At 49.4% G+C, this 57,671-nt stretch carries 47 protein-coding genes, 3 pseudogenes and 1 CRISPR repeat array (2 of these 51 running past the window's edge); of the genes and pseudogenes, 23 read left to right on the top strand and 27 right to left on the bottom strand.

Annotation, left to right across the window (positions count from 1 at the left end; all coding sequences use genetic code 11):
* Positions 1–414, top strand: the 3' portion of a protein-coding gene (gene cyoC / locus EP25_RS0115050; protein ID WP_036300674.1) for a cytochrome o ubiquinol oxidase subunit III. 198 nt of this gene lie to the left of the window's left edge; the window shows 414 of its 612 coding nt (coding positions 199–612); the start codon falls outside the window, past its left edge; its stop codon occupies positions 412–414.
* On the top strand, positions 415–735 hold the full coding sequence (gene cyoD, locus EP25_RS0115045; RefSeq protein WP_031434655.1) for a cytochrome o ubiquinol oxidase subunit IV: 321 nt from the start codon (positions 415–417) through the stop codon (positions 733–735). It abuts the gene before it with no gap.
* A 31-nt stretch (positions 736–766) separates the two neighbouring features.
* Here the strand turns inward: cyoD and EP25_RS0115040 are convergent, their stop codons facing one another.
* The 4 genes from EP25_RS0115040 to EP25_RS0115025 form a co-directional block, all read right to left on the bottom strand.
* Positions 767–1,117 carry a hypothetical protein gene (locus EP25_RS0115040; RefSeq protein ID WP_031434654.1) on the bottom strand — a complete coding sequence of 117 codons (351 nt, stop codon included), beginning with the start codon at positions 1,115–1,117 and terminating at the stop codon, positions 767–769.
* Positions 1,118–1,144: 27 nt separating this feature from the next.
* Positions 1,145–2,407, bottom strand: a complete 1,263-nt coding sequence (locus EP25_RS0115035; RefSeq protein ID WP_031434653.1) for an MgtC/SapB family protein — start codon at positions 2,405–2,407, stop codon at positions 1,145–1,147.
* A gap of 256 nt (positions 2,408–2,663) precedes the next feature.
* Positions 2,664–4,292: an ArnT family glycosyltransferase gene (locus EP25_RS22060; RefSeq protein WP_235185913.1), complete on the bottom strand. Its 1,629-nt coding sequence runs from the start codon at positions 4,290–4,292 to the stop codon at positions 2,664–2,666.
* 521 nt (positions 4,293–4,813) lie between these two features.
* Positions 4,814–5,263: a hypothetical protein gene (locus tag EP25_RS0115025; protein ID WP_031434651.1), complete on the bottom strand. Its 450-nt coding sequence runs from the start codon at positions 5,261–5,263 to the stop codon at positions 4,814–4,816.
* A 301-nt stretch (positions 5,264–5,564) separates the two neighbouring features.
* Between EP25_RS0115025 and EP25_RS0115020 the strand changes: the two genes are divergently transcribed.
* Both EP25_RS0115020 and EP25_RS0115015 read left to right on the top strand, forming a co-directional pair.
* Positions 5,565–6,335 carry a methyltransferase domain-containing protein gene (locus tag EP25_RS0115020; RefSeq protein WP_031434650.1) on the top strand — a complete coding sequence of 257 codons (771 nt, stop codon included), beginning with the start codon at positions 5,565–5,567 and terminating at the stop codon, positions 6,333–6,335.
* 56 nt (positions 6,336–6,391) lie between these two features.
* Positions 6,392–7,756, top strand: a complete 1,365-nt coding sequence (locus EP25_RS0115015; protein WP_051906747.1) for a PhoPQ-activated pathogenicity-related family protein — start codon at positions 6,392–6,394, stop codon at positions 7,754–7,756.
* Between the two features lie 29 nt (positions 7,757–7,785).
* Here the strand turns inward: EP25_RS0115015 and EP25_RS22055 are convergent, their stop codons facing one another.
* On the bottom strand, positions 7,786–8,070 hold the full coding sequence (locus EP25_RS22055; RefSeq protein WP_036300668.1) for a hypothetical protein: 285 nt from the start codon (positions 8,068–8,070) through the stop codon (positions 7,786–7,788).
* Between the two features lie 249 nt (positions 8,071–8,319).
* Here EP25_RS22055 and EP25_RS0115005 point away from each other — a divergent pair, with 249 nt between their 5' ends.
* From EP25_RS0115005 to EP25_RS0114990, 4 genes are read left to right on the top strand one after another with little or no spacing between them, the layout of a single operon-like run.
* The gene (locus tag EP25_RS0115005) at positions 8,320–8,622 is read left to right on the top strand and encodes a DUF6763 family protein (RefSeq protein ID WP_031434647.1); all 303 of its coding nucleotides are present in this window, start codon (positions 8,320–8,322) and stop codon (positions 8,620–8,622) included.
* A gap of 15 nt (positions 8,623–8,637) precedes the next feature.
* A complete protein-coding gene (locus tag EP25_RS0115000) occupies positions 8,638–9,483 on the top strand; it encodes an ATPase (RefSeq protein ID WP_031434646.1) in 846 nt (281 codons plus the stop codon).
* An 11-nt stretch (positions 9,484–9,494) separates the two neighbouring features.
* A complete protein-coding gene (metA, locus tag EP25_RS0114995; protein ID WP_031434645.1) occupies positions 9,495–10,559 on the top strand; it encodes a homoserine O-succinyltransferase MetA in 1,065 nt (354 codons plus the stop codon).
* Positions 10,560–11,027: a nucleoside deaminase gene (locus tag EP25_RS0114990; RefSeq protein ID WP_031434644.1), complete on the top strand. Its 468-nt coding sequence runs from the start codon at positions 10,560–10,562 to the stop codon at positions 11,025–11,027.
* 107 nt (positions 11,028–11,134) lie between these two features.
* On the opposite strand, the pseudogene tnpA (EP25_RS0114980) reads toward EP25_RS0114990, so the two are convergent.
* Positions 11,135–11,566: pseudogene (tnpA, locus tag EP25_RS0114980) on the bottom strand (IS200/IS605 family transposase).
* A 76-nt stretch (positions 11,567–11,642) separates the two neighbouring features.
* Complete coding sequence (locus tag EP25_RS0114975; RefSeq protein WP_051906745.1) at positions 11,643–12,098, bottom strand: hypothetical protein; 456 nt, start codon at positions 12,096–12,098, stop codon at positions 11,643–11,645.
* Positions 12,099–12,322: 224 nt separating this feature from the next.
* On the opposite strand from EP25_RS0114975, the gene msrP reads away from it, so the two are divergent.
* The 4 genes from msrP (at position 12,323) to EP25_RS0114955 (ending at position 15,988) form a co-directional block, all read left to right on the top strand.
* Positions 12,323–13,267, top strand: coding sequence for a protein-methionine-sulfoxide reductase catalytic subunit MsrP (gene msrP / locus EP25_RS0114970; protein WP_200875094.1), 945 nt, complete (start codon positions 12,323–12,325; stop codon positions 13,265–13,267).
* Entirely contained in the window at positions 13,267–13,881 is a 615-nt protein-coding gene (locus EP25_RS0114965) for a protein-methionine-sulfoxide reductase heme-binding subunit MsrQ (protein WP_031434641.1), read from the top strand. The genes msrP and EP25_RS0114965 overlap by 1 nt, the downstream gene beginning before the upstream one ends.
* 213 nt (positions 13,882–14,094) lie before the next feature.
* Positions 14,095–15,462 carry an ATP-binding protein gene (locus EP25_RS0114960; RefSeq protein ID WP_031434640.1) on the top strand — a complete coding sequence of 456 codons (1,368 nt, stop codon included), beginning with the start codon at positions 14,095–14,097 and terminating at the stop codon, positions 15,460–15,462.
* The gene (locus EP25_RS0114955) at positions 15,440–15,988 is read left to right on the top strand and encodes a response regulator transcription factor (protein ID WP_031434639.1); all 549 of its coding nucleotides are present in this window, start codon (positions 15,440–15,442) and stop codon (positions 15,986–15,988) included. The genes EP25_RS0114960 and EP25_RS0114955 overlap by 23 nt, the downstream gene beginning before the upstream one ends.
* A 117-nt stretch (positions 15,989–16,105) precedes the next feature.
* On the opposite strand, the gene EP25_RS0114950 is transcribed toward EP25_RS0114955, so the two are convergent.
* The 5 genes from EP25_RS0114950 to gcvH all read right to left on the bottom strand — a co-directional run bounded on the left by EP25_RS0114950 (position 16,106) and on the right by gcvH (position 19,103).
* A complete protein-coding gene (locus EP25_RS0114950) occupies positions 16,106–16,444 on the bottom strand; it encodes a hypothetical protein (RefSeq protein WP_152555658.1) in 339 nt (112 codons plus the stop codon).
* 106 nt (positions 16,445–16,550) lie between these two features.
* Positions 16,551–17,357, bottom strand: coding sequence for a nucleoside triphosphate pyrophosphohydrolase (gene mazG / locus EP25_RS0114945; protein ID WP_031434637.1), 807 nt, complete (start codon positions 17,355–17,357; stop codon positions 16,551–16,553).
* A complete protein-coding gene (locus tag EP25_RS0114940; RefSeq protein ID WP_031434636.1) occupies positions 17,354–18,286 on the bottom strand; it encodes a carbohydrate kinase family protein in 933 nt (310 codons plus the stop codon). The genes mazG and EP25_RS0114940 overlap by 4 nt, the downstream gene beginning before the upstream one ends.
* Before the next feature lie 11 nt (positions 18,287–18,297).
* Positions 18,298–18,657, bottom strand: coding sequence for a diacylglycerol kinase (locus EP25_RS0114935; RefSeq protein WP_031434635.1), 360 nt, complete (start codon positions 18,655–18,657; stop codon positions 18,298–18,300).
* Between the two features lie 62 nt (positions 18,658–18,719).
* Complete coding sequence (gcvH, locus tag EP25_RS0114930; RefSeq protein WP_031434634.1) at positions 18,720–19,103, bottom strand: glycine cleavage system protein GcvH; 384 nt, start codon at positions 19,101–19,103, stop codon at positions 18,720–18,722.
* Positions 19,104–19,238: 135 nt separating this feature from the next.
* Between gcvH and EP25_RS0114925 the strand changes: the two genes are divergently transcribed.
* Both EP25_RS0114925 and EP25_RS0114920 read left to right on the top strand, forming a co-directional pair.
* A complete protein-coding gene (locus tag EP25_RS0114925) occupies positions 19,239–20,258 on the top strand; it encodes an efflux RND transporter periplasmic adaptor subunit (RefSeq protein WP_051906741.1) in 1,020 nt (339 codons plus the stop codon).
* Positions 20,259–20,719: 461 nt separating this feature from the next.
* Positions 20,720–23,083 (top strand): putative bifunctional diguanylate cyclase/phosphodiesterase, encoded by a 2,364-nt coding sequence (locus EP25_RS0114920; RefSeq protein ID WP_084191053.1) that lies wholly within the window; start codon positions 20,720–20,722, stop codon positions 23,081–23,083.
* Between the two features lie 83 nt (positions 23,084–23,166).
* Here EP25_RS0114920 and tnpA (EP25_RS0114910) read toward each other — a convergent pair.
* A pseudogene (gene tnpA / locus EP25_RS0114910) lies at positions 23,167–23,598 on the bottom strand (IS200/IS605 family transposase).
* Between the two features lie 176 nt (positions 23,599–23,774).
* Here tnpA (EP25_RS0114910) and EP25_RS0114905 point away from each other — a divergent pair.
* Entirely contained in the window at positions 23,775–25,097 is a 1,323-nt protein-coding gene (locus tag EP25_RS0114905) for an OmpP1/FadL family transporter (protein WP_235185912.1), read from the top strand.
* 334 nt (positions 25,098–25,431) lie between these two features.
* Here the strand turns inward: EP25_RS0114905 and EP25_RS22050 are convergent, their stop codons facing one another.
* From EP25_RS22050 to EP25_RS0114880, 4 genes and pseudogenes are all read right to left on the bottom strand, one after another.
* Entirely contained in the window at positions 25,432–27,540 is a 2,109-nt protein-coding gene (locus EP25_RS22050) for an ATP-binding protein (RefSeq protein WP_152555657.1), read from the bottom strand.
* Positions 27,541–27,599: 59 nt separating this feature from the next.
* Positions 27,600–28,031: pseudogene (tnpA, locus tag EP25_RS0114890) on the bottom strand (IS200/IS605 family transposase).
* Positions 28,032–28,087: 56 nt separating this feature from the next.
* A complete protein-coding gene (locus EP25_RS0114885) occupies positions 28,088–31,237 on the bottom strand; it encodes a transporter substrate-binding domain-containing protein (RefSeq protein ID WP_051906732.1) in 3,150 nt (1,049 codons plus the stop codon).
* A 25-nt stretch (positions 31,238–31,262) separates the two neighbouring features.
* Positions 31,263–32,318 carry an HD domain-containing phosphohydrolase gene (locus tag EP25_RS0114880; RefSeq protein WP_031434628.1) on the bottom strand — a complete coding sequence of 352 codons (1,056 nt, stop codon included), beginning with the start codon at positions 32,316–32,318 and terminating at the stop codon, positions 31,263–31,265.
* 229 nt (positions 32,319–32,547) lie between these two features.
* Here EP25_RS0114880 and EP25_RS0114875 point away from each other — a divergent pair, with 229 nt between their 5' ends.
* The 5 genes from EP25_RS0114875 to EP25_RS0114855 all read left to right on the top strand — a co-directional run bounded on the left by EP25_RS0114875 (position 32,548) and on the right by EP25_RS0114855 (position 40,556).
* Positions 32,548–35,631: an efflux RND transporter permease subunit gene (locus tag EP25_RS0114875; RefSeq protein ID WP_031434627.1), complete on the top strand. Its 3,084-nt coding sequence runs from the start codon at positions 32,548–32,550 to the stop codon at positions 35,629–35,631.
* Positions 35,632–35,691: 60 nt separating this feature from the next.
* Entirely contained in the window at positions 35,692–36,147 is a 456-nt protein-coding gene (locus EP25_RS0114870; protein ID WP_031434626.1) for a phosphate-starvation-inducible protein PsiE, read from the top strand.
* A 377-nt stretch (positions 36,148–36,524) separates the two neighbouring features.
* A complete protein-coding gene (locus EP25_RS0114865; protein WP_036300660.1) occupies positions 36,525–37,583 on the top strand; it encodes a GlxA family transcriptional regulator in 1,059 nt (352 codons plus the stop codon).
* Between the two features lie 32 nt (positions 37,584–37,615).
* Entirely contained in the window at positions 37,616–39,793 is a 2,178-nt protein-coding gene (locus EP25_RS0114860) for a hemerythrin domain-containing protein (protein ID WP_051906730.1), read from the top strand.
* 55 nt (positions 39,794–39,848) lie between these two features.
* The gene (locus EP25_RS0114855) at positions 39,849–40,556 is read left to right on the top strand and encodes an NlpC/P60 family protein (RefSeq protein WP_031434623.1); all 708 of its coding nucleotides are present in this window, start codon (positions 39,849–39,851) and stop codon (positions 40,554–40,556) included.
* Positions 40,557–41,009: 453 nt separating this feature from the next.
* Here the strand turns inward: EP25_RS0114855 and EP25_RS0114850 are convergent, their stop codons facing one another.
* From EP25_RS0114850 to cas5fv, 6 genes are all read right to left on the bottom strand, one after another.
* A complete protein-coding gene (locus EP25_RS0114850) occupies positions 41,010–41,621 on the bottom strand; it encodes a flavodoxin family protein (RefSeq protein ID WP_031434622.1) in 612 nt (203 codons plus the stop codon).
* Positions 41,622–41,835: 214 nt separating this feature from the next.
* Complete coding sequence (locus tag EP25_RS0114845) at positions 41,836–42,636, bottom strand: ParB/RepB/Spo0J family partition protein (RefSeq protein ID WP_031434621.1); 801 nt, start codon at positions 42,634–42,636, stop codon at positions 41,836–41,838.
* Positions 42,637–42,824: 188 nt separating this feature from the next.
* On the bottom strand, positions 42,825–43,874 hold the full coding sequence (locus EP25_RS0114840; RefSeq protein ID WP_031434620.1) for an alpha/beta fold hydrolase: 1,050 nt from the start codon (positions 43,872–43,874) through the stop codon (positions 42,825–42,827).
* Between the two features lie 344 nt (positions 43,875–44,218).
* Positions 44,219–48,271: direct repeats of the CRISPR family, unit length 28 nt; unit sequence TTTCTAAGCTGCCTGTGCGGCAGTGAAC.
* Positions 48,272–48,536: 265 nt separating this feature from the next.
* Complete coding sequence (locus tag EP25_RS0114835) at positions 48,537–49,067, bottom strand: REP-associated tyrosine transposase (RefSeq protein WP_031434619.1); 531 nt, start codon at positions 49,065–49,067, stop codon at positions 48,537–48,539.
* A 57-nt stretch (positions 49,068–49,124) separates the two neighbouring features.
* Entirely contained in the window at positions 49,125–49,679 is a 555-nt protein-coding gene (gene cas6f / locus EP25_RS0114830) for a type I-F CRISPR-associated endoribonuclease Cas6/Csy4 (protein WP_031434618.1), read from the bottom strand.
* 12 nt (positions 49,680–49,691) lie between these two features.
* Positions 49,692–50,381, bottom strand: coding sequence for a type I-Fv CRISPR-associated protein Cas5fv (gene cas5fv, locus EP25_RS0114825; protein ID WP_051906728.1), 690 nt, complete (start codon positions 50,379–50,381; stop codon positions 49,692–49,694).
* A gap of 195 nt (positions 50,382–50,576) precedes the next feature.
* Between cas5fv and EP25_RS0114820 the strand changes: the two genes are divergently transcribed.
* Positions 50,577–51,911 (top strand): IS1380 family transposase, encoded by a 1,335-nt coding sequence (locus EP25_RS0114820; protein WP_031432119.1) that lies wholly within the window; start codon positions 50,577–50,579, stop codon positions 51,909–51,911.
* Between the two features lie 210 nt (positions 51,912–52,121).
* Here EP25_RS0114820 and EP25_RS0114815 read toward each other — a convergent pair whose 3' ends face one another.
* From EP25_RS0114815 to EP25_RS0114805, 3 genes are read right to left on the bottom strand one after another with little or no spacing between them, the layout of a single operon-like run.
* Positions 52,122–52,367 carry a hypothetical protein gene (locus EP25_RS0114815; RefSeq protein ID WP_031434616.1) on the bottom strand — a complete coding sequence of 82 codons (246 nt, stop codon included), beginning with the start codon at positions 52,365–52,367 and terminating at the stop codon, positions 52,122–52,124.
* Positions 52,368–52,380: 13 nt separating this feature from the next.
* A complete protein-coding gene (gene cas7fv / locus EP25_RS0114810) occupies positions 52,381–53,325 on the bottom strand; it encodes a type I-Fv CRISPR-associated protein Cas7fv (RefSeq protein ID WP_031434615.1) in 945 nt (314 codons plus the stop codon).
* A gap of 1 nt (position 53,326) precedes the next feature.
* Entirely contained in the window at positions 53,327–56,269 is a 2,943-nt protein-coding gene (locus tag EP25_RS0114805) for a CRISPR-associated endonuclease Cas3'' (protein ID WP_031434614.1), read from the bottom strand.
* A gap of 80 nt (positions 56,270–56,349) precedes the next feature.
* Between EP25_RS0114805 and EP25_RS0114800 the strand changes: the two genes are divergently transcribed.
* Both EP25_RS0114800 and EP25_RS0114795 read left to right on the top strand, forming a co-directional pair.
* Complete coding sequence (locus EP25_RS0114800; RefSeq protein ID WP_031434613.1) at positions 56,350–56,550, top strand: type II toxin-antitoxin system VapB family antitoxin; 201 nt, start codon at positions 56,350–56,352, stop codon at positions 56,548–56,550.
* A complete protein-coding gene (locus EP25_RS0114795; protein WP_200875042.1) occupies positions 56,547–56,915 on the top strand; it encodes a type II toxin-antitoxin system VapC family toxin in 369 nt (122 codons plus the stop codon). The genes EP25_RS0114800 and EP25_RS0114795 overlap by 4 nt, the downstream gene beginning before the upstream one ends.
* Here EP25_RS0114795 and cas1f read toward each other — a convergent pair.
* Positions 56,904–57,671, bottom strand: the 3' portion of a protein-coding gene (gene cas1f, locus EP25_RS0114790) for a type I-F CRISPR-associated endonuclease Cas1f (RefSeq protein ID WP_031434611.1). It continues 186 nt past the right edge of the window; 768 of the gene's 954 nt are visible here — the last part of the coding sequence; the start codon falls outside the window, past its right edge; it ends in the stop codon at positions 56,904–56,906. The two genes, EP25_RS0114795 and cas1f, sit on opposite strands and share 12 nt — an antisense overlap.

The following is a 57,671-nucleotide window of genomic DNA, read 5'->3' as shown; positions in this document are numbered from 1 at the left end:
AATGCCTTCGTCGAAACGCTACTGTTATTATTCAGCACGCTGACTTGCGGTTTGACCATGCTGGCGATGGTCAAGGACAATGAAAAATGGGTGTTGCTGTGGTTGCTGCTGACATTGCTACTGGGCGGAGCGTTCGTGTTAATGGAGGTCAACGAATTCGGCAAGCTGATCGCCCAAGGTGCCGGGCCGACGCGAAGCGGCTTTTTGTCCGCCTTTTTTACCCTGGTCGGCACTCATGGCTTGCATGTCGGCATCGGCTTGATCTGGTTATTGGCGATGATACCGCAGATCGAACTTTACGGTTTATCGGCGCAGGTCCGTTCCCGGCTGTTTCGTTTCAGCCTGTTCTGGCATTTTCTGGATCTGGTCTGGGTCGTGATTTTTTCCGTGGTCTACTTGATGGGAGTCGTGTGAATGAACGCTAACCCGGCCCAACCGTCGCCTAAACTTACCGGCTATCTGACCGGTTTCGCGCTGGCCTTGCTACTGACCATCCTAGCCTTCGGCCTGATCGAATTCGCCCCCCTTCCCCGCGATGCGATCATCACGGCAATCGCCATGCTGGCGGTATGTCAGATCATGGTTCATTTACATTTTTTCCTACACCTGGATTCCAAGCCGCGATTGAGGCTAATAGCCGTGTTATTCACACTACTCGTCATCTTCATCATGGTGGGAGGAACCCTATGGATTATGCACGACCTGGCTGTGCAAATGCGGCTGCCGCCGCATTAATACGTTCCGCGTTGCGCGACCGGATTTAACGCTAGTCGCCGTTGCCGACCGACATCAGCGCAACCACCAGAAAAATAATGAGCAGTACCGGCCAGAAATAAGGCGCCACCAACATCACGCCGAGAACAGCGAACAGCAAGGCGGTAACGAAGAAAAACAAGCCGACGCCGACAAACAATAGGAACACAAGCATGACGCTGAACGCCAATACCAGCAGCATGGTCGGAATCGCTGCCAACCCTACCCAGGGCTCCGCAACCGGTTCGCCATTGATGATCATACTGAATTGCCCTACACCGGGATGAAATAAATAAACCAGTACCGCGGTTAATATACCGAGCGCTAAAATCTTGGCGATTAAATGTCTATTGGTGGGTTTCATGTGCCTTGCTCCTGTCGATCTTTGCCGTTACGTAAGCCAATGTAACGCATAAATGATGGAAGCAACAAACAGGAATAACAACCAAGCGGTGCCGGGTAGAACCGAACGATTTCTGGCCAGCCCTATCGCATACGCTGCCTTCAGCAAATTATTGCTACCGCTGGCAAGAATCACCGCCGCCACTAGCGCTGGCTCGGCAACGCTAAATTTGCCGCTGAGCAAGGATAGGATGAACGGGTCAATATCGGTAAAGCCAACCACCACGGCCAAGAAGTTCAAACCGTGACTGCCGAAACGGCTGGTTACCGTATGCGTAAGCCAGGTGAACAGCACGAACAATAAGGCAAATAACAGCGCTGTCGTTAGTTCGAGAGGATGTTCGATGATGTCGGTATTGTGAATCGAGGATTTCCGATGACTGGTCTTCAACAGAACTAATACCGCGATTAACGAAACACCCATCACCGTTAAAAACGGCAACAACAACTGAAACCCGGCGGCCCGGTCGAACAGAAAAATAATGACCAGCAATCGGGCGTACATCATGATCGTCGCCAATATGATTGCCGACGAGACAATTGAGCCGGCATTCGCCGTTCCTCGAGAACGCCGTGCGATAACAACCGTTGCGGCCGTGCTGGAGTAAAGGCCGGCCAGTATACCGGTAATCAACAAACTTCGACTCCGGTAAAAATAGGCATTGATCAGGTAACTCAAATAAGAAAATCCGGAAACGATGATTACCGCCAACCAAATCTTGTAATAGCTGACCGGCAACATCGGAGCGATGACCCGGTCCGGCAGCAGCGGCAGTATCACGCCGGAAAGAATCAGAAACTTGGCTAAGGTTAATATTTCCTCGTTATCCAGACGATCCGATATCTTATGAATCAGCGGTTTCTCGCCAAGAATCAAAACTAGGAGGACAACAAACAGCACCAGAAACCAGCTCGGCATCGACAAACTGATCGGGCCGAGCAAATAAACCAGCAATGCCATTAAAACACTGAACAGCGAAAACATGCCTTCCGCTGAAAGGCGCCAGTAATACATTGCCAGCAACCCTGTCAACGAGACGAACCCGCCGAGATACAGCAATCGGCTGTTGTCGAGTTCAAACAGCAAAAATCCCATTATGCCGATCAGTACGAAGGTCCGGGCGCTGCCGAAATGGTGAATATAATTGTTGATTTGTTTATAACGGCGGAACTCGAGTCCGACGACAAACGCAAACGCCGCTGTCACCAGAAACTGCGTCAACAGAGGAGGAATTAGATGGTAAAATTGCATCTCCCCCTACGCCTCCTCATCGTTTCGAACATTCGTACTATTGAGCGACTTTGCGCGAACGGGAGATAACATTGTCATTTTTGATTGCGTCACCTGCGGCCGAATAATCGTTGCGTTTACTTCGTCCATACGATAGCGCAAAACCTATAATAAGCGGAAGCTTCGTTCGGCTAGATTGACGTAACGGCCGGTTTCTCAGGTTCTCTCGTACAATTCAAGGCAACAAGATTGCCGGAATCAGTTGCTCGACGATTCTTCAAATTTGTGAGCGTATGCACAACTTATCTTCCCGATAATATTGCCAGTAATCGTTGCAATGAGCGTTTTTATCCTGCCGTTCAACCGAAACGACATGCCCGTTGCTGTGAGAAGCAAGCCAATCGTCGACGGCCGACTTGTCGATTACCGCCATCGGCTGGGTCATACGCAACAAAAATTGCAACTGGCCGTCGTATTTCCCCGCCCAAGCTAGGGAATCACCCGCTTCTCGATACTTTTCCAATAACTGCGTCGCTTGCCTTAGATGAAAGGCATTGCCGGTGGAACTGAAAAAGCCCATCAAGCTGCTGATCAACGCCAGAATCATGGTCACCGGCAGCAAATAAGGAGAGATGGACCGCGTATATGCCATCGTCATCATAGGACAGAAGGCGACCAGCAACAGCGTAACTGCCCACCATAGATCCCGCTGCCGCAGCCAATGATACAATTTCAATTCCTGTAACTGAGGCAAAATCAACAGCAACAAGGCGAAAACGCCGATCACCAAAAAGGGTAAATAGTCTCCCGGCTTTACCGCCGTCGCTTCCTTGGGGAGAACGCGAGTTAACAATAAAGCCATGGCCGGCATCAGCGGTATCAGATAATGAGCCTGTTTGCCGCTAATCAAGGAAAATGCGATAAAGCCGGAGCCGAACCACAGCAAACAAAAACGAAAGCTAGCCTCTTGCAGCAGCTCATGGCGACCTAGGCTGCGCCAGACCCTAGGCCAAAAAAACCACGGAAACAGCAGGACCGGCGATAACGCCAAATACCACCATATCGGCCTTTTATGGGCAAAACTGTTGCTAATCCGGTCGACCGTTTGATGCCATAACAGCGTGGCGCCATAATCGTTGCCGGCCGAGAGGATCGCCGGAACTGCCCACAACAACGCCAGTCCGATAGCGCCGGCCAAGGCGGCAAGACCATAAAGGTACCAGCGGGTCGGGCGGCTTTTGGCGGCATCGCTCCAGACCGCGCCCATTAAAAACGGCGGCAGCGTCGACACGAACACCACCGGCCCCTTGGCCAATAGACCCAAACCGCAGCCCAATGCGAACAAAATCCAGGATTGCCCGTGCAAATCACGCCCGGCCTTAACCAAACCCGACAGCGCCAACAACACACAGGCGGTAAGCAAGGTATCGAACATTGCACTATTGAGGAAGGCTCCCCATAGCAAACTGCCGAACAATAGCCATGGCGCCAACCGCATGGCTCTCCTATCGCCGGGCCACAATAACGCCGCCATATATCTGGTAAGATACAAGCTAACCAACCCGCACAACGGTGCAACCAGCAACAACCACAGCTCACTTACGCCGAACAGGGACCAGCCGACGTCATACAACCAAAACAATAACGGTGGCTTGTGATGGTATGGCGCCCCATTAAGATGAGGAACCAAAAAATCATGGCCATACCACATTTCCCATGCCACGGCGGCGTAGCGCGTTTCATCCAACGGAATCAAATGATGGAAGGCAATATTGACCGTAGTCATCATCAGCCAAGGAATAAAAATATCAAAGCCGTCGACGACCACGAGTTTAAGCAACTTTCTTGCCGCTGCGCCAATCGCATCACTGAAATTGGAAGCAGGAGTATTTATCCTCTTACGCATTATGACATGGTCGCTCATTTTCAATCGTACATTTACGTTTAAAACAAAGACGCAGGCACAACCCGTACCAATAACATGAAACAAAACTCGACTAACCTGGCTGTCTAAAGCCAGACGCAGATATTCAAGGTATTGCGAGCGATCACGGAAATCGAAACGTAAAATTTCCTAGCTCTCTAAGGATAGAAACTATAGGGCGAGGAAATAAAATTGGTTCAAATCCACCCTTCCAATTGGTTGATTTAAACCGCCTGTAACTGGCTTTTTAGACAACCAAGAAACACCGTTTTATCCTGCTCTCATCGAATTTGAGCATTTATCCAAGACGGCAGAAGGAGGTTAGCAGAGGATTCGACAGCAGAACGGATTTTGCTCTGACCGTCAAGGAAGGCGCGAAGGCAGAAAATGCGGGAGCAATTTTCTGCCTTGCAAAATCCGCATTTCCACCGTCCATGGCGGAAGGGGAATACGAACATAGTGTGTTGGCGGCAAAATGCCTTGTTGCGATAGTCCCGACTATTTTACTCCCCGAATGGCCACCACCAGCGTTTTTGCGCGCCAGGAACATCTTCCCTGGCTTTTCCTTCGGTGCGTTCGCGGATATTTTCCATTTGCTGTTGTCTTTGCTCCATTCCTGGCGCGTCAACGCCTTGCCTGATTTGCTGCTCCTTTTGTTCTCGCATTTGCCGCATCTCGCCTTGACCTTGCTCCATCCTTTCCCTGATTTGCCGCTCTTGTTGTTGCCGCATTTGCTGGCCGCTACCCTGCTCTTGATGAATTCTTTCGCGAATTTGTTTTTCCTGACGTTGTCGCATCTGATCGGCCCCTTGCTGTTGCTGGGAAAAACCGCCCCCCATCCGTGAACCACCCCCGCCACCGCCGCCACGTGCACCGCCAGGGCCGCCGGCATGGCTGGATGATGAAAGCGCTAAAGTAGCCGCGATTAGCAATGCACTTTGAATGATTCTCATAACCTTCACCTCGCGAAATAACAATTAATGGCGAAAAATTCCGCCCGAATCTGAAAAGTAATGTCTTCTCAGAAATCCCGCCTGTAAGCTTATCACTATAAGAACAGCGCCTACAAAAACTCGTCCGCTAGAGCGACAACGAAATAACATTCGTTTCTGTTCTCTATCCTTGCGTTGAGGCCACTGTGTATCTAAACGACTGAAGTAGACTCAAAACATGGTTCACCTCAGATATGCTATAAATGCATATCGTTTTTCACTTTTATAAACCCTTGCACGACCATTTAATAAGCGCAGGCTCATGTCCCTGAAAAAAGACCGTAATTTCGATAGTTTGATCGACAAATTCGAACGAAGAATCTATGCCACGGCCAAGGGCGACTGGCGATTAAAGTTGGTCAAGGAAGACCTGGAGTTCTTGCGGCAAAAAAACCGGCTGAATATTTGGGATGCCGGCTGCGGCTTCGCCCAGATCGGCCTATGGTTCGCCGAGCGAGGCCATCAACTGACGCTATGCGATGTCTCGAAAAAGATGTTGTGGCGCGCCAAGGAAAATTTCGCCAGAGCGGGCTTGCAGGCCGAGTTCCATCACCGCTCGGCTCAGTTGCTGGCGGCGGAATTGCTCGACTTCGACCTGGTAATGCTACATGCGGTCCTGGAATGGCTGGCCGACCCACTGACTAGTTTGCGGACGATCATGCAACGGGTAAAAGTCGGCGGCTATTTGTCGTTGCTGTTTTATAACCGCAACGCGATGGTCTACAGCAACACCTTAAAAGGCGGCTGGCGGCTGAAAAACCTTTTGAACGACAGCTACATGGGACAAGGCAATAAACTGACACCGCCCAACCCGCAATATCCCCATGAAGTCATCGCGTTATTGGAACAAGCCGGCTTCGAGATACAACGGCATACCGGCATCCGCGTATTTCACGATTATTTAACTCCAGAGGCTCTGGACCATAGCGACCGAAACGAACTGTTCGATCTGGAATACCGCTATTGCCGCCTGCCGACCTATCGCGACATGGGCCGCTACGTTCACCTTGTCTGCCGTCGCCTCAAGGCATAAAATCTCCCGGAAGCAGGTCCTTGCGCTCCCTCGGATATTTAACCACCGGTGCCATCATGAAACGCCATGTTCTCTTTCACCACATGCTTGCCAAACTAAGCCTTTACGGCCTATTTGCCTCGACCGCCTCCCTGGCCAATCCCTTGGCGGATTATGTGCATGCCACCAACCGCCACATAGCCTGGACCGTCATCTCGCAACGGCAACAAAGCTGGGGGACGCTGACACGCTTGTCGATCACGACCCAACGCTGGCGCGGACACGACTGGAAACACCAACTCGTCATCGTCAGACCTACTGTCCTTTCCCATCCGGAAACGGCATTCCTGCTGGTCGCCGGCGATGGCGACGGCGGCAATCACATCGAACAGCTAAGGACATTGGCCGAGCGCGGAGGCACCCTGGCCGCCGTGTTGACGAATGTGCCCAACCAACCGCTCTACGACGGCCGCAAGGAAGATGCGCTAATCGCCTTCAGCTTTAATCAATACTTACAGACGGGTGACGAAAGTTGGCCGCTGCTGTTTCCGATGGTCGAGAGCGTCAGCAGCGCGATGGATATACTGCAATTATTCACCTATCGCCCCGGCGAACCAATGCTGGAAAACTTCGTCGTCGGCGGCGCTTCCAAGCGCGGCTGGGCGACTTGGCTGACGGCCGCGGTCGATGACCGGGTGAAAGCCATCGCGCCGATGGTCATCGACGTATTGAATATGAAACCGCAACTGCAATGGTCGGAACAGATATATGGCCACCAAAGCGTCAAGATTCGCGACTACACCGAACTGAACCTGCATCGCAGGCACGACAGTCCGGCCATGCAAAAGCTGCGCAGTTGGGTCGACCCTTATGAGTACCGCCATTTATTGACCATGCCCAAATTATTGCTGCTGGGCACCAACGACCCCTACTGGACGGTCGATTCACTGCGTCACTATTGGCATCAATTACCAGGGCCCAAGTTGCTTTATCAAACGCCGAATGCCGGCCATAATCTCAACGGCGGCGACCAGGCCCTGCAAACGCTGGCGGCATTTTATGAAATGGTCGTCCACGATGAACCGCTGCCAAAACTAAGCTGGCGATTCGATTACAATGGGGAACGACAAGTAAAATTGCAATTGGCCAGTTCGCATAAAACCACGGCCGCGCAGCTATGGATTTCGCACTCCGACAGCCGGGATTTCCGGCCTGCCAGTTGGCACAGCGAGACGGTTTCGTTAACGGCTAGCGCCGACCGCGTCGCCACCGAATTGGCCGCCCCGGCCAACGGCTATAAAGCCTTTCTATTGGAAGTCGAGTTGCAAACCCGGCAAGGCAACCTCTATAAATTGTCGACCGAAGCCCGCGTCGCACCGGACACCGAACCATGCTATTGCTGGCGCGGCGATGATGTGCAGGCATCCAAGCCCAACCCTTGATAATCCGGCGTTTTTACATTTTGGGCCGGTCAGGAAGCGCCATCGTTATTCGCATCATTACCGCGTAAATGTTTTGCCAACATCGGACATTGGCGCCGTTGATTGCCCCAAGGGTCCCTAGAGCAATCCTCTTTCCGATATTGATAGCATATGACACATCGATTCAGCCGACGCTGATAGCGGCAATACGCCCATAGCACCAAACGGTCCAAACGATTAAACCTTGGTTTATTTTCCAAGGAGCGGACATATTGTTCGACCGACAAGGCCGCATAAAGACGCCGCGCCTGATTGATAAGCGTATCGTTATCCATCCGTAACTCTCTCGTCTAAGTAAGAAAGCGATCCCGGCCATTATAGTCCCTTGCCAATCATTTACCCTATATATTGCTCATTTTTCTGACCGACCCGGCCGACCTTGTCATGCTCGAGCATAAATGCCGAGCAAATCCATTGTTTGATCGCCCTTCCATCACAGATTTTTTTAACCTGGGTCGGCACACATTCCTATTTTTTTGGATATGATTAGAGCTGTTGGTTAACTGAATTTTTGGAGGATGACGATGACTACAATCGCAGACCCAGTCATTGGCCGCTGGTACAAAGACATAGAAAACGACCTGACCTTCACCGTGGTGGCCATCGAGGAAGACAACGACTTCATCGAAGTGCAATACCTTAATGGCGACATCGGCGAATACGACAATGAGTCATGGTACAATTCCACCATCGATTATATCGAGGCACCGGAGGACTGGAGCGCCCCCTATGACGATCTGGAACCCGACGATCTAGGCTATACCGACCCGGATATACATGACAATCCGGACCGTGACGACCTCGACTTTTCCGACTATTACGATTAGCACACCGAGCATTTTATGAAGATGAGCCCCCGGCAATTCCTTGACTGGGAATCCAAAAGTATCACCCTGCTGGCCATGTCCGGCGCCGGCAAAACGACTCTGGCCAACAAACTGCCCAAGGACAAATGGTTTCATTATTCCGGCGATTACCGCATCGGCACCAAATATTTGTCCGAACAGATTCTGGACAACATCAAGCGTCAAGCCATGGAGGTTCCGTTTTTAAGAAACCTCTTGCTCACCGATTCAATCTACATCTGCAACAACATCACCGTCGACAACTTGTCGCCGGTCTCCAGCTTTCTCGGTAAGCTGGGCGACCCAAAACAAGGCGGCTTGCCGTTGGATGAATTTAAACGCCGCCAGGCTTTGCACCGTCAGGCGGAAATCGCGGCGATGAACGATGTCCCCGACTTTATTCATAAAGCCGAGGATATTTACGGTTACAAGCATTTTCTCAACGATGCCGGCGGCAGCGTTTGCGAATTGGATTGCCCGGAAGTGATCGAACGTCTGGCCGAACACACCTTGCTCCTCTACATCAAGATCCCTCCGGAAATGGAACAAACCATCATCGAGCGCGCCAAGAGCGACCCCAAACCGCTCTATTACCGCGAGGCCTTCCTCGATGAAAAGTTGGCCGAATACATGGCGCAATTCCACCATAGCAACCCCGAAAGCATTTCTCCCGATCATTTCGCTTCATGGGTTTTTCCTGAATTATTCAAATCCAGGGTTCCCCGTTACCAGGCTATCGCCGACCAATACGGTTATACGGTGTCCGCCGACGATATCGCTCATGTCAAAGGCGAACAGGATTTTCTGCAAATCATCGCCGATGCGATCGCTCAACAATCATAGCAGGTCTTGACATGCCCCTGGTTGCCCATACCTCACTGCCCACTTTTCGCCGCCTGCACGAGGAAGGCGAAGACATTCTTTCTCCCGATCGCGCCCTTCATCAACATATCCGCGAACTGCATATCGGCTTGCTCAACATCATGCCCGATGCCGCGCTGGAGGCCACCGAACGGCAATTCTTCCGTTTGGTGGGCGCCTGTAATCAGATTGCCCAATTCCATGTCCATCCTTTCACCATCCGCGGACTGGAAAGAAGCCCGCAAGCCCAGGCCCATATCGACCACTATTACGAATCGTTCGAGCAAATCAAGCAGGACGGCCTGGATGCATTGATCATCAGCGGCGCCAACGTCACCCATGATCATTTGCAGGAAGAGGATTTCTGGCAACCCCTAACGGAGGTATTCGCCTGGGCCAAGGAAAACGTCACCTCGATTTTGTGTTCCTGTTTGGCCACGCATGCCTTGATCCAATATTGTTACGGCATCGAACGCACCCGTCTGCCCAGCAAGCGCTGGGGGGTTTTCTCGCACAAGGTATTGGACCGCAAGCACCCGTTGGTGGCCGAGATCAATACCCGCTTCGACGTGCCCCATTCCCGTTATAACGAAATCTTTCAAAACGACATGGAAGAGAAGGGCCTGAAGGTCTTGGTCGCCAGTCAGGAAGCAGGCGTGCATCTTGCCGTCAGTCCTGACGGATTTCGCATCGTCTTCTTCCAGGGGCATCCGGAATACGACGACATCAGCCTATTGAAGGAATACAAACGCGAAGTGATTCGCTATTATCATGACGAACGTCATGACTACCCGCCTTATCCGGAGCACTATTTTAACGAAACGGTGCGTCATGTTTTCGCCGACTATGAAATGCATGTCAAAACGGCTAAAAAATTCCATCAAGAGCTGCCGCCGTTTCCCGAAGACGAGATATTGGAATATCTCGACAACACCTGGCGCGATTCGGCTAAGGCGGTATTCAACAACTGGCTGGGCAAAGTTTACCAAATCACCAATCTTGACAGGCGATTACCGTTCATGGACGGCATAGACCCCAACAATCCGCTGAATCTTTAAATGCACGAACAGTTTCTGCGACAAGCTATCGAGTTGGCCTGCCATAACGTCACTGAACTGAACGGCGGCCCCTATGGCGCCATTATCGTCAAAAACGGCCGAGTCATCGCCGGCAGCGGCAACCGGGTCACGCAAAACCTCGACCCGACGGCGCATGCCGAGATCATGGCGATCAGAGAAGCCTGCCGTATTGTTAACGATTTTCAGCTGAGCGATTGCATTTTATACACCAGCTGCGAGCCTTGTCCAATGTGTCTCGGCGCCATCTACTGGGCGAGATTGGCGGAAGTCTACTATGCCAGCAACCGTTTCGATGCGGCGAGGGCCGGTTTCGACGACAACTTCATTTATGCCGAACTGGAAAAACAGCCGCAACAGCGAAAAATACTGATGCGGCAGCTATCGCTGCATGATGCACAACAGCCCTTTGAACTGTGGCATAGCCAACAGAATAAAGTACCGTATTGACCGGCACGACTCCTTGTGCCGGAAAAAACTAAACAACCACCCGCTCAAGCGGGTGGGTTCCAATAACGGACTGAAAGTCCGGATACGCGTCGACTAAACGACGCGTCTTAGTCGGGCTCCATCTTGAAATTATCGTTTGGATTAGGTTCAAAGTGATGCTCCAAATATTGCTTTATCATCTCATCAGTCATTTGCCCCACTGTGGCGCAAAAATAACCGCGGGCTCAAAAATGTCGACCCCAATATCGCTTTTTCAAGTGCGGGAACTCTTCGAACAGATAGCTCGAAGTTCGTCCCTTGATTCGCCTCATGATTTCGCTTGGGGCCATAGTCGGCGGCGCACTCACCAAAATGTGCACATGATCTTTGCTCACGACACCTTTGATAATCCGTATCTCAAAGGCTTCGCATGTCTGCCGCACCAAGTCTCTCACTCGTTCGGCTATTTCATCCTTCAGCACTTTATAACGATACTTCGTAACCCAAACAAAATGATACTCAATTTGGTAAACCGTATGGCTGCCGTATCTATAGTCCATCGCCACCTCCTTGGGCAAATTATCGCAGCTAAAGCTGACCGGCTAAAGCCGGTGGTTTAAACCTTATGATGGATAATTAAGGGGCTTCCGTCTCGGAGCTTGCCGGCTCACCTTCACTAGCCGCAGGCGTTGCCGGTTCGGTTTTTGCCTTTTTCACCTTCAACAACCAACCATCCTGGCCGAAACAACGGCCATCCATAGCGAGCGCAGTCACATGAATTCGAGCGTATTTGCCATTGATTTCGGGAGGCAGTTTAGCGGTTACGACAAAAAAATTCATTTTATCGACCACTTCGACTTTCATCGGTACTTTTCTGGCTTCGGCCGTTATCGTGGTCGGGTCGGCCCAATTGGAAACGTGAAAGGAAATTTCCGTTTCGGGGTCGACTTCGGACAAATGCACCGGTTCAAATTCCCTGAATCTCGGTTTTTTACATTTTTCGCCCTCGTCATCACCATAAGCCAGAACATTCCCAGCAAACAGCACGGCACCTGAAAATAGCGTCATTCGTAAGCATTTTTTAATTTTCATAATCAGCCTCGTTATAGTTTAATACACTCCTCGAGCTGAACTTTAATCACTTTCATGCCACAATTCAACTTCGTTTAAGCCGACAAGCCAGACATAAATACCTTATAGCTATAAGGAAATATCATTTTCATCATCTTGTTTCACGATGAAAATGCACTGAACTCTCCCGGGAAATTCTTAACTAAAAGGATTAAAGCCTACCGACAGGGGATCACAGCATGCTCATAAAAACAACCTCTTCAATCGCCAGCAGTGAAATCACCGATAAAGCGTTTTTTATAAAACGGCGGCAGCTTATCAAAGCAGCCATGGGAATGTCGGCCGCCAGCTTGCTGGCGGGCTCGAAAGATTCACTCGCCACAGACAAACACTATCAAGACATTCCAACAGGCCCCTACTCGGCCGACCTTCCGGTAACCGATTTCGAAGACGTCAGTCATTACACCAACTACTACGAATTCACGACCAATAAAACGGACTCGTCGGTACTGGCCCAGGCTTTGCCGACTTCACCCTGGCAGGTGACAGTGGAAGGCGAGGTGGAAAAACCCGGTGTTTATAACCTGGAAGACATACTTCGCGGCAATCCCCTGCAGGAACGCATATACCGCTTCCGCTGTGTCGAAGCGTGGTCCATGGTAGTGCCATGGATCGGCTTTCCGCTAGGCAACCTGCTGAAAAAATTCGGCCCCACCTCGCGCGCCAAATTTGTCGAGTTCACCACCTTATTCAATCCGGCCATCATGACCGGGCAACGTAGCAATTCGCTGGACTGGCCCTATACCGAGGGCCTACGGATCGACGAAGCCATGCATCCCTTGACTCTATTAGCGACCGGAATGTATGACGACGAGTTGCCGAAACAAAACGGCGCACCGCTCCGCTTGGTGGTGCCGTGGAAATACGGTTTTAAAAGCATCAAGGCCATCGTCAAGATTCGTCTGCAGGAAACCATGCCGGCCACGGCATGGAACAAGCGGGCTCCCGGAGAATACGGCTTTTACGCCAACGTCAACCCGGAGGTGCCGCATCCGCGCTGGAGCCAAGCACGGGAACGGGTATTGGGCGCCAGCATCTTCACGCCCAAACGCAAGACCGAAAAATTTAACGGCTACGGCGAACAAGTGGCTTCCCTTTACAGCGGCATGGACTTGCGACAATATTTCTGATGCGATTAGAACCTAACGCCTGGCGCGGGATTAAGATTGCCGCCCTTATCACCTGTTTGTCGCCATTTCTGTGGTTATGTTTGAACACCTGGCAGGACAATCTCGGCGCCAATCCGATCCAGACATTACATTTTAGACTGGGGGACTGGGCCTTACGTTTCTTATGCCTAACCTTACTGGTGACACCGTATCGGCAACTTACCGGGCAAAGCTGGCCCAGCCGCTTCCGGCGCATGCTGGGACTATTCAGTTTTTTCTACGCCAGTCTGCATTTTCTGGTGTTCATCGTGTTGGACATCTCCTTGTCCTGGGAGGCTTTCGTCGATGAAATCAAGGACAGCCCTTATATTTTATTCGGCCTGGCCACTTTCATCTTGTTATTGCCGTTGGCCGTGACTTCGAGCAAAAGCATGCAAAAGCGATTGGGTAAAAACTGGAAAAGACTGCATAGCTTAATTTATTTGGCGGCAATCACCGCAGTATTGCACTATATTTTGCTGGTTAAGTCGGACCTGACCGAGCCGTTGATTTATGCCGATATCGTACTGATTCTATTGGCATATCGCCTTTTCAAGGTGGCAAAAAAGAGGAATATATTGCTGGACAGGGCTTGAATAGCGGGCAAAAAAAAGCAGTTAATAAAAATATTAACTGCCGAAAACATTTAGGAAGAATATAACGCAACTTTAAGCTGTGTGACCTTAAAAGTTATGTTTAATATAGCAATGCATATATCAAATTAAAATGTGACATATTGTCGCAGATACAATATTTTAGAGAATTATATTAATATCGTTTATTTCAATATTTCATTTTTTCCATACTGAATGCTTTCACAAGTTCTGCCCAAATCGGAAATCTCCATCCGAGAAAACCTTAAATGGCTGTTTATTTTAAGAAATCTTATGATATCCGCAGAGGCTCTGCTGATTTTCCTGGCCACATACGGCCTAGGAATCAAGTTGCCTCGGGAACAACTGTGGCTGGTCATCCTCTCCATCGCGGCGGTCAACCTCTATACCTGGATGCGTTTGCAAACGGAGGAGGCAGTGACAGAACTGGAAATCTTTTCCCAAATATCAATCGACGTGCTGGCGATGGCGTCCCTGCTTTATTTGACCGGCGGCGCCTCCAACCCGATCATCTGGGTATTTCTACTACCACTGATTATCACCGCGATCATGTTGCCGCAAGCTTATGCCTGGAACATGGTCATTCTCACCTCATCGATCTATACCGTATTGATCGGCTATAACATCCCCTTGCCGGCGATCGAGCCACATATTCCGGACCCCAAATACCTGACGCCGGAAATGAGCCACCAGCTGCATATAATAAGTGAAAAAAATTATTTCAATCTTCACATCTTTGGTATGTGGTTCGGTTTCGTCTTCAGCGCGGGTTTGGTCGCTTTTTTCGTCGTCGAATTATCCAACACCCTGAAGGAAAGAGAGCGCAATCTGGCCGATGCCAGGGAAAGCGCATTGCGTGACGAACGGGTGGTATCCCTGGGCACCTTGGCGGCGAGTGCCGCCCATGATATGAGCACGCCGTTGGGCACCATCGCAATCCTGACGCATGAAATTCGCCAGGAATTTCCCGAACATCGCTATCCCGATCTACACGAAAAAATGGCCATCGTCGAACAACAAATCGCCCGCTGCAAAGAGGCCTTGTCCGTCATGTCCGCTTCCGCCGGTGAGCTGCGCGCCGAATCCGGCAAAGTCATGCCAGTGTCCGAATATTTTGACGAAGTGCTCAACCAATGGCGTGCCCACAACCCCTCGACCAAGCTCAATCTCTTTGTTTCAACCGATATTTTCACGGAAGCCAAGATCATCGCCGACCGTACGCTGACCCATTCCATTATCAATATTCTCAACAATGCGGCGCGCGCCACGCCGGAAGACAAAGGTATCGAATTTCATACCGACTGGGACCGGGAACAATTACATTTGCGGATACGCGACTTCGGGCCAGGACTGCCGGCGGAATATTTGGACTTGGTTGGTCAACAGCCGGTCACCAGTAAACAGCAAGGCATGGGTGTCGGTCTGTTTTTAACGTATTCCACCATCAGGCGCCTAGGCGGTACAATACATTTCGACAATCTTGAAACAGGTGGGGCTTGCATCGATATCACCCTGCCCTTACTGGCAACGGAGAGTAACGATGATGTCTTTGGAGACGGATAAACCTAACTTACTACTGGTGGATGACGATGAAACTTTTTGTTCCGTATTGAAACCCGCCCTGGAAAAAAGAAACTTCCTGGTCAGTGTTGCTCATGATGTTAAAACCGGAATCCTGTTGGCCGAACAAACCGATCCGGAATATGCCGTCATTGATTTGCGTATCGGCCACGAATCCGGCTTGGAAATGGTCAAAAAACTAATCTCGCTGGACAGCAATACCCGTATCGTCATGCTGACCGGTTTCGCCAGCATCGCTACCGCGGTCGAAGCCATCAAGCTGGGCGCTATCCACTACCTAACCAAACCGGCCAATGCCGATGAAATCGTCTCCGCCTTGAACAAGAACCAAGGCGACTCCTCGGTTCCCATTAGCGAAAATCCATTGTCGGTAAAACGCTTGGAATGGGAGCATCTGCAAAAGGTCTTGATGCAGCACGACGGTAATATATCGGCCGCGGCGCGCGCGTTGCACATGCACCGCAGGACCCTGCAACGCAAACTGGAAAAACGCCCGGTCAGAGAATAGGACAACAAACTATTTTTGATATTGATGGTGGCAGCGGCTGCCTCGGCGCGCATTTGCCCAGAGCGGCTCCGAATTATCCTTGATTCGCGGAAAAGCGCCGTTTCCTTTCCCCGCTAATTACCGGCTGGGCTCCTGGTCGATAACCTCGCCCATTTTCTTGCCCGGCCGGACACGTCCCTGATAAGTCAAGACCGTGCCCAGGGCGAAGCCTCCCTTGCTATCGGCCAGCTTGGCCTTTTGCTCCCAGGTCCACATATGCCCGTCCTTCGAATCGATAATGAAGACTTTCGGCATAAAACTACCCGACTGGCCAGACCTGCCGCCTTCGTGCAACACGATGGCCCGATAGCGGCCATCATCTTCGGCGGCTACCGGGGAATTTGCCGACGGCAGCAATAAACCGATAACTGGTCCAACAAGACTGTGAATAAGCCGCCGCTTAATTGATCGTTTCATGCCCTTCCCCTATCGATTAAAAGAGATCTAGCCCCATCCACTATTGTCCCCGCCTGCTGTCAAACGATAGCGAAATCAAGGCCGCAACGTCGGACGGAATAATGACTTAGGCCTTGCGCTTCAGCTTCAACTTGGCCTCGTTCCATAAACCATCGAGTTCCGCCAATTCGCAATCGCGCAGTTCGCGGCCGGACTCTTCTACCTGGCGTTCGATATAATTAAAACGGCGAGTGAATTTCCGGGTCGCTTCCTTCAGCGCGATTTCCGGGTTGACTTTTAAGTGGCGGGCCAGATTCACCACGACTAACAATAAATCGCCGACCTCTTCCTGGATATGGGGTTGATCGCCGGCGTGCCATGCCTCCCTGACTTCCTGCAATTCCTCCATAACCTTATCGAATACCGGTTCGGTTTCCGGCCAGTCGAAACCGTGAGACGCGGCGCGGTTCTGGATCTTCTCGCATTGCACCAGCGCCGGCAGACTCTTGGCCACCCCGTCGAGCACACTTTCGTTTTCATCGCCCGCGCGTTTGCTTTTGCGCTCCCGGGCCTTGGCCTCGTCCCAGGCGCGCTGCCGTTCCTCGTCGCTGTCATAACGGGCATCGGCAAAAACATGGGGATGGCGGCGAACCAATTTATCGCTGATTGCGGCGGCGACTTGCTCGAAATCGAACAGCCCGCGTTCCTCGGCGATGCGGGAATGGAACACCACCTGCAGCAGCAAGTCGCCCAATTCGGAACGCAAATCCTCCAAATCGTTACGTTCGATCGCGTCAGCGACCTCGTAGGCTTCTTCGATAGTATAGGGAATCAGGCTATAAAAATCTTGTTTCAAGTCCCAGGCGCAGCCATCCTCGGGATGGCGTAACTGCGCCATGATCGTGAGTAGTTTCTCGATATTAGCTAAACTCAAAACGACGAACCGAAGTTTTCGATATAGCGTTCCTGAAAAGTTTCCAGCGAGAAAAAGTGGTTCTGGGTGCCATTATGCTCGATCTTGATCGCACCCAGCAGCGAGGCAATGCGGCCGGTGGTTTCCCAGTCGTATTCGTTCATCAAGCCATACAGCAAACCGGCGCGAAAGGCGTCGCCGCAGCCGGTCGGGTCCATCAGCGCTTTCGGCTTGGCCGGCGGAATCTCCAAGCATTGACCGTCGGTATAGATTTTCGCGCCCTTGCTACCCAACGTGACGATCAACGCATCGACTTTTTCCGCCATTTGCTCCAAGGACAGGCCGGTGCGTTCCTGCATCAATTCCGATTCATAATCGTTGAAAGTCGCGTATGTGGCCAAATCCATAAAACGCAGCAGTTCGACCTCGTTGAACATCGGCATGCCCTGGCCCGGATCGAAAATAAACGGGATACCCAATTCGGCGAATTGCTCCGCGTGCAATTGCATCCCTTCCTTGCCGTCGGGCGAAACGATACCGATGCTGATGCCGGCATTCTCCGGCACCGAATTCAGATGCGATAAATTCATCGCGCCGGGATGGAATGCGGTGATCTGATTATCTTCCTCGTCTGTGGTGATATAGGCCTGGCCGGTATAGTTATCGTCCACAATCTTGATATGTTCGCTGGAGATGCCGCATTGGCTCAGCCACTGCGCATAGGGTTCGAAATCATGACCCACGGTCGCCATGACCTTCGGTTCCTCGCCCAACAGTTTCAGATTATAGGCGATGTTACCGGCACAACCGCCATATTCCCTGCGCATGACCGGCACCAGAAATGAGACATTGAGGATATGGACCTTTTCCGGCAGGATGTGATTCTTAAACTTGTCATGAAAAACCATGATCGTGTCGTATGCCATGGATCCGCAAATTAATGCACTCATCTATCTTCCTCTTAAAATATAATCATTGCCCAGGTAAACGCCGCCCAGGCCAACGTCAAAAAAACCGCCGCCGAGCCGATGTCCTTGGCCCGGCCGGATAACTCATGGTGCTCCAATCCAACCCTGTCCACCACCGATTCCAAGGCGGAATTCAGCAGTTCCGTCACCAGCACCAGCACCATGCTGCCGATCAACAACAGTTTTTCGATGGTATTGCCGCCCAGCCAGAAAGCCAGCGGCGTCGTCACCAAAAATAATAACACTTCCTGACGGAACGCTTCCTCATGTCGCCAGGTTGCCTTGAAGCCGGCCAGGGAGAAGAAGAAAGCGTTATAAATTCGTTTTATTCCCTTCGCGTTTTGATTTGCCATATTACATCAGTTAAGTTGCCGTCGCGAGCGTCTCCCCCAAAACGCCCGACCTATTGTTTCAGTTATTCTTCCACCATCTTGCTGTAGCCGTCGGCGTCCAGCAATTGCTCCAGTTCCGACGGATCGCTGGCTTTGATGGCGAACATCCAGCAAGCGAAGGCATCTTCATTGACCCGTTCCGGTTCGTCGTTCAGCGCCTCGTTGACTTCCACCACCTCGCCGCCGACCGGGCTGTATAAATCCGACGCGGTTTTGACCGACTCCACCACCGCGCATTGCTCGCCTTGAGCCAGTTGCCGCCCCACTTCCGGTAACTCGACGAATACCAGATCCCCCAATTCCGACTGGGCAAAGTCCGTAATCCCGACCCGCACGACATTATCGGCTTCCAGTTTGGCCCATTCATGGGTTTTGGCATATTTCAGATTTTCCGGCATATCAGTCATAGTTTCTCTCTCAAATTCAAGCGGGATAAGATATAAAAAGGATAACGTTCTGAGTGTGAAAAACAACAAAAATTTAATTCCCTTGCAGACAATCCGTATAATCGTCCATTTGTATCCGTACCTCCTTGTTTATCGATGATTGTCTTACGTCATGTCGCCATTACCTTGCTATTGGTCCTTTCTGGTAACAGCTTTGCAACCGCGGACGATGACGATACTAACTCCAGCGAAACAATTGTTTTGATCGGCGGCCATCGCTTACTCGAACTGGACGCCCAAACCCGCAAAAACGCCGGCATCGAAACCGTGCCAGCCCAAGCGCGCCGCTACCGTCCCGAAATGGAAGCATACGGCAAGGTACTCGACATCACGCCGCTGCTCAATCTGCGCCTGCAATTGATGACCGCCAAGGTACGCCACGACAGCGCCGCCGAAAAAAACCGCCTGTCCCGGGCCGGCATGACGCGCCTGCAAGACCTGCATCGAAACGATGCCGTATCGACCCGCCAATTACAGGAACAATTAGCGCAATGGCAAACGGACCGCGCCTTGGCCGACGAAACGGCGCTGCAACGGCGAATGACCATTGTCTCAAGCCTGCAACAGTGGGGCAATAAGCTGACGGACTGGTTTACCCAGGCCTCTTCGCCCGAAGCGGATGATATCATCCGCCATAAGAAACAATTATTACAAATCACCTTGCCGACCGGTGTCGTTCTGCCGGACGATGTCGCCAGCATCCGCATCTTTGTCAGCGGCGACCCACATAACGCCATTGCGGCGCAACTGGTCGATGCCGCCCCCCAGGTCGACCCCCTGACACAGGGCCGGCAATATTTCTTCCTCGCCGACAATACCGATCTACCGTCGGGCCTGCACGTGACCGCGTTGATTCCCAGCCAAAACGACAGTCTTGACGGCGTTGTCATACCCCGCGCGGCCCTGCTATGGCACATGGGGCAGGCCTTTGTCTTTATCGAAATCGACGACGGTCGGTTCGTCCGCCGCGATATCGAGAGTTATCGGGAATTGGAAGGCGATTACTTCGTTTCCTCAGCCATTAAAAATGGGGAGCGCGTGGTGAGCAAAGGCGCCCAGACCTTGCTGTCGCAGCAATTGCGCGCGCAAATTCCTGACGAAGACGATGATGACTAATTTGAAGAAAAGTTGGATAACAATCAAATGACTCCGAGCATCGGAACCAGCTGAGAGGCTAAGATGCACGAATCGTTTCTAAGGTTCTGCTGACCACTTCAGTATTTCCCGGAGCACAAGGATGCACGGCCAAAATCGATCGCGTTAAGTGTCTGATTTTAAGAGATTAAGGTAAATCGCATTTTCCTTAACCGGGTGCCAAGAAATCCAGGACGGATTTATTCAGCGTCTCCCTAATGGTTACACCCTATCAGATACAATGCCATAACATATAAGCCCGCCACGCTTAACACAATAGCCACCCGACTGCTCGGCGAGAATCGAATACCCTCGTTTTTTTATCTGAATATTGCTACGGCGTTAACGATAAAAAAATATTAATTTCTTTTATCGCAAAAAACTGATTTTGACTGCTAATATCTGTAGGAAAATATTGCAAATTTCTACGCTGTAAATTCATCATGCAATCAGGCCAGTCTGCTCAACATGCACGATCCCAGATCAAGGCCGAGCTGGTAGCGCATTTATATAGAAATGCTCCCCTTTCTTATGCTTTTACCATTCTTAATGGCTTTTTATTAGCATTCTTACAACGAGCAGTCATCTCACTGGAGATTCTGTCGACATGGTTTATGTTGCTTTTAGTAATAACGTTAATCAGGTGGGCACTCGTTGTTGCATACAATAATAACTATTTCAAAAAACTTGATGTAGACGATTGGAACACCCTTTATCTTTGGGGAACGGGTTTCGCCGGATGCGTTTGGGCAAGTGCGGCCAAATATCTTTTCCCCCCTAATAATATCGATCATCAGCTTTTTGTCGTTTTTGTCCTGGCCGGGATGACGGCTGCGAGTGTTTCTGTGCTTGCCGCCCGGATGAAGGCATTTTTCTTTTTTACAGCACCAATCTTAATCACATTGTCCTTACAGATTTATTTGTTTGGAAGCACGCTATCATCGCCCATGGCTATGATGATCATACTTTATTTAATTGGATTATCCGTAGCCGCTCGAGAAACCCATAGAACAATCATGACGTCATTGGAATTGCGCTTTGACAATCGTATGTTAATGAAGGAGATTCGTGACAGGCAACTTGCAGAAGAAGCGCTGCATCAGCAGAAAGAAAGGTTACAAATTACCTTTTCCGCCATGGGAGAAGGAGTAATTATTACCGATTCAAATGGCTTAATCGAATACATTAACCCCGCCGCCGAAAAAATCAGCGGTTGGTTGAATAGCGATGTGATACATAAAAAAACTGAAGAAATTTTTACTTATTTCAATGAGGAAACGGGCAATCAACAACTTCCGGCTATTCTGAACTCATTAATGAACCCTGCCTGTTCAAGGCAGAATCATTTATTGCGTACAAAAAATGGAGAACACAGACTTATCGAAGAAATCGCAACACCATTAATGGATCGGTCGGGCAGTATTATCGTTGGCGCGGTGGCCATTATTCGCGATATCACTCAAGCCAACGAGTATAGCCGGCAACTTGCTTTCCAAGCGAGTCATGATGCATTGACACGCCTCCCCAACAGGTCATTGCTCTGCGACCGTTTGGAGCATGCCATTTCGAAAGCCAAACGCACCAACTGTATGGTGGCAGTGCTTTTTATGGATTTGGATCGGTTCAAACAAATCAACGATAGCCTTGGCCATGCGGCGGGCGACGAATTACTGTGCGGAGTTGCCCAACAAATCGAGGCAAGTGTCAGAGAAGGGGACACTGTTGCAAGACTGGGAGGCGATGAATTCGTTGTTGTGTTGGAGGATATCCAAGATTTATCTCACGTCACGAGCGTTGCGCAAAAGATCATTAACCATCTCGCCCATCCACTGACGATTGAAAACCAGGAAATTACGGCCAACCTAAGTATTGGCATCGCCGTGTATCCGCGTGATGGCCCGGACGTTGAAACACTGCTAAAGCATGCGGATACGGCGATGTACCAGACCAAAAAATTTGGCCACGAGAAAATCCAATTCTACTTTGCCGAAATGAGTACGCAGGCAGTCGAAAGATTAAAACTGGAGCAACAACTTCAACACGCCGTTATACGCAATGAATTAGAGTTATTTTATCAACCTCGGGTCAATATAAAAAAGCGCAAAATTGTCGGTTTTGAAGCGTTGGTCAGATGGCGAATGTCGCCGAACATACTGGTGCCTCCCTCTGAATTTATTCATATCGCAGAAGAAACCGGAACGATTTTAAAAATAGGCGAATGGGTGCTTTTCCATGCCTGCCAACAGGCGCGACGCTGGCATATCAGCGGGAATCCCGATCTGCATATAGCGGTAAATCTTTCCGCTCGTCAAATTCGAAGTCCTAATATCGTTGAATTAGTTGCCAACATGTTGCAACAAACCCAATTGAAACCTGAAACGCTCGAGCTGGAAATTACCGAAAGCATTTTTCTACACGATCTCGACCATGCGATAGCTACTTTGCGAAAGCTGAAGGCGTTAGGCATTAAGCTAGCGATTGACGACTTTGGCACAGGATACAGTTCGCTAACCTATATCAAGCGATTTCCGATCGACATTCTTAAGATTGACCGATCGTTTGTTCAAGATCTTGATAACGACCTTATCAATTCGGCCATTGTTCCTACGATTATTACTTTGGCACATAACTTGAACCTGGAAGTTATTGCCGAAGGGGTAGAAGACGAAATGCAACAAAAATATTTAAATGATTTAGGCTGTATTGATTATCAAGGCTTTTTGTTCAGCAAACCATTGCCAGAACCGGAGGCAACCGAACTACTAAAATCTGATGACGCCTTGTTTAACAATTTCAACGCAAGTTGAATAACTAAACAACCACCCGCTCAAGCGGGTGGGTTCCAATAACGGACTGAAAGTCCGGATACGCGTCGACTAAACGACGCGTCTTAGTCGGGCTCCATCTTGAAATTATCGTTTGGATTAGGTTCAAAGTGATGCTCCAAATATTGCTTTATCATCTCATCAGTCATTTGCCCCACTGTGGCGCAAAAATAACCGCGGGCTCAAAAATGTCGACCCCAATATCGCTTTTTCAAGTGCGGGAACTCTTCGAACAGATAGCTCGAAGTTCGTCCCTTGATTCGCCTCATGATTTCGCTTGGGGCCATAGTCGGCGGCGCACTCACCAAAATGTGCACATGATCTTTGCTCACGACACCTTTGATAATCCGTATCTCAAAGGCTTCGCATGTCTGCCGCACCAAGTCTCTCACTCGTTCGGCTATTTCATCCTTCAGCACTTTATAACGATACTTCGTAACCCAAACAAAATGATACTCAATTTGGTAAACCGTATGGCTGCCGTATCTATAGTCCATCGCCACCTCCTTGGGCAAATTATCGCAGCTAAAGCTGACCGGCTAAAGCCGGTGGTTTAAACCTTATGATGGATAATTAATCCACTCATCAATCCTGTTAATGGGCGACTGTTTAGCGAATTACTCCCTAAGAAATGAACAGATTTCTTTTGATCAAACCATTCACGGATTTCAGAATGACCAGAAACCTTGGCGCTTGTTTGATTTCGGCGTTTTGCATTTCTAACAGTCAGGCTGCCGGATTTGCGGTATTAGAACAAACGGTTAGGGGCCTCGGCGTCGCTTACGCAGGTGCGACGGCAGGAGGTGAGGATATTAGCACCATTTTTTATAATCCGGCGGGCCTTTCTGAATATACAGGCACCGAGATCATATCGGGGGGACACCTGGTATTATCAAACACTCGATTTGATGCCACCGGCTCATCGGATATACTCAATCGGCCGTTGGGAGCGAACGAATCCGTCACGTTAAACGAACAAACACTCATTCCCAATCTTTATTTTGCCACCGACTTGATGGGGCCCTTCCGTCTGGGTATGGGCGTAACGGTTCCGTTCGGGCTCGGGACTCGTTTTTCGGCCGATTGGCAGGGGCGATATGAAGCGATTGATTCCGAGTTGCAATCATTGGATATCAATCCCGTTATTTCATATAAAGTAAACGATAAATTTTCTTTAGGTTTTGGCGTCAGTGCGCAATATGTTGATGTCGAATTAAGTCGTGCGATCGATTTCGGTACGCTCTGTTTTGCCCAATTTGGGGCTGCGCCTTGCTCAGGATTATCTTTAGCGCCGCAGGGAGCCGATGGCAAAGTTGAATTAACCGGTAATGGGTGGAACTGGGGCTATAATGCCGGCCTGTTATTCAAACCGCTGGAGAATTTACGTATCGGATTAGCCTATCGGTCGGAGATCCACCACAAAATTTCCGGGAAAGCCGAGTTTCAAGTGCCCGCTAACGCCGAAATATTCAAAGCATCCGGCGCATTCAAAGACACCTCAATTACCGCCGAGTCATATGTGCCGGCAAATTTTTCATTCGGGATCAGTTTTCGAGCTAATCCTCGATTAACGCTGCTATTCGATCTGACCTGGACCGAATGGAAGCGGGTAAATAAATTGTCGGTTCAGTACGACAACCCTTCTCAGCCCCCAACTTCCCTGACTTTTGCGTTTAAAAATACTACTCGAGCCTCAGTTGGATGGATATACGATATCAATCAGACACTCTCGATCCGCTCAGGCTTTACCTTCGATGAGTCGCCGGTCAAGGATTCCCGCACCCGGACCTTTCAAGTCCCGGACAGCGACCGCTATTGGTTAGCAACCGGCCTTAACTATCATCCTTATTCCAACGTGACGTTTAATTTCTCCTATGCCCATATATTTCTTAACGATGCGGCGATTGATCGTGAAGATGTCTATGGGCATAGCATACAGGGACGTTTCGAATCACAGATTGACCTTTTCAGTGCGGAATTGCGCTTCAGTTTTTAATTGATCTCGCCACGCCCAATCAGACTGGCTACCAGCTCGATTTCATCCCTGTTGGCCAGGTCATTACACACTGATGGAAGTTGGTCGCCCTTTGGGAGTCAGCTAAACAACTGTCAGTCGAACCGTGAAATCAATCGCTGGAAAATTGTAAGGCCTGACGCCGACTGAATTTATAGGATGAGCCTCCTGCGTCGGCAGCATCCTATTGCGCATCTTATTGTTTTACCATTCAGGATCGATGTTCTAAAATCTTTTTTTGCCGCCCCTAAAAACATAATTTAATTCAAACCTACTCTTGAAACCGCCATAACAAACCCGAATCATTACAACCAAATCAAGGCATGGCGCTATCGTGAAACTCTTCCAATCGCTTCAATAACGGCGTAAAGCCATTCAGCGATTGCTTGATGGCCGAGATATCGAAACTATCGATCCGGCTATTTAAATTATGGGCATAATCCGCAAGTAACCCGAGCGGATATTGTTCGGCCAACGCCACCAACTGATCGGAAAATATTTGAATATCGGAAATATTGTTGTTTTTCGAGATGGCTCGGCATTGCGGCATCAACGCCTGTAATTGCCGCAAAATCTCGGGGAGATACGTCAACTCTTCCTCGCTCAGGGAAACTCCTGGCGGCGGCTGTTCGTTCGGTGACGGTTCGTCGTGGGGCAGGAATTTACTCAACTCCTTGAATAAATCGGCTTTCAACACCGGTTTTTTCAGATAACCATCGAAATGCTCGCTGCGGATACGCTCGAATTCATCGGTCATGACCGACGCGGTCAACGCGACGATCGGCACCTTGGAAAAAGACTTGATTTCCCGGGCCGCCCGATAACCGTCCATGACCGGCATGCGAATATCCATCAGAATCAAATCGAATACTTGTTGCCTGGCCAAATTTACGGCTTCCAAACCGTTCTTCGCTTCGACCGCCTCCAGTTCGGTCTCGGCAAAACCGGCCAACAATAAGCTACGGTTATCCTCGACATCGTCTACCACCAGAATGGTGGCGGGATGAAACCGCACTTGCCCGTCCCTTGCCGGAGCACCGCTTTCTTGCGCGAAGCTCAGCGAGGAGATGGCGACATCGCTCAGCTTGATGGTGAATACCGAACCCTTTCCGGGCTGGCTTCGCAGGCTGATCCGTCCGCCCATCATATCGACCAGGCGTTTGCTAATGGACAAGCCCAATCCGGTGCCGCCGTATTTCTTGATATCCTGGCCGCAGGATTGCTCGAACTCCTGAAAAATGATCTGCTCCTGGTCTGCCGAAATACCGATACCGCTGTCTTCGACATCGATCAGCAAATCCAGTTTGCTGTGAATGTCGTCTTCGTTATCGGTGCGGGCCTTGACGCGGATATAACCCTGCTCGGTAAATTTGACGGCATTCCCGATCAGGTTGAACAACACCTGGCGCAATCGGGCCGAATCCAACAGCAGGTTAGACGGAATCACCGGATCGATATCGAGAATGAAGTCGATATTTTTCTCCCGCATCTTCATCAGGAAAATATCGCCCAGCTCGCTGAACAATTCATGGGGATTGCAGGGCGTCTTGACAATCTGCAATTTGCCGGCCTCGATCTTGGATAAATCCAAGATATCGTTGATCAAGGCCAACAAGCTATTGCCGGCCGAGCGTATCGTTTTGACGAAGGATTTCAGTCTCGGTTCTACGAGCTGTTCGTCCAACAGCTCGGTGAAACCGATAATGGCATTCATCGGCGTGCGAATCTCGTGGCTCATATTGGCCAGAAACTCCGACTTGGCACGGCTCGCCTGCTCGGCCTGAAGCTTGGCCTGCTCCAATTCGCGTTCGGTCCGCTTGATCTTGCTGATGTCCCAATTGATACCGACGAATTGACATGCCTGCTTGCCGTGCTCGACCACACTGATCCCGGAATAAATGGTCCGGCTATCGCCGTCGGGATGAGAAATGCGAAATTCGATATGCCGTTGCCCCCCTTGTTTCAGCAAATCGTTGAAACAATGCCGCATGCCAGCGCGATCATCGGGATGCAGCGTTTCCAACCACCGCTTCCAGGAGACGGTAGCGGTTTTCTCCAAACCGTAAATCTCGTGCATTTTATCGTCGAAAATAAACTCCGCCTCATCTCGCAACCCTTGATTGCAATTAAATTCCCATACCCCCAGGGCCACCGCATCGGCCGCCAACCTGAAACGGCGGTTCAACGCGGCCAACGCCTGTTCGCTGCGCTTGCGTTGCAGGACTTCGTCGGCAAGCCGCCTGTTCCAATACCAAAACACGAACAAAACCAGCAATAAAACGGACGCGACCTGGGCCAGCAACGTGTAATCGGTCCGGGCGGCGAACTTCGCCTTGCCCCAATTCTGCAGGATTTGTTGTTTCCGGTTCTGGTCGATAGCCGCCAGGGCCTTGTTCAACAGCGGACTAAACAACCACCCGCTCAAGCGGGTGGGTTCCAATAACGGACTGAAAGTCCGGATACGCGTCGACTAAACGACGCGTCTTAGTCGGGCTCCATCTTGAAATTATCGTTTGGATTAGGTTCAAAGTGATGCTCCAAATATTGCTTTATCATCTCATCAGTCATTTGCCCCACTGTGGCGCAAAAATAACCGCGGGCTCAAAAATGTCGACCCCAATATCGCTTTTTCAAGTGCGGGAACTCTTCGAACAGATAGCTCGAAGTTCGTCCCTTGATTCGCCTCATGATTTCGCTTGGGGCCATAGTCGGCGGCGCACTCACCAAAATGTGCACATGATCTTTGCTCACGACACCTTTGATAATCCGTATCTCAAAGGCTTCGCATGTCTGCCGCACCAAGTCTCTCACTCGTTCGGCTATTTCATCCTTCAGCACTTTATAACGATACTTCGTAACCCAAACAAAATGATACTCAATTTGGTAAACCGTATGGCTGCCGTATCTATAGTCCATCGCCACCTCCTTGGGCAAATTATCGCAGCTAAAGCTGACCGGCTAAAGCCGGTGGTTTAAACCTTATGATGGATAATTAACGGGGCGAATTCCTGGCGCACCCCAAAAGCCAACTGCGTGGTGAACTCGGTTTTGCCGACGATACGCACATTGTTGATGCCCAATTCGGCGATCTGATAGCTGGCCTGGGCCAGCGTGCAGAGCAAGGCATCGACCTTGCCGGTGGATACCGCGGTTACCCCCTCCTGTATGGTCGCCACCTCGGCAAATTCGATGTCGGGATAATTCTCCTTGATTCTCGACACATACCCGTAATCCTTGATCACCGCCAGCTTGCGTTGCTTGATTTGCTCGATGCCGTCGACATAATCCTCGGCCTCGTCCATGACGATGACCACGGGGCTCGACAGATAAGGCCGGGTGAATTGCAATTCCGCCTTCAAATCCGAATCCGCCGTTTCCGACAAGACGTCGACCTGGCCCGTCCTGGCCTTGCCGATCGACTCGCTCCAGGTGGCCGTCGGTATGATTTCGAACTCGATCGGCAACATTTGTTCGATAAGCCGTAAATGATCGGCAACGATACCGATATAGCGCCCCCTGCTATCGAACGCTTCATAAGGCAGCCAGTTGGGGTTGCCGCTGAACCGAACCTTCGGATGCTCGCTCAACCACTGCCTTTGCGCAGGCGTCAAACCGATTCGCTTGATAGTTTCCAATGGTTCGCCGCCGAACCATTTGTCCTGAATCTCTTTTTTGTCTTGTTCCGCAATCGCCGCCAACGCCTTATCCAAAATACCGACCAACTCGGGCTTGTCGTGCGGCACCGCCATATACAGCTTCCTCGCCTCGCCCGGCGGCAACACCTTGAACGGACGGATCGTCGTGATGCTATTTTTTTTCAATACATGACTGATGACCGAATGGGATTCGATCAAAATATCCGCCTTTTTTTCGATGACGCTTTCCACCGCCGCCAGCAAGCTATCGACCAGAAAAATTTTCCATTCCGGAAATTGTTTCTTGACGGTATCGAGATGGAGATAACCCCTAGGAATGGCGACGGTTTTACCGTTCAAATCCGCCAAAGTCGAAGCCTCGATATCGTCGCGGATGAAGACATAATCCAGCATCAATTGATAGGGCCGGGTAAAGGTCAAATAGCGGCCACGCGCCTCGGAATAATAAACGACCGGCAACAAATCCAGCGTTCCTCGCTTGGCGCTTTCCAGCAAATTCGGCCACTCATCGACCACCGCCTGGAATTGCAAACCGGTGCTGCGGGCGATCAAGTCCAGGAAATCCCGCGCCACGCCATCGTGTTCACCGTGCTCATTGACGAAATCGTAAGGCGTCCAGTCTTTCTCCGCGCCATAACGGACCACCGGATTGCGTTCGAGCCAGGCTCGTTCCTGCGCGGTCAATGTCAGAGTGTGGCGGTCGGCTTCAGGCATTTTACCTAGCCAACGTTCGTAAATAGTCCGCTTTTCCTGCTCGGTAATGGCGTCCAACCCTTTTTGCACGATCGACGCCAATTCCGGCGCGCCCTTGCGCGTCACTATATGAATGTTTTTTTTGCCCAATTCTCGGGTGGAACGAAACGGCACGATCGTATTGATGCCTTCTTTCTTAAAGGTATAGGTCAACGAGGCATAGGTGTCATACAGCAGGTCGGCCCGGTTTTCCAGTACCGCATCGATGGCGCCGCTGAAACTGTCGACCGTTACGATCTTTATTTGCGGAAAATGCTTTTCGATCAGCTCGGCGTGGGCATAGTTTTTCGGTATCGCAACCCGTTTGCCGTTCAAATCCCGCAACGTTTTCACGGCGAGATCGTCGCGCACGAAAAAATAATCCAACATTTCGAAATAGGGCTTGGAAAAATGAAGATAACGCGCGCGTTCGTCGGTGTAATACACCGCTCCTAACAAATCGATTTTCTGCTCGCGGATTTTCTGCAGGTTCCGGCTCCATTGATCGATCGTCACCTTGAGCTTCAGGCCGGTCTTTTGAGCGATCAATTGCAGATAGTCGTTGGCGATCCCGCTGTAGCGGCCGTTGTCGTCGACGAAATTGAACGGCATCCAATCGGGACTGCCGCCGACAACGACCTGCGGATGCTGCCTGAGCCAGGCCTTCTCCGCCGCACTGAGCGCCACCACCGCCTGTTGTTTCGCTTCGGCCATGCGGTAAAAAAAACTCTCCTCGATGCGGCTGGACTTGACGAATCCCAAGCGCCGATAATCTTCGGCGGCCTGCCGGTATCGCTTGGGATCGACCGAGCCGACTTCGATCAAATCAGGGATAATCATTTGCCGAGTCGTACGCGCTTCATATTGCAAATAAGCCTCGGACAAATGGGGTGCGTATTTGCTGCGAATCAAGCGAATCATTTCATCCGGGTGGGCCAAAGCGTAATGCCAACCTTTGACGGTCGCCCGGCTCATTTTCTCGACGCGTTGAGGGTGTTGTTCGAGTTCTTTTTTCGAAGTGAACAAATTATCGCCGTAAAAATCGATGCCGTAATTCTGTGGATTGATGATATTGACGTCGATCCCCCGTTCTTTCAACCGAAACGGTTGCGAAGTCGAATAGGCGGAGACGACATCGGTTTTGCCGTCGATGAAATTTCGGTAAGGGTACCTGCCGAACGGCACTTGCCGGATTTTGGACAAATCGCCCAAGGTATTCAGCAGCAACGCATTCAGCGAGGCATCGCCCTGATTGTTGGAATTGAACGCGACCCTTTTGCCGACCATTTCGTAGGGACTGACGATGCCGGAATCGCGGCGGGACAGAAACACCAACGGCGAATGCTGGAAAAATTGGTTGACTAGGACCACCGGCCGCCCTTGTAGGTGATAGACCAACAAGGCGCTGTCGGAAATGCCATAATCGGCTTTGTCGGCCAATACCCGCTCGACCAAATCCCCGGAAAAATCCATTTCCTTCAGCGTCACATCGAGCCCGGCATCACGGTAATAGCCTTGCTCCAATGCGGCATAATAGCCGGCAAACTGGAAACCGTGCGTCCATTTCAATTGAATGCTGACCGCTTCGGGAGCCGCTTGTAACCCGAAGTTCCAAAAGAAAAGCGATAAGACGAGCAACCAACGTACAACCGGCAGCAGCACGCTGCCGAATAATAACGCCAAATAGAGAGGGCGAATTGTTGTGATCGAGACTTTCGTCTGAGGAATCGGCATGAGCAAATGAACGATGTCGAAAAACTTAAGTCATCCGCACTATCTGTTCGAATTCGTCGATATGCTCCAGAAAAATGGCCACCAGCTCCGGGTCGAAATGCTTGCCATTCTGATCCTGAATGTAGACGATGACTTCATCCATATCCCAGGCGGTCTTGTAACAACGGGAATGCGTCAAGGCATCGAAGACATCCGCCAGCGCAACGATGCGACCGTACATATGAATTTCCGCGCCTTGCAATTGGCGCGGATAACCGCTGCCGTCCCACTTTTCATGGTGCTCGTGGGCGATGATTGCCGCGGCCTTGATCAAGCGCCGGTCGGAACAGCACAAAAGTTCGTGGGCGTTGCTGGTATGTTTCTTCATGGCTTCGAACTCTTCGGCCGTATAACGTCCCGGCTTATGCAAAATTTCGTGAGGCACGGTCATCTTGCCGATATCGTGCATCGGCGAGGCATGAAACAGCACTTCGGCGTCATCCTCGGTCAAGGCCGGGTGATAACGCGCCAACAACGCCGATATCTCCGCCACTCGCCGAATATGCTTGCCGGTCTCGTCGGAGGTCGATTCCATCAACTCGGTCAGCATGAAAATCATTTCCTTCTGATTTTCCTCCAACTCGGTCAATAAGCGCTTATGTTCGTATTCGATTTTGGTTTCCAGCGCGATATTGTGGCGTTGCAGCAATCGCCTGGCGCGGTACAACTGGATATGGTTTCTGGTCCTAGCCAATAACTCATCGGCATGAAACGGTTTGGTGATGTAATCCACCGCCCCCAGGGAAAAGCCTTTACTAATGGAATCGACATCGACTTTGGCCGTCAAAAAAATAACCGGAATTTCGCTAGTCAATGGGTTTTCTTTCAGACGTTTGCACACCTCGAAGCCATCTATTGCCGGCATCATGACATCGAGCAATATCAAATCGAATTTCTCCGCGCCTTGCTCCACCAATTCGACCGCTTCGCTTCCTTGCGTGGCGAAGGAAAAATCGTAACTGTCCTCCTTGAGTATGTTCATGGCGACTTGAATATTATCGGCGATATCGTCGACGATCAGGATATGCGTATTACAATGCATGATTCGGTCCGTAACTACTTGTTCCGGTTAAGCATAGTCGCAATACCCACTGATGTCCATGACTAGACTAATAGCGCACGAGGCCCATTTCTCTAACGTGTTAAGTTTAGCGCTCGACTACCATATCACAGGAAAGGTCCCTTGCTATTCTCCCCCTCGATTTCCATTTCCAGGTTAAACTAACCGACCGTTATCACAACTTTTCAATACCACGTTTTATCCTCGAATCATGCTCTCGACCCTGGTCCGCTTCTCCATTCGCTATTCCGGCATCGTCATAGCCCTAGCCTTATTGATACTGGCTTACGGCTTCTACCGCTTTTCCACCGCCGGCCTCGATATTTTTCCCGAGTTTTCGCCGAAGCAAGTCGTTATTCAAACCGAAGCGCCCGGTTTTTCCGCGGAACAGGTCGAAATCCTGGTCACGCAGCCGATAGAAACCGCGATCGGCGGTTTGATCGGCCTGCAGTCGGTGCGCTCCGAATCGATCCAGGGCTTGTCGATCATCACCGCGACGTTCGCGGAAGATAGCGACACCTATCGTAACCGCCAACAAGTCAGCGAACGCCTGACCGCCTTGAGCGGCCAACTTCCTCCCGGCATCATACCCGTGCCGGTGCCGCTGTCATCGTCCTCGGCCACGGTACTGACCATCGGCCTCAATTCAGACAGTAAAAGCCTGATGGAATTGCGCGATCTGGTCGACTGGACCATCGTGCCGCGCCTGTTGTCGGTGCCCGGCGTGGCCGATGTCAATATTTTCGGCGGCGAGATCCGTCAATTGCAGATTCAGATCGACCCCGAACGGTTACGCCGCTTCCAATTGGCTATCGACGATATCGTCATGGCCGCCGGACAGGCAGGCGCCATCAGCGGCGGCGGTTTCATCGAAAACAACAACCAACGCTTCACGCTGCAATTGGCCGGCCAACCGACGACCCCCGAGCAATTTGCCCAGATCGTCGTCAAACGTCTGTATGGCAAATCCATTACCCTGGGCGATGTCTGCCATATCGGCTACGCTCCCGCCCCGCCCATCGGCGCGGCGCAGATCATGGGCCGACCGGGTATCGTCATGATGGTGATCGGCCAGTACGGCGCCAACACGCTGTCGGTGTCGCGCCAGGTGGAAGCAGCGCTGGAAGAATTCGACACCCTGTTCCAGAAGCAGGATATTCGCTTTTATTCCCACCTGTTTCGACCGGCCGATTACATCGAACGCTCGGTCGCCAACCTGAGCGGCCATTTATTGATCGGCGGTTTATTCGTGTTACTGGTCTTGTACCTGTTCCTGTTCAATTTCCGCACCGCCTTCATCTCGGCGCTGGCCATTCCGCTATCGTTGATCAGTGCCGTCATCGTGCTGCTGGAAACCGGAGTGAACCTTAACATCATGGTGCTGGGCGGCCTGGCGATCGCGCTCGGGGAAGTGGTCGACGACGCCATTATCGACACCGAAAACATCTTCCGCCGCCTGCGGGAAAACCGTACGCGCCCCAATCCCCAAAGTATCGTGACGGTGGTTTACGAGGCGTCCATGGAAGTTAGAAGTTCGGTCGTTTACGCCAGCTTCATCGTCGCCCTCGTATTCGTACCGCTGTTGACGCTGCCCGGCGTTGCCGGACGACTGTTTTCGCCGCTGGGCTTTTCCTACATTCTGGCGATATTGATGTCGCTGCTGGTGGCCCTGACGCTGACTCCGGCGCTGTGTTATCTGCTGCTCGGCAACAGACGCATCGAGGAAAACGACCCGCCCGCTATCCGGGTCATCAAACCCTTTTATCAACGCTTGTTGCATGGCGTCAGCCGCCATTTCCGCCTGGTGGCGCTGGCCAGCGCCGCGATTTGCGCAGTCGGCTTACTAAGTTTTCTGCGCCTGGAACATAAGTTTCTGCCGGAACTTCGCGAAGGCCACTACATCGTCCACACCACCAGCCTGCCCGGTACCTCGTTATCGGAATCGATCCGCGTCGGCACGCAATTGACCCGACAATTCCTCGACATTCCCGGCGTCGAATCGGTATCGCAATGGGCCGGGCGCGCCCAACGCGGCGCCGACACCTACGGCAGCCATTACAGCGAATACGAAGTGCACCTACAGCCGATGTCCGGTACCGAGCAACAACAGATACTCGACCGCTTGCGCGCCATATTGGCAGATTTTCCCGGCATACTGTTCGAAGCCAATACCTTTCTAACCGAGCGCGTCGACGAAACCATCTCCGGCTATACCTCGCCGGTGGTAGTCAACATTTACGGCCATGACCTGAACCAATTGGATCGACTCGCGCAACAGGTCGCCCAAATCATGCGCGGCATCGAGGGCGCCAGCGACGTGCAATTGCGCTCGCCGCCCGGCACGCCGTTGCTGCAAATCGAGTTGAATCTGGAACGTCTGCGTTTTTACGGTCTCGAGCCCGCGCAAGTAATGGGCGTATTGCAAGCCGCCTATGAAGGTCGCGTGGTCGGCAAAAACCTAGTCGGCAACCGCATCTACGATGTCGCCGTGGCGCTGACGCCGGAACTACGCCGAGATCCCGACTCGTTGCGCCAACTACCGCTAAAAAACATGGAAGGGCAATTGCTGACCCTGGACCGGGTCGCGGACATCCGCCATGGCGAAAGCCGTTACAACATCCTGCACCAGAATGCCCAGCGCAAACAAACCGTCACCGCCGATATTATCGACCGCGACATGGAAGCATTCATGCGCGAACTGAAAACGCGGGTGTTTAACGACATTCAATTCCCCAGCGGCAGCTACCCGGAATTTACCGGCGCGGCCATGGAACAGGCCCAGGCCCGCCGCGACCTGATTTTGCATTCGTTGCTGGCCGGCTGCGGCGCGTTGATCTTCATCTATATCGCCATCGGCAGCATACGGCACATGCTGCTGACGCTGGTCAACCTGCCGTTTTCGTTGATCGGCGGCGTCGCCGCCGTGCTTTTCACCGGCGCGACGTTGTCGGTCGGCTCCATCGTCGGCTTCGTCACCCTGTTCGGCATCACCGTGCGCAACAGTATCATGTTGATTTCGCATTACCGCCATTTGGTGGAAATCGACGGCAAGCCCTGGAATCTCGACACCGTCATTCAGGGCGCGCAAGAACGTTTGCCTTCCATTTTGATGACGGCCTTGGTCACCGCGTTGGCGATGTTCCCTATCGCCTTCAATAGCGACAACCCGGGACGCGAAATCATGGGGCCGATGGCCGCCATTATCATCGGCGGACTGGCCTCGTCCACCCTGTTGAATCTACTATTGTTACCGGCTATTTTGCTGCGTTACGGCAAATTCAGCGCCAGCAAATAGTTTACTTTTTAATCATATACTGATATTTATAAACAACCACCTTATGCCATCGATAATGCCATGACGAACAATATCCCTTCCATTCGAAAAATCGGCGAAATCCTGGTCGACAGTTTCCATTACCTTGCCCTATTCGGCATCGGCGCGACTATCGTCTGGTCGGCCGTTTATGCTTATCTGGATATGATGCGCGCCGGCCACGCCACGCTGGAAGACATTCTGCTGCTGTTCATCTACCTGGAATTGGGGGCGATGGTCGGCACCTATTTCAAGACCCACCGCCTGCCGGTGCAGTTTCTGATCTACATAGCCATCACCGCCCTGTCGCGCCATTTGGTGATCGATGTGCAAAAGGTTTCGGACGACTTCCACGTTTACCTGCTGCTCGGCATTACGTTTTCGATCGCGATACTGAGCGGCGCAGTCTGGATGCTGTCGTATACCGGTAAGAATTACGGCTGTCCGGAAGATGTACAGACAAAAAATAACCAACAGGAATCGTGCGAGGAAAAATAGAGAGGCGCCAGCTCACGTCGTTTTATTGCCGGTCGATTAACGGGTTTTGTAACGATAACCCGATTATTGATCATTTCCTAGCGGCTTTCCGCGCTCAGGCTGCCCCACCTCATACTCGTCACAAGGTGAATTTCCTTCTTCCTTGTGACTGAGCTGGAACTAGCGGACATGTTTCGGCGAAGCATCAATACCCTCGCCTTCAACACCAATAGGCTATCGTACCAACTTGGCCGAAAACGAGGGATTTTTGTCCTTGTACTTCTTCCTGGATAAGAGCAAGATCAATCATCAGATTTCCTAATTATTTTCCGATGTTATTCGGTTAATCATCGTTATCTGACTGAAAGCCATATCCGCCAGCCGCATAAGGAGGACGTATGACTCAATTTACTTTTGTCCCCTCTAGGCCTCTACCAAAGGAACGACCGGCAAGAAAGATTGCCATGGTGGTTTACTCCTTAGCCGAGGTACTGGATATAACCGGCCCATACGAAGTCTTTTCCTTTGCCAGTATGATTATGCAAAGAAGCGGTGTGACCGATCATCCGGCCTATCAAATCGAAATATTCGCAGACCGGCCAGGGCCGATAAGAACATTGTCGGGACTCGAAATTATTGCGAATCGCTCATATCATGACCTAGTCGATGATATCGACACGCTCTTCATTCCAGGTGGAGACGTCACCGCCGAATCGGCTTCTGGCGATTGTGAATCGGTCTTGACCAATTTGACGCTGTTGGATTGGATTAAAGCCATGGCTCCCAAGGTTAGGCGGCTCGCTTCAGTCTGTAGCGGTGCTTTTCTCCTGGCGCACTGCGGTTTGCTCGACAACCGCCGCGCCACCACCCATTGGGACTTCAGCGAAGCTTTACAAAAAAACTACCCGGCCATAAAAGTCGATCCGGATAAAATCTTTATCCGAGACGGCAATATTTACTCCTCCGGCGGCATCACTTCGGGCATCGATCTCGCCCTCTCCATGCTGGAAGAGGATTGGGGCCGAGAAGTCGCGCTTTATATTGCCCGCTATTTAGTCGTTTTTCTTAAACGTCCCGGCGGTCAATCGCAATTCAGTACTTATTTGACCTGCGAATCCTCGAATCGCCCCGATATTCGAGAATTACAGGCCTGGATTATCGACAATCCTGCAGAAAATCATCATGTCGACTTACTCGCCGAACGCATGGCTATGAGTCCACGAAATTTTTCCCGAACTTTTTTACTAGAAACCGGCATGACGCCCGGAAAATTTGTCGAAAGAGTCCGTATCGATGCCGCACGCCATTATCTGGAACAAAACAACCTGTCTATAGAAACCGTTGCTGACAAGGCCGGTTTTATGGACGCCGAAAAAATGCGTCGAACGTTCATTCGCCATCTCGGCGTCAATCCGAAACATTATCGCGAACGTTTCAGCAGCCAAAACGTTTTTTAAATTATCTACCACTCTGCATGGGGAGGTGTATCATGCGTATTCTTCTTGTTTCCTCGGCATTTTCCGGTCTCACCCAGCGCTTTTACACCGAACTCAAGGAAGCGGGCTACACGGTGTCGGTCGAATTACATTCGGGAGACTCCGAACAATTGATGGAAGGGGTAGCTTTATTCAAACCCGATTTAATTATTTGTCCGTTTTTAACCCACCGCATTCCCAATATGCTTTTCGAAAGCACGACTTGCTTGATCGTCCACCCCGGTATCAAAGGCGACCGGGGGCCCTCTTCCCTCGACTGGGCCATACAAAACGGCGTCGGGGAATGGGGCGTGACCTTGTTGGAAGCCAGGGAAGAAATGGATGCAGGCGATATCTGGACGAGCAAAACATTTCCGATGCGGCTGGCGAGCAAAAGCAGCATCTTCAATCGGGAAGTGACGCAAGCCGCCATCGACTGCTTATGGGAAGCACTGACTTATTTCGAAGCACCAGATTTCAAGCCGGAACCATTGGATTACACGAACCCCAACGTCAAGGGAAAACTATTACCTTTCATGAAACAGCCAGAACGTGCCATCGATTGGAAAAGGCATAGAACCAATGAAGTGCTCAGACGCATTCATGCCGCCGATGGCAGCCCGGGATTACTGGACGAAATCCATGGCCAACCCTTCTATCTGTTTAACGCCCATCAAGCGACAGGATTCAACGGCAAGCCCGGAGAAATTATCGCCACGACCGAGCACGCCATTTGCCGGGCGACCGTCGACGGGGCCGTCTGGATTGGACATTTGCAACCTAAATTGGAAACCGGCAAGGGCATTAAACTACCGGCCACGATGGCATTGCAAAACCTAATACCCGAAGCCGAGAAAACGCATCCGATCAAAACCCTGTTTGGCAAAAATCCCAAGAAACTTGACATCGATTATCTTCAACCAGGACGCCAACTGCCATTCCAGGAAGTATGGTACGAAGTCGAAGAAGACGTCGCCTATCTCCACTTCGCCTTCCACAACGGTGGCATGAGCACGGCACAATGCCGTCTGTTGCTGAAAGTCTACAGGCATGTGGCAACCCTTGAAGCCAAAGTTATCGTGCTGATGGGAGGAACCGATTCCTGGTCGAATGGCATTCACCTCAACCATATCGAAAATTCCGAAAATCCGGCGGACGAGTCCTGGGCCAATATCAATGCGATCGACGACCTGATTTACCAAATCATCACAACGTTGGATAAAGTCACGATTGCCGCCGTCGCGGGCAATGCCGGCGCCGGCGGCGCGATTTTGGCAATCGCCCCGGACAAGGTATTCGTTCGGGCCGGCGTCGTATTCAATCCACACTATAAAAACATGGGCGAACTATACGGCTCGGAATACTGGACTTATTTATTACCTAAACGGGTAGGACTGGATATCGCCATGGATTTGACCGAACAACGCTTGCCCATTGGCAGCAAGAAAGCCTGGCAAATAGGCTTGGTAGACAAAGTCCTCGATAAACAACATGAAATTTTCTATGCGCAAGTCAAACACCTGGCTAAAACCTATTGCGCGGACAGCGAAGCCCTACGCAATTGGCTGGACGAAAAAGCCAGAATCCGCTGTTTCGATGAATCTAACAAAGCATTATCGTCTTATCGACAATTCGAATTAACGCAAATGTATGCTAATTTTTATGGTAATGAGCAATACCATCAGGCCCGTAAAAAATTCGTTTACAAACTTGCAAGCGGTCCGGGTACCCCATTAAACATCGCAACACACCGCCAAACACCCGCTATGACCGCTAACGTTTCTCCCGGAAGTTTGGGTCATTTTATTTGGCAGGATGTTTTGCAAGTGGGCAACGAACAAGTTGACAAAGAACACCGGGATGTTTTCATACTAGCCAACAAACTGTTCGATGACACGGAGCAAATGGACAGATTGCGGCATATTGAACAGCTGCTGCAACACGTCCAGGAACATTTCAGCGCCGAGGAAAAGCTGATGAAAAAATCAAAGTACGCCGAGCGCGACGAGCATTGTCACGAACACCGAATGATGCTCAAACATATGGAGGAAATGAAACGTGTCGCTAATCAACAGGCCTGGACGCCGCTATTCATTGAAAACTTCATGAATACCTGGAGCAAACATATCCTGCACAGCGATATTAAGTTAAGCGGGACAGTAAAAAATCAACCTTTAATAGCTGTTAACTGAATACCGAACAACCAATATTTTTAAACGCTCTAACAAAAACCGATAAAAACGAATCATGACGACAAAAGACATTCAACAAGCACTCAAGGACGCAGGTTTCGATCCAGGACCGATCGATGGTGTCAGAGGCAGAAACACCATCAAGGCGATCAAGCAGTTTCAAGCCGCCAATGGCTTGGCAGTAGACGGTCTGCTCGGACCTGAGACTAGTGTCGTGTTATTCGGCAACCAAGCCCGCGCCCCCGTTGAATTTCAAATTCCCGCCACCGTGCCTTGGCTGGAAGAAGCCCACATGCTACTCGGGATACAAGAGCGTCCGGGCCGGGGCTCGAACGAGGCCATTCTCGATTGGGCGGAGGATTTGGAGCTCCATTCCTATAATGACGACGACATTCCGTGGTGCGGTTTATTCGTTGCCCATTGCGTGGGCTCGCAAATGACGGAAGAAGCCTTGCCGACCAATCCGTTGGGAGCGCGCAATTGGGCCAAATTCGGGCATGAAGTCTCGCCGCGGCTGGGCTCGGTGATGGTTTTCTGGCGCGGCAGTCCGAACGGCTGGAAAGGCCATGTCGGCTTCTATTGGGCGGAAGACGACGAAGCCTACCATATATTGGGCGGCAATCAATCCAACTCGGTCAGCATTACCCGTCTTGCAAAAAATCGCTTGCTTTCCGCTCGCTGGCCGTCCACCGGCCTGTCGGATGGCGGGGTGGTCCGGACTGCGGCCAAGAACGGCCGACTGCTATCCACCAATGAAGCCTGATTTGCTAATAATGCGGGCAGGCCGACAAAACAGCTAACTGGGGAAAAGCGCCAGCATGGCTCATGCCGTCAATGAAGGACGCGCTGGCGCTTGCTGCAACCGGCAATAAATGCGGCCCCTTCCCGGCTAAGGACTTAGTTGCTACTAATGTCACCATTATGGCGCCCATGCTCCAGCGCTCATCGTTATACACATCCTTATGTTTGCCACGTCATTCCGGCAGGATAGCCGATTTGCATTAACCCGAAGGGCAGTCTACAAGAAAGTAGATTGTGAATCCAAGCTACATGGATGTATAACGCCATCCTTGGCACTGGATACCCTCTTCCCGGCGGGTATGACGACGAGTGCTGCAGCGTTGCCGCGGGACGCAAAGCGGCCTGCGCATGCATGTCCATGCTGGAGCATGGATACGATTACAATGAGCGTCCGGGAAGTTATTTTTACCAACGATCATTTCCGCAATAATTTCCGCGCCAGCTTTTGCGCGGTCTTTTTCTGTTTCGCGGTCAGTGCCACGTCTTCTCGATTGACCTTCCCTATCCATAACACGCCGACCGGCTTGGCATGTAGCAATTTGGACAGCATTTTCAAGGCCGACAACGCAGCGGTCAAATAACGCCCCATCCAGGCCGGCGCGGCGGACGAAGACACCAACAGCGACCGCTTGTTCAGCGTCTTATTCCGGATTTTCGGAATCGGCTCGCCCCAGGGCCAGTAACCGAAACCGGCGCAACGCTCCATGAATTTGCGCGTCAGGGCATTAACATTATTCATATTCACTGGCGCGCCGAGGACCAGATAATCGGCCTCGCCGATTCTGTCCAACAGGGGATTCATCTCATCATCGATGACGCAGCGCCCCCTCGCATCGCCTGCCGCCTGCATGCATTCGCGGCAATTGGTGCAAAATTCGATATACTGATCCAGCAGGTAGATTTTTTCCGTTTCCACGCCGAACCGTTCGACCTCATTGAGAATCTCGTCGACTGCCGAATCGATCGCCCCCTGCTTCCGATAGCTGCCGACGAGGGCGACGAGTTTACGTGGTTCCCCTTCATTCATATTCCCCTCCTCCCCATTGGCGTGACGACATGGGCTGGATGAAACCTTGACCTTTTTCGTGGAAACTTGGCCACAGAGCGATCACCACGATTTTAACGGTCGTTGAATCATCGAAACCGCAGGAGGCCCGCCCTCCGGCCGAAGGCGGCACTCCTACAAAACACATCAAGCATTCGACCTCGTTACCCGGTCCTCGGGTTCCTTGGCTTTGCCGCTAAGCCTCGTCATCCCACAAAATCGGAAACGCCTTGCGTACACGTTCGAGATGCGCGTCCTCGACATTTTTCCCTCGCAGCGTCACCAACAAGGCATAAATATCGTGGCTGTCCACTTCGAAGGTTTGCTTGGGCCCCGAATCCAACCTTTTCGACAAACGCTTGATCGTCGTATGCATCGGCAGCGGTTTCGGCACCGGCCGCGCTGCCGGTCGGGCCAACTCGTTTTCGATGATCTCTTTTTCGTTACCGGGCGGCGCCTGCAACGCCTTGCGCAAAATGTCCTTGGCGCGGGACCAGGAAAGATCGCCGGAAGCCAGTTTCTCGCGCATCGGTTCCGTCGTCAACGGAGCATAGCGGATGATATCATCGATCCAACTAACGCTTTTGTCGAAGAAATCGGCAATGCGTTCCTTGGACCAATTGGCGTTATTGAGATAAATGACGGTCTGAAAATAATCGGTGATCCGCGTATCGACGCGATCGGAATTCAATTTTAAATTGAGCGCCTTGATCTCGTCGGGATCGCCGGTTACAACACGAACATCCACGCGGTCGAAATAACCGGGATTATCTCGGCGAATACCTTGAATCGCCTCCATACGATGAAAGCCCCCCACCAGGTAATATTCCCTGCCGTTTCGTTCCCACACCACTAACGGCTCGAACAAGCCGTTGGCGACGATATCTTTTTCCAAATGAGCGACCTTAGCCATATCGAGGTCTCTATGGTTGGTCAGCGTATGATGAAATTCGATCTGTTCGATCGGCAAATATTCGTACCGTTTGGTAGCTAGCATGGTTTGATCTCGTATTAGAAGTGATATAAGGAGAAGAGCAGCGAAAATTCTAACCCTTGTGCGACAGTCATTACAATGGTTTTAACCAGTGTGAATTTGCTATTTATGAAATAGACGCTGCTCTCTTAACACAATAAAAAGCGGTGAGTTTATTAATTGTCCATCTTAAGGTTTACACCACCGACCGTTTATTCATTCGTGGATAGGATATCTCTATATATACTGTCAATCTTTGAAAAATCCTCTCCAAAACAGCCTAACATTGAAAAGTGCCCCATGCGTGATGGAATTATTTCTAATTCACTTTTAACGATAAATTGCTGTTCATACATACAGTCCTCTACGGGTACAAACATATCTTTTTCAAATGCTATCACACGCGTTATAGCCGTTATACGTTCTAGAGCCATTTTGAGGTTGTTTTTGTAATGCTTACTTGAATCGCCATTTTTCCATTTTTCAGCCAGGACCAATAAAACATTCGGATCCGTAGGCAAAAACCAGGCTTCCCAGAAATCTGTCAGAAACTGCTGCATATTTTCAAACCCCAGTCGTTTCCAATCTTCACATTTGTAAAATCCGGTACTACATCCCATCAATGCAAAAACACGCGCAAGACGCTTCAGTCCCGCTACACAAGCATGTGGCTCTTTATATTCACCGTTTTCCCAGGCTGGATCCGATTTTAATGCTTCACAAAACACCTCAACATATAAGCGGTCATGGGGTGTGCATCTAGCAGTCCCCGCGATCGGTACAGCACGCTTTACCATGTCTGGATAGCGAATCGCCCATTCATAGGTTTGCTGGGCGCCCATAGACCAACCAGTCACCAATTGCAATTCGCTTATTCCAAAATGTTCGGTTAATAATTGGTATTGTGCTTCGACATCGTCACCAATTGATAAACGAGGAAATCTAGACATTGCCTGGGCTTCATTTGCATTTTGTGGTGAAGTGGAAAGCCCATTACCTAGTTGATTAGGCAGAATAATGCAATATTTAGTCGGATCTAAAGCAAAGCCTTCACCAATGTAATGCTCCATGTGTTTGGATGTTCCTGAAAACATAATGGTCATCAGGATAGCATTATCCTTAGCTTCATTTAGTTTCCCATGAACCGCGTAAGCTAACTTGGCATCGGTCAGTATCTCTCCGGACTCCAGCATAAAGTTACCAAGTTCAAAATATTCAAAAGGTCCATGCTGTTCTTGACTGTAAAATGTATTTTCAAACATCGTACTCCCCCCCCGGTTAGTTACTATAAAGCTTTTGTGGATTTTATGTAACTGTTTCCAAACCACAATCTATGAAACAGATTTGATGTCTGATTGACACCTTTAATCGTAAGGCATAATCAGAATGCCCAACCTTTTAAGTGGTGTCGTAGAGAAGTATTTGGTAGCCAGAATAAAAATACGATATTTAATTTACGCAATTAAAAACTTGCTTTTTTATCTATGCGCCTCTAACGTTTTCTTTATTAAGTGAGCGTGATGAATACGTCAGGTTTTCAACGGTTAGAATCAATAAACTTTTTGATGCAAAGAGACCCGAATCCTGAATTCTTGGAAAAAGTAATTTTCTAAGCTGCCTGTGCGGCAGTGAACTGCGATCAAGAGCAGGTTGTTTAAGCTGTGGCTTTCTAAGCTGCCTGTGCGGCAGTGAACAATACGACTTGCGTACCGATACAGGAACTGGCTTTCTAAGCTGCCTGTGCGGCAGTGAACCTTAAAAAGTACCGACTGACTAATTTATGTTATTTCTAAGCTGCCTGTGCGGCAGTGAACTTGTTTAGAATTTATTAAATATTTTTGCCAACTTTCTAAGCTGCCTGTGCGGCAGTGAACGTGTTTCTCAGTTGTTTAAAATACCGGATCATTTTCTAAGCTGCCTGTGCGGCAGTGAACTGTAGCCGTCTGGTATTGATGGGGATCCATGATTTCTAAGCTGCCTGTGCGGCAGTGAACAAGAATCAGCAATCTGGCTATCAGACAATTGATTTCTAAGCTGCCTGTGCGGCAGTGAACACTCATCGTCTCAGATTGTTTGTGCCATTTTAATTTCTAAGCTGCCTGTGCGGCAGTGAACAATTGTCGCGCTTGTTGCTGCGAAGTTAGCAATTTCTAAGCTGCCTGTGCGGCAGTGAACCCAAATCGATCTTTTTAACGCATAAAAAAAAGTTTCTAAGCTGCCTGTGCGGCAGTGAACGCTGCCGGGGCTGTCGGTTTTGTCATGTTGAATTTCTAAGCTGCCTGTGCGGCAGTGAACATCTGTTGGCAGGGTCGTGGCTGCGTGCAAATTTTCTAAGCTGCCTGTGCGGCAGTGAACTACTACGAACAAATGCATTCGTGTGTCCGCTTTTTCTAAGCTGCCTGTGCGGCAGTGAACGATACTAGATCACAAAAAGACATTGATTTATTTTTCTAAGCTGCCTGTGCGGCAGTGAACGTCTGAACCGCATCATGACGGGACGCCACACTTTTCTAAGCTGCCTGTGCGGCAGTGAACTATTATGTATTTCGCCGTTTATAGCGCCCGTATTTCTAAGCTGCCTGTGCGGCAGTGAACTGATGTTTGACAAAACCGAATTTGCTCTCTGATTTCTAAGCTGCCTGTGCGGCAGTGAACCGATGTGGGCAATACCAATGCCTTGCCTATGTTTTCTAAGCTGCCTGTGCGGCAGTGAACCTAGCTTACTGTTATAACCCGATGCCACTAGCTTTCTAAGCTGCCTGTGCGGCAGTGAACCGGGTTCGGGTTCGACATGAATAACCCGTTGTTTTCTAAGCTGCCTGTGCGGCAGTGAACTTGCACTGGAATAACGCCAATGTTCTGGTCGGTTTCTAAGCTGCCTGTGCGGCAGTGAACTAAGCCAGCCGCCACCCTCGGCACGTTTGGATTTTCTAAGCTGCCTGTGCGGCAGTGAACTACACCAATTTCGGCAACGTAACGATTTCAAGATTTCTAAGCTGCCTGTGCGGCAGTGAACATCATTCGATAAAAATTTCACCCTAGGCGGCTTTTCTAAGCTGCCTGTGCGGCAGTGAACTCATGCCATATCTTTTTAACGTCTTTGTCCTTTTTCTAAGCTGCCTGTGCGGCAGTGAACGGATACGTGAGAGGGTAATAAATGATTAGATCTTTCTAAGCTGCCTGTGCGGCAGTGAACTTTAAGGCGTAACTGTGGACTTTTCAAGTTTTTTTCTAAGCTGCCTGTGCGGCAGTGAACTTTAAGGCGTAACTGTGGACTTTTCAAGTTTTTTTCTAAGCTGCCTGTGCGGCAGTGAACAGCGGAAAAACGCATTCTGTATTTATGCAACCTTTCTAAGCTGCCTGTGCGGCAGTGAACCTTCCTGCACAGTGTGAAGTTGATATATCTATTTTCTAAGCTGCCTGTGCGGCAGTGAACACGGCAACGGCATAAATGAATCATTACACGCTTTTCTAAGCTGCCTGTGCGGCAGTGAACGATTAGCATATAATGCTGCTGTTCATATGTGTGTTTCTAAGCTGCCTGTGCGGCAGTGAACGAGTACAAAGGATTGTTGCACCAGCTTAAAGCTTTCTAAGCTGCCTGTGCGGCAGTGAACTCAGTACCGCCCACGGCTTACGGCAGTCGTGTTTTCTAAGCTGCCTGTGCGGCAGTGAACAATGTATTAGGGTTTTAAGATCATCAGTCAAATTTCTAAGCTGCCTGTGCGGCAGTGAACCTGATTACACTTCTCGTAATATAGTAATTGATTTTCTAAGCTGCCTGTGCGGCAGTGAACCAACTGATAATGAAGAAGCGAGGATTACACAATTTCTAAGCTGCCTGTGCGGCAGTGAACGTTCGACGAGTACAACAATTAACAACCCGGACTTTCTAAGCTGCCTGTGCGGCAGTGAACAAAGTTTGACCAGACTGGATACGAGCAAGTGTTTTCTAAGCTGCCTGTGCGGCAGTGAACGACCAAGCTAATAATGCAGTAGGAGGAATTGATTTCTAAGCTGCCTGTGCGGCAGTGAACCTGCACCTGCTAAAACAATTTCAAATAAAACTTTTCTAAGCTGCCTGTGCGGCAGTGAACCCGGTGCCGGTGCCGATACCGGTGCCGATGCCTTTCTAAGCTGCCTGTGCGGCAGTGAACGTATGATGCTTATGATACTGACCAAAAGTTTATTTCTAAGCTGCCTGTGCGGCAGTGAACAATCACCTTTAGTCGATCAGTGGGAGTATAAATTTCTAAGCTGCCTGTGCGGCAGTGAACTCCTGGGTAATGCCAACTAATACTTCCTTTTTTTTCTAAGCTGCCTGTGCGGCAGTGAACTTGAATAAGACCGGTTCTTTGCCTCAGGGTACTTTCTAAGCTGCCTGTGCGGCAGTGAACGAAAAAATAAAAGTGAGCTGCAATGTTCTTCATTTCTAAGCTGCCTGTGCGGCAGTGAACAAAAATAAGAAGCAGCAAACAGTTAGCCTCCTTTTCTAAGCTGCCTGTGCGGCAGTGAACTTCAGGAACATCTAAGCCTGATAATTATACTCATTTCTAAGCTGCCTGTGCGGCAGTGAACTTCGTCTTTTTCTTGGGGTGTATCACTGGGTTTTTCTAAGCTGCCTGTGCGGCAGTGAACTCTTTTTTGATTGTCTACTCTACTTTTATATCTTTCTAAGCTGCCTGTGCGGCAGTGAACTCAGACTCAGTACATTCATGAGTGGGAAGCGATTTCTAAGCTGCCTGTGCGGCAGTGAACAATAACCGGAGCCTTCAAGGAAATGTCGGCTTTTTCTAAGCTGCCTGTGCGGCAGTGAACAGTTGGTGCAGTAAAAATAAAAGCTGAAAAAATTTCTAAGCTGCCTGTGCGGCAGTGAACGTTTATGCGTTAGAAAATAATCGTTTACAAACTTTCTAAGCTGCCTGTGCGGCAGTGAACAAACATCTCGTAATGGTTTAAGTTCATCACATTTTCTAAGCTGCCTGTGCGGCAGTGAACTCTTTTTTGATTGTTTACTCTACTTTTATATCTTTCTAAGCTGCCTGTGCGGCAGTGAACGTTTATTTTATAGTACAAGATTTGGAATCTGTTTTCTAAGCTGCCTGTGCGGCAGTGAACTACCACGACTTAAAACATAACCACCCAAACGATTTCTAAGCTGCCTGTGCGGCAGTGAACAATGGGCGAGGATTGGCTGGGTTGTTTCTCAATTTCTAAGCTGCCTGTGCGGCAGTGAACAGCCTATGCAGCTGTTCCTACTAACCGATGTATTTCTAAGCTGCCTGTGCGGCAGTGAACACAATATGAAGGCAGAAAAAACCTTCCGTACATTTCTAAGCTGCCTGTGCGGCAGTGAACGGGGAAACCTCGGCCGTTTTTTTTTGTTTAATTTTTCTAAGCTGCCTGTGCGGCAGTGAACTGATGTTATCGGATGCCCAAATGATTACACATTTTCTAAGCTGCCTGTGCGGCAGTGAACTATTACACACCCCCCGATAATGATTTATAGATTTTCTAAGCTGCCTGTGCGGCAGTGAACGTTGGCAAAGAGATGATTGATTTGACTGAAATTTTCTAAGCTGCCTGTGCGGCAGTGAACTTAGAAATTTATACTCCCACTGATCGACTAAATTTCTAAGCTGCCTGTGCGGCAGTGAACTGTAGTATAAAACTCAAAAAAATAATGGCAACAGCTACTTATCCCAAAATAGCCGTTTTAACCATTATTTTTTGCTGTCTTATAACTTATTGATTTTTCCGTATTGTTAAAGAGCTTAAATTTTTTTGGGTCAAATCACAAAATTTCCGGGATTAAGCAAATACCCCGCCAAAAGCTTCCACGCCCATTCCGGAATTGAGTTCCGCTTAGACTCGTTTGCCATTTCTCTCGTTACCACGCTCCTGCGTGGTAACGCATACGGGTTTTACCAATCCTTACAAACCTCAATCAGCGCATTTTGACCAAGATAATTCCTTGCACTGGAATAACGCCAATGTTCTGGTCGGTCGACATATCCGCGTTTTACCGGGTTTTGATGAATGTAATCAACCTTCTGTCGCATCATTTCAACATTTTGAATCCATTCCGGATGACAACCCTCCTGCCAGAATTGATAAGCACGATCAATTTTGTGCGCTTTTTTATAAAACGCCAATTGATCGAGAATCCGTACAACATTATGTTGATGAAGATAGGCAAGCAATTCCTTGGACGTATAAGATTTAAAGCGGGCCAAGTCACGGCCTAATTGCTTACTTTGAACCACTAAATGCATGTGATTCTCCAAAATCACAAAGGCGTATAACTTCAAGCCTTCTTCGGTCAAATGCTCTAACGAATCCAGCAAGATAGATACCGTTGCCGGACGTGTGAATACCGGTATCCAATGTAAAACCGTCAGTGTGACAAAATGCGGTAATTCGTCGTCAACGATTTTATAGCGACTTCTACCCATTCTGAAACTCCGTATGCATTCCCACCGTGGACGGTGGGAACGAGATTGGTTTTCGGCCTACTTAAACCAAGGAACGGTAGCGGTTTTACTTAAGCCAAATTGATCAAACTCTCCTTGCACCGGTTTATCCATCAACTTGCTAAACGCAATATAGCGCCTGTGCAAATGCCCATTGGATGCACTCTGTAATTCCAGAAATGGATTGTCCAATCCCTTTTGAAACATCCTGGCTTTGTATTGCTTAACTTCACTTTTCCGGATAGAGCCACGCTTAATCAAACGTTTGAGCTTTGCCGGTGACATCGTGCTCTGGATACGCGACACAATGCGATATTGAACTTGGTCGGGTATTGATTGAACTGGAGAAATTGTGCAATAGCCGATCAAGCCACCTAACCAGTCACCTTGTTGCAAAGCTTCTAGTCGCTTTTCCGTAGCATGAACTCTAATCACACAACCCAGTTTTAATTTGTATTCTGGAAAACTGACTCCAATATCTGTGGACTTTAAATCGCATAATGCTTTGTGCAGTTTGGTATAAACCTTATTGAGCAATACGTTTTCCGGCATTTCGGCATTGGGTTTGATTCGAACATCGACGTAATGTTGCATAATAACCTCCCGTTAAACCCGAATGGCACTAACGTAGGCCAAGCCCTTTTTACCCAGATAAAAACTGGATACGCCGGCATAGTCAATCAGTTTTTTTAGTTCCTGGGCTTTCTCTTTCGGAATATTCAGGTTAATTTCCAATTGACCACTGGCTTTGGTGAGTAAGCGTTTAACTTTACCTTCTCCTGCAATAAATTCTTCCCGAATATAGGGATTTCCCCAGACTTTTTTCTTTTCTCCGGTGGTATAACGCCCCATAAAATCCTTTTTGGTAAAGCCATTTTTGGAAATACCACTGATACCTCCAGCTTTAGTTTTAGCTGAACTCATATCATATTTTTTAGCCAGCCGTTCTAATTGAAGGTACAAGGCAGAACAGTATAGACTGACAGGTGAAACCAGCTCTTTTTTCAAGCCCTTAAATTCTTCAAATCGACTTTTTAATTGCAAATATGCTTTATTGATTTCATCGACATTTTCAATAGCCTTGAGTTTGTTCAATTCTTCGAGTCTGGCGATAATGATTAATGGGTCAGCATCAATGTCTTTGACGATCTCTGTGTTATTCACTATAAAATCGCATAACTCAACCAAGTCTAACGCCAGTACACCCCAAAATTCAGATGAATAATCCGATTGAAAAATCGGATCATTAATTTTAATCATACCGGTATAAGAGTTCTGGTCTGTACTCCCCGTCATGTTGCGTATATACACAATTTCATGATTAATAGTTCTACTGCTCTCCTTATCATTAAAGTCAATTTGTGACTCGATCTCTTTAAAGTAATACCTGAATCCGTGACTTAAGAAGTGATAATCTCTTCTATCCTAATGATTTAACAAGCTTAATCTGGGATAATGTCGTTATTTCTTCATTCACCCACTCAGTGAATCATGAAACGATTTATCCTGGAGCAGTCAGAAACTGAATTTTATACCAGCCATTCCGGATTAGCCTTAGTGGGCTTATGTTTGAATCAGTATGGCCAACTCAATCAAGTGCTGGATAAGGGTATTCCATTGCGCCACGGTATCGCTCATGCCGATATTATCAAAAGCATGATCGGGTCGCTTTGCCTGGGCAAGAGCGATTTCGAAGCGATTGAGAATTACCGCGACGACGACTATTTCAAAACCGCGCTGTCGATTCAACAAGTCCCCTCCAGCGCTCGCCTTAGACAACGGTTGGACGAACACGCCGAGGCACTATTGCCGCTCGTTTATCAGAGCAACATCGATTTTCTGGCCCACGCGCAAGTCCCGGTAACGCCGTTAGCCACTGGTCATGTGGCGCTGGATATCGATGTTTATCCGATGAACAACGAAAAAACGCGCAAGGAAGGCGTCTCCCGGACCTATAAAGGATTCGACGGCTATGCCCCCATCGCGCTTTATTTGGGCCAAGAAGGCTGGTGTCTTGGCAACGAACTGCGCGAAGGCAAGCAACATTGCCAATACGAATTCCTCTATTCCTTGGAGCGCGGACTGACTGCAGCCAAGCGTCTGACACCCTTGCCGTTACTTGTTCGCCTGGATAGCGGGCATGACGCTCTCGACAACCGAATTGTCTTACAGGAAGACGAGCAAGCCGAGTTCATCATCAAATGGAATCCCCGTAAACAGAATGCCGATGCTTGGCTAGCCTACGCCGAGCAACACGGACAATGGGACACACCACGTGAAGGCAAACGGGTGGCCTTATTTAGTGTCACGGAGGAACACACCCGAAACGGCCAAACCTATTCCTGTCGTCGCGTCATGCAAATCACCGAACGAACAACAACGGCTAAGGGACAACTCCTGCTGTTCCCTGAGATCGAGATGGAAGGCTGGTGGACAAGCCTAGCTTCTACCGAATATGACGACACATTGATCGTTCAACTGTATCGTGATCATGCCACCGCCGAGCAATTTCACAGCGAGTTTAAAACGGATCTGGACATCGAACGCTTGCCTTCGGGCAAATTCGCCACCAACGATGTCATCATGACCCTGAGCGCCTACAGCTACAATATCTTGCGCTGGATCGGCCTGATCGGCTTACTGGGGCAACAAAGCCCCATTCGGCATCCGGCCAAACGACGCCGCATCAGAACCGTCATTCAAGAACTCATGTATCTGGCCGCCCGTTTGATCCGTACCGGTCGCCGGTTAAAACTGCGCTTTTCCAACGCTTGCCCCGGCTTTATCGCGTTTGAATCGACCTACACAAAACTCGCCGCCGGTTAACCCTTCAACGTTTTCAGCTTCAAACCATCAGCGTGGCAACACCGCGTTTAATCTCTCTTTGCCCAAAAAACGCCATACCCCTATTATTTTCTCAAAACCTACGAAAAAAAGTTTCAATAATCCTCAGTTAAACTCGACTTTATTGATAGCGTTATAAAATCTCCGAATTTTGGAAAACTCAAGAATTAATTTCCCAACCAATAATTGAAGTCACTGATTCAGGTAATAATTATCTTGCTCTCTGGCCTGGTACAGTTTCCTCTGATCGCCAATCAACCGGTTAAGCAACCCCATAACGGTATCCAATGTAACGTCGCGTTGAATAAAATTCTTTACATCGCTCAAATTGGTCATCGACCCGATAAATTTGCGTCCTTGCTTGGGTAACGGCTCATTATTACTACCATCCAAAAAGGAATTACGCCATGAGGACTCATATTCAATAATGATTTGCATAGTTCACAGCTCCCTACTTGGCTTCAAAATACACCGCATAATCCCCTTGAGGCTGTTCTGAAATATCCGTTTCATCGCGCTTAATCCGCATCATTTTATTGCTGTCGTTATAGTCCACCAGTATCTCATCAACATACATATAAGATTTTGCCTGCCTAATGGAAAGCTGGGAAATGCGTCGAAAAGTTTCTTCCACCAACGCCTGCATAGCATCCTGATTCAACAATATTCCGACTTCCCCTTCCTCAAATATTGTTCCTTTACGGACATAATTGGAATGAAACGTTGCTTCTGGCTTCAGTTCTGGATTTAGAGACTGGATAAATTCAGTTACAACTTGTGCAACCTTTTCCCCCTGACCTTCTTTGATTTCCATCGCTTCACGATCAAATTTTTTGTCCAATGAAATAAATTGCAATTGCTCCAGACTTATGGAGCCATACGAAAGATATTCAGTATCTCCAAAGGTGGTTTTAGAAAAAAATGAAGAACTGTCGCGTTCACCAGCTTGACCAAATTGTTCAAAATTTCCGTTACCTAATTGATCAACAAAGTCTTCAATCAATAATGGACTGGTTCGTTTATTTTGCGTTGCCGGCACGACATAACCACGAATCAGGCCAGTAATCGAAGCTAATACCTGCTGCAAATTGCTCTTTTTGGCGTAGTGAAGATCAAACGCCTGTTCTCGAAACAGATGATGACGTATGCAGTTTTGACTGATGTAGAGCGGTGTCTTTTTAAAATCAATATCAGTGGGCTCTTTGCGGTATTTGTAACCGGTATCTTTGACTTTACCGGATAGATTGCTATAACCGCGCAATTTGGGCAGCGTATGGTTGTCTACGGTCGTACCGTTTTCTTGTGCCAGATTAGTTGGCCCATTCCAATTCACTACGCCGTGACCCAATGCTTTAATCTTGAAATCAACGCTTTTAATACCGGTTATTTGTTCCATGTTAATTTTCCTCTGTTAATTGAAGTTGAGTAATTGCAATTGCGCCAATGACTTGTCGCTTGCCAATGGCGTAATAAATGGCATGTGAATGCCGTTGTGATTCACCGCCGACTTTTTGTAAATCGGAAGGGGTGTAACTAAGATAAATAGGTTTTTCCGGACTGCGAGCTTCGTTCAACAAAATGTTGTCGTTATAAACCTTTTTAGATCCCATGACGTTATGGTGTTTTTTTGCCATAAAGGCCAAGAGATTTTGTTGACTATCGCCAAAACCTAAAATCGGTTCCACCACATAGGTTAAGTTGGCGTCCAATTCCTCTGGGTCATAGGCGTAATCACTGCTGAACTGAAAACGATCAAGGTCTTCCACTTCGCATACCGCCATTTGCACAAAGCGATTATCGCCTCTAAGCGAATGTTTTTTGATTTTAACGCCTGATTCCTGGGGTGCTTTCTTGATGGGTATGCTTATGGGATCGATCAATTTATTTTTAATCTTATGTACGCTCTCTTTAAGTGCTTTGATTAGATCTTCTTCAATAGCTCGGATACATGCTTCATCTTGATAGAACTGCTCATAGTATTCATAGAGCTGATTGATGGTAACCGGCTGACCGTCCAGTCTGTTTTGTAGAAACTCATTCCAGGCTTTGGCGCTTTGCAGACAAGACATTGAATTTAAAAAACGAGCGCAGCGGCTGGTTTGTTTGCCGCCTATAGCCAATGAATCGGGTATTGCCACAATAAATTGGTTTACGTCGCTGTTTTCGCCAAACCTGTCCAATCGCCCAAATCGCTGCAACCAGTTTTCTGCATGCGTGAATTCCGTCACCATATGTTGGCAAGTGATGTTCAGCGACGCTTGTACTACCGGACTACTGCGCAATACGTCATATTTTCGGCTGCCGTTACGTTTGAATGCATCAAACACGGAGTCAAATATAATTTGCTTATCGGCTTTTTTATATTTGGCATGGAATAGCACTTCGTTTTCCGTTTTCTGGTTTTTGATGAAACTCAATTGCGCAGTCGTTGCGGTATTGCTGATGACAATGGTGTTTTCAGGTTGCGGCTGATACAGTGGATTGCTGTCATCCTGGTTTTTCTCGGCAAACGCTTGAAAAGTAATTTGGTACTGACTTGGATTGAAGCTTTGGATACCGATAATATCGTCGCGATGGACGTTTAACAGATTTTCAACAAAATGATAATTAGGTGTTGCCGATACCAACAGAGTGTTGGCCCGGTTTTCCTGTAACTGTTTACACGCCACTAATTCGGCAAATAACAAGTTAAATGCCGGCATTGTGATGTATTCATGATACTCATCGAATACCACATGAGCATTCATATATTGCACCAGTCCTGTGACTTTTCGGTGAGTGGTAATGGTATTTAATATCTGATCGATTGTGGTGATCACAATATCACCGGAAAACTCCTGGTCGTCCGGCGTTTGCACTTCGCGACCGTTTTGGTAAAGTGTCTTAAATTCGCCTGTATTAATTTCAATACAGGCTGCTAGGTGATAATCCGACGCCGAATCAGTAAATTCTCGATACAAACCTTCACATACTTGAACTCGCGGACAAATCCAAAGTATTTTTTTCACCCGCGAATTCAGCGCCCATTCCAAAGCGATTTTGGTTTTACCGCAGCCAGCGGGCCCATTGAGCACCGCAACACCTTCAACATCTTTTAAACGTCTTGCTGTCAGACTTTGCTGTTGATTACGTTCACTGTTTGGGAAACTATGTTCGAAAGCATTCAAACAGTCTTGAATATGCGCGCTCAAATTACCATCTTTTAATAAGGCATCATCCAATAATTCGTCGAGAGAGCGTTCTTCAATAAGACGTATCAGGCTATCAGCATTTATGGATGATACTTGCCGGTCTGCACTGATCACGGCTGCTCGACACAAATCGGTTTTGGCATTTTCGATGATAAATTTGCGGTAATCGTTGATTTTATCTTTCTCGGAATAACGCTTGTATTGTGGAAACTGTTGTTTATCCAGTTCCTCGATTCGTTCCATATTCGCTCGTTTCAATATGCCTTCTATGGTTAAGATGTCATCAGAAAAATAATTGTCCGCCAAAGCATTAATCGAACAGATAACCGGCTGAACGGTATCCGTTAGCATTTGAAAGCCTTTAGAGTCACCAATATTGGCTTTTAGTTTTTGATAAACCACATCCAAATTGGAAAATTCTTTTTTCGAGTTCCGAAACGGTTTGGCATGGTGCCAATACACTACATGTTTAGCCGCTTCCTTTATGAATTTGTTAGTCTCTTTATGACTTTCATCGTCCAATAATTGATAAAGCAAATAGGAAATTTCGTTGTGTCTAGGATGATTTTCAAAAGAAAATTTGACCGGTTTTTGGATATGCATCCCTTCTTCGGAAATTTCGGGTAGTATTTTCTTTTTCACTTCATCGCTGAGCCAGTTTTGAAAACAGGGGTCGATTTTTCCCAGATCATGTAAACAACCGGCAATGAATGCGGCGCGGGCTAAATTCTTATCATCCATTAAGCGATTAATGATTTCGAATGCTAAGTAACCGACGGCGAATAAATGTTGATCTAACGGTTGTTTTTTAGTGTTGGCATAAATTGAATCAATCTTGATTGGAAGCAGGTCCATAATGAGTTCTCCATCGGTATAGTTCACAGGGACAATGCCTTGCACGTTAAATTTATCTTGATTTCCCACGATCCACTGTAACTCGCTGCGGCTTCTGGACCGTATCCAATGACACGCCACGGCGGTGTTCTTGGTCGCGGTTTTGCGCAGCAGTTTTTTCACCGCCTGCAGGCCTTCTTCGGTGATCACGGTTTGCCAGGTGCGGCTGCCGATGCGGTTGGCGAAGGCATCGAGGACGCGGCGGGTGCGGTTGAGGGCTTTTTTCTCGCATTCGGAAACGAAGGTAACCATCATGAGCATTTTCCTCTTATTGCGATAAGCACAACATGATGCATACAATGATGTCTGATTATGATGATGAGTAGAGGTTTTTTATGCGTACGACGATCAACATCGATGAGGGCTTGTATCAACAAGCGGTCGCTTTGACAGGAAAACAGGAAAAAACCGCTTTGATCCGGGAGGCCTTGCAGGCCTTGATTGAACGCGAAAGTGCTCGCAGGCTGGCGCGTCTGGGTGGTTCGGAGCCTGATTTGGAGGCCATACCTCGGCGTCAGTCGAGCGATGCCGCATGACGCTGGTTTTGGTTGATACCAGTGTCTGGATTGACTTTCTACGTTCGGGAAATTCCCAATTAACCGGGCTATTGGAGGCCAATCGGGTTTGTATGCATGCCATGATTGTCGGCGAACTGGCTTGCGGTAATCTGCAGCAACGCAAGGAGTTACTGATGTTGTGGAATAATCTGCCCCGGCCGATAGAAGCTTCGCATCAGGAGGCATTGTTTTTTCTGGAAAAAAACCGGTTAATGGGGAGAGGAATTGGATATGTCGATTTACATTTGCTCGCCTCGGTTGCACTTTCTCCGGATACCAAGCTATGGACTCGTGACAGGCGCTTGCATAAGGTTGCGGCTGAATCAAAGCTGTCATTCGTTTGATTCCCAACTTTGTAAAGCCACGTGTTTGACACACTCGAACATAAAATCCAGCGCCTTATGCTCGGTAAATTTTTGCAGGATTTGCTGGCGGAATTCCTGTTCGGTCATTTTTTCCTTGGCGCAAATAAAAGCCCACGGCAGGATCAATGCGTCCTTGACCAAATCGGCCACGTCGAACACCAGGGCGCCGCGCCGGGTTTTGCCGTGCATGACGGCAAATCCGTGCGGGATGCCGAGCACCCACAGCGTCGTGGCGCCCAGACCGTAGGCCAGGTAGTTGCCGTGATTGAGAAAGACGTTGGCGTCGTCGACGCTTTCCGCGTTACGGCTAAAATCGCTGTGTTGGGTGCGTTTGACGGCGGATTTGTACAAGCTTTTGGTCAGTTGCGCCTCGGCGACCAATAATTCGGTGACATTTTTCGCGTACTCGATTTTCGCGGCGCAATTCGCTAACGCACTTTCTATGTCTTCGTCATTAGCGTCGAACCCTTCGGTCTTGAGATCCTTGTCTTTGGTCCAGGTGCGGCCTAAATATTTGATGCGTTCGTGCTGAAATCGCTTGGCCACTTGCAGCCGCTTTTGCTCGTCGAACCAGAACGACAGCCAGCCTTGTATGTATTCCGTCGGCCGGTATTCGCTTTGCGGCGTCAGCCATTCGATTTCGTTGCCCATCAACAGCGGCGTTCCGCCGCCTCCGCTAAAGCCGATCAGCACGCCGGCCGAGGCCAGCATTCTGACCGCCGCCTGGGTGATGGA

The sequence above is a fragment of the Methylomarinum vadi genome (genome assembly GCF_000733935.1).
GTDB lineage: Bacteria > Pseudomonadota > Gammaproteobacteria > Methylococcales > Methylomonadaceae > Methylomarinum > Methylomarinum vadi.
The sequence above is the reverse complement of the archived record's forward strand: the minus strand, read 5'-3'. Positions and strand labels throughout refer to the sequence as shown.

Bases quoted from the DNA above. Each gene is read 5' to 3' on its own strand.
- cyoD (WP_031434655.1), top strand. From the start codon at position 415: ATGAACGCTAACCCGGCCCAACCGTCGCCTAAACTTACCGGCTATCTG.
- EP25_RS0115040 (WP_031434654.1), bottom strand. From the start codon at position 1,117: ATGAAACCCACCAATAGACATTTAATCGCCAAGATTTTAGCGCTCGGT.
- EP25_RS0115035 (WP_031434653.1), bottom strand. From the start codon at position 2,407: ATGCAATTTTACCATCTAATTCCTCCTCTGTTGACGCAGTTTCTGGTG.
- EP25_RS22060 (WP_235185913.1), bottom strand. From the start codon at position 4,292: ATGCGTAAGAGGATAAATACTCCTGCTTCCAATTTCAGTGATGCGATT.
- EP25_RS0115025 (WP_031434651.1), bottom strand. From the start codon at position 5,263: ATGAGAATCATTCAAAGTGCATTGCTAATCGCGGCTACTTTAGCGCTT.
- EP25_RS0115020 (WP_031434650.1), top strand. From the start codon at position 5,565: ATGTCCCTGAAAAAAGACCGTAATTTCGATAGTTTGATCGACAAATTC.
- EP25_RS0115015 (WP_051906747.1), top strand. From the start codon at position 6,392: ATGAAACGCCATGTTCTCTTTCACCACATGCTTGCCAAACTAAGCCTT.
- EP25_RS22055 (WP_036300668.1), bottom strand. From the start codon at position 8,070: ATGGATAACGATACGCTTATCAATCAGGCGCGGCGTCTTTATGCGGCC.
- EP25_RS0115005 (WP_031434647.1), top strand. From the start codon at position 8,320: ATGACTACAATCGCAGACCCAGTCATTGGCCGCTGGTACAAAGACATA.
- EP25_RS0115000 (WP_031434646.1), top strand. From the start codon at position 8,638: ATGAAGATGAGCCCCCGGCAATTCCTTGACTGGGAATCCAAAAGTATC.
- metA (WP_031434645.1), top strand. From the start codon at position 9,495: ATGCCCCTGGTTGCCCATACCTCACTGCCCACTTTTCGCCGCCTGCAC.
- EP25_RS0114990 (WP_031434644.1), top strand. From the start codon at position 10,560: ATGCACGAACAGTTTCTGCGACAAGCTATCGAGTTGGCCTGCCATAAC.
- EP25_RS0114975 (WP_051906745.1), bottom strand. From the start codon at position 12,098: ATGAAAATTAAAAAATGCTTACGAATGACGCTATTTTCAGGTGCCGTG.
- EP25_RS0114965 (WP_031434641.1), top strand. From the start codon at position 13,267: ATGCGATTAGAACCTAACGCCTGGCGCGGGATTAAGATTGCCGCCCTT.
- EP25_RS0114960 (WP_031434640.1), top strand. From the start codon at position 14,095: ATGCTTTCACAAGTTCTGCCCAAATCGGAAATCTCCATCCGAGAAAAC.
- EP25_RS0114955 (WP_031434639.1), top strand. From the start codon at position 15,440: ATGATGTCTTTGGAGACGGATAAACCTAACTTACTACTGGTGGATGAC.
- EP25_RS0114950 (WP_152555658.1), bottom strand. From the start codon at position 16,444: ATGAAACGATCAATTAAGCGGCGGCTTATTCACAGTCTTGTTGGACCA.
- EP25_RS0114940 (WP_031434636.1), bottom strand. From the start codon at position 18,286: ATGAGTGCATTAATTTGCGGATCCATGGCATACGACACGATCATGGTT.
- EP25_RS0114935 (WP_031434635.1), bottom strand. From the start codon at position 18,657: ATGGCAAATCAAAACGCGAAGGGAATAAAACGAATTTATAACGCTTTC.
- gcvH (WP_031434634.1), bottom strand. From the start codon at position 19,103: ATGACTGATATGCCGGAAAATCTGAAATATGCCAAAACCCATGAATGG.
- EP25_RS0114925 (WP_051906741.1), top strand. From the start codon at position 19,239: ATGATTGTCTTACGTCATGTCGCCATTACCTTGCTATTGGTCCTTTCT.
- EP25_RS0114920 (WP_084191053.1), top strand. From the start codon at position 20,720: ATGCAATCAGGCCAGTCTGCTCAACATGCACGATCCCAGATCAAGGCC.
- EP25_RS0114905 (WP_235185912.1), top strand. From the start codon at position 23,775: ATGACCAGAAACCTTGGCGCTTGTTTGATTTCGGCGTTTTGCATTTCT.
- EP25_RS0114885 (WP_051906732.1), bottom strand. From the start codon at position 31,237: ATGCCGATTCCTCAGACGAAAGTCTCGATCACAACAATTCGCCCTCTC.
- EP25_RS0114880 (WP_031434628.1), bottom strand. From the start codon at position 32,318: ATGCATTGTAATACGCATATCCTGATCGTCGACGATATCGCCGATAAT.
- EP25_RS0114875 (WP_031434627.1), top strand. From the start codon at position 32,548: ATGCTCTCGACCCTGGTCCGCTTCTCCATTCGCTATTCCGGCATCGTC.
- EP25_RS0114870 (WP_031434626.1), top strand. From the start codon at position 35,692: ATGACGAACAATATCCCTTCCATTCGAAAAATCGGCGAAATCCTGGTC.
- EP25_RS0114865 (WP_036300660.1), top strand. From the start codon at position 36,525: ATGACTCAATTTACTTTTGTCCCCTCTAGGCCTCTACCAAAGGAACGA.
- EP25_RS0114860 (WP_051906730.1), top strand. From the start codon at position 37,616: ATGCGTATTCTTCTTGTTTCCTCGGCATTTTCCGGTCTCACCCAGCGC.
- EP25_RS0114855 (WP_031434623.1), top strand. From the start codon at position 39,849: ATGACGACAAAAGACATTCAACAAGCACTCAAGGACGCAGGTTTCGAT.
- EP25_RS0114850 (WP_031434622.1), bottom strand. From the start codon at position 41,621: ATGAATGAAGGGGAACCACGTAAACTCGTCGCCCTCGTCGGCAGCTAT.
- EP25_RS0114845 (WP_031434621.1), bottom strand. From the start codon at position 42,636: ATGCTAGCTACCAAACGGTACGAATATTTGCCGATCGAACAGATCGAA.
- EP25_RS0114840 (WP_031434620.1), bottom strand. From the start codon at position 43,874: ATGTTTGAAAATACATTTTACAGTCAAGAACAGCATGGACCTTTTGAA.
- EP25_RS0114835 (WP_031434619.1), bottom strand. From the start codon at position 49,067: ATGGGTAGAAGTCGCTATAAAATCGTTGACGACGAATTACCGCATTTT.
- cas6f (WP_031434618.1), bottom strand. From the start codon at position 49,679: ATGCAACATTACGTCGATGTTCGAATCAAACCCAATGCCGAAATGCCG.
- cas5fv (WP_051906728.1), bottom strand. From the start codon at position 50,381: ATGACGGGGAGTACAGACCAGAACTCTTATACCGGTATGATTAAAATT.
- EP25_RS0114820 (WP_031432119.1), top strand. From the start codon at position 50,577: ATGAAACGATTTATCCTGGAGCAGTCAGAAACTGAATTTTATACCAGC.
- EP25_RS0114815 (WP_031434616.1), bottom strand. From the start codon at position 52,367: ATGCAAATCATTATTGAATATGAGTCCTCATGGCGTAATTCCTTTTTG.
- cas7fv (WP_031434615.1), bottom strand. From the start codon at position 53,325: ATGGAACAAATAACCGGTATTAAAAGCGTTGATTTCAAGATTAAAGCA.
- EP25_RS0114805 (WP_031434614.1), bottom strand. From the start codon at position 56,269: ATGATGGTTACCTTCGTTTCCGAATGCGAGAAAAAAGCCCTCAACCGC.
- EP25_RS0114800 (WP_031434613.1), top strand. From the start codon at position 56,350: ATGCGTACGACGATCAACATCGATGAGGGCTTGTATCAACAAGCGGTC.
- EP25_RS0114795 (WP_200875042.1), top strand. From the start codon at position 56,547: ATGACGCTGGTTTTGGTTGATACCAGTGTCTGGATTGACTTTCTACGT.